The sequence below is a fragment of the Blautia hominis genome (assembly GCA_002270465.1).
GTDB lineage: Bacteria > Bacillota > Clostridia > Lachnospirales > Lachnospiraceae > Blautia > Blautia hominis.
Genome location: NQOF01000009.1, coordinates 1 through 57,671 on the forward strand (window position 1 = coordinate 1; position 57,671 = coordinate 57,671).

44 protein-coding genes and 1 pseudogene (1 of these 45 running past the window's edge) are annotated in these 57,671 nt (G+C 47.3%); 9 read left to right on the forward strand and 36 right to left on the reverse strand.

Annotated elements, in window-relative coordinates; translation table 11 throughout:
* Nucleotides 1–360, forward strand: a pseudogene (locus tag CI595_RS26460) (hypothetical protein); the annotation flags it as partial.
* A gap of 118 nt (nt 361–478) precedes the next feature.
* Here the strand turns inward: CI595_RS26460 and CI595_RS22845 are convergent.
* From CI595_RS22845 to CI595_RS22875, 7 genes are all read right to left on the reverse strand, one after another.
* Nucleotides 479–1,828: a C40 family peptidase gene (locus CI595_RS22845; protein WP_095175930.1), complete on the reverse strand. Its 1,350-nt coding sequence runs from the start codon at nt 1,826–1,828 to the stop codon at nt 479–481.
* Nucleotides 1,829–2,159: 331 nt separating this feature from the next.
* Nucleotides 2,160–3,587, reverse strand: coding sequence for a C40 family peptidase (locus CI595_RS22850; RefSeq protein WP_095175931.1), 1,428 nt, complete (start codon nt 3,585–3,587; stop codon nt 2,160–2,162).
* A gap of 185 nt (nt 3,588–3,772) precedes the next feature.
* Complete coding sequence (locus CI595_RS22855) at nt 3,773–5,335, reverse strand: sodium:solute symporter family protein (RefSeq protein ID WP_095175932.1); 1,563 nt, start codon at nt 5,333–5,335, stop codon at nt 3,773–3,775.
* A gap of 162 nt (nt 5,336–5,497) precedes the next feature.
* Entirely contained in the window at nt 5,498–5,932 is a 435-nt protein-coding gene (locus CI595_RS22860; protein ID WP_065543290.1) for an ACT domain-containing protein, read from the reverse strand.
* 56 nt (nt 5,933–5,988) lie between these two features.
* Nucleotides 5,989–6,561 (reverse strand): indolepyruvate oxidoreductase subunit beta, encoded by a 573-nt coding sequence (locus tag CI595_RS22865; RefSeq protein WP_095175933.1) that lies wholly within the window; start codon nt 6,559–6,561, stop codon nt 5,989–5,991.
* The gene (gene iorA, locus CI595_RS22870; protein WP_095175934.1) at nt 6,561–8,300 is read right to left on the reverse strand and encodes an indolepyruvate ferredoxin oxidoreductase subunit alpha; all 1,740 of its coding nucleotides are present in this window, start codon (nt 8,298–8,300) and stop codon (nt 6,561–6,563) included. The genes CI595_RS22865 and iorA overlap by 1 nt, the downstream gene beginning before the upstream one ends.
* A 126-nt stretch (nt 8,301–8,426) precedes the next feature.
* Nucleotides 8,427–9,731, reverse strand: a complete 1,305-nt coding sequence (locus CI595_RS22875; RefSeq protein WP_095175935.1) for a phenylacetate--CoA ligase family protein — start codon at nt 9,729–9,731, stop codon at nt 8,427–8,429.
* 254 nt (nt 9,732–9,985) lie between these two features.
* Here CI595_RS22875 and CI595_RS22880 point away from each other — a divergent pair, with 254 nt between their 5' ends.
* Complete coding sequence (locus tag CI595_RS22880) at nt 9,986–10,390, forward strand: phosphate-starvation-inducible PsiE family protein (protein WP_095175936.1); 405 nt, start codon at nt 9,986–9,988, stop codon at nt 10,388–10,390.
* Between the two features lie 47 nt (nt 10,391–10,437).
* Here CI595_RS22880 and CI595_RS22885 read toward each other — a convergent pair whose 3' ends face one another.
* The 3 genes from CI595_RS22885 to hisD form a co-directional block, all read right to left on the reverse strand.
* Entirely contained in the window at nt 10,438–12,018 is a 1,581-nt protein-coding gene (locus CI595_RS22885) for an ATP-binding protein (RefSeq protein ID WP_095175937.1), read from the reverse strand.
* 764 nt (nt 12,019–12,782) lie between these two features.
* A complete protein-coding gene (locus CI595_RS22890; protein ID WP_095175938.1) occupies nt 12,783–14,270 on the reverse strand; it encodes an APC family permease in 1,488 nt (495 codons plus the stop codon).
* 29 nt (nt 14,271–14,299) lie between these two features.
* Nucleotides 14,300–15,577 (reverse strand): histidinol dehydrogenase, encoded by a 1,278-nt coding sequence (hisD, locus tag CI595_RS22895; protein ID WP_095175939.1) that lies wholly within the window; start codon nt 15,575–15,577, stop codon nt 14,300–14,302.
* 261 nt (nt 15,578–15,838) lie between these two features.
* Here hisD and CI595_RS22900 point away from each other — a divergent pair, with 261 nt between their 5' ends.
* Entirely contained in the window at nt 15,839–17,071 is a 1,233-nt protein-coding gene (locus CI595_RS22900; protein WP_095175940.1) for a MerR family transcriptional regulator, read from the forward strand.
* Between the two features lie 27 nt (nt 17,072–17,098).
* Here the strand turns inward: CI595_RS22900 and CI595_RS26765 are convergent, their stop codons facing one another.
* The 6 genes from CI595_RS26765 to CI595_RS22925 form a co-directional block, all read right to left on the reverse strand.
* On the reverse strand, nt 17,099–17,230 hold the full coding sequence (locus CI595_RS26765) for a hypothetical protein (protein ID WP_279233399.1): 132 nt from the start codon (nt 17,228–17,230) through the stop codon (nt 17,099–17,101).
* A gap of 574 nt (nt 17,231–17,804) precedes the next feature.
* Nucleotides 17,805–19,073: a M18 family aminopeptidase gene (locus CI595_RS22905; RefSeq protein ID WP_095175941.1), complete on the reverse strand. Its 1,269-nt coding sequence runs from the start codon at nt 19,071–19,073 to the stop codon at nt 17,805–17,807.
* Nucleotides 19,074–19,242: 169 nt separating this feature from the next.
* Nucleotides 19,243–20,661 carry an APC family permease gene (locus tag CI595_RS22910; RefSeq protein WP_095175942.1) on the reverse strand — a complete coding sequence of 473 codons (1,419 nt, stop codon included), beginning with the start codon at nt 20,659–20,661 and terminating at the stop codon, nt 19,243–19,245.
* Between the two features lie 95 nt (nt 20,662–20,756).
* The gene (locus CI595_RS22915) at nt 20,757–23,066 is read right to left on the reverse strand and encodes a xanthine dehydrogenase family protein molybdopterin-binding subunit (RefSeq protein ID WP_095175943.1); all 2,310 of its coding nucleotides are present in this window, start codon (nt 23,064–23,066) and stop codon (nt 20,757–20,759) included.
* Complete coding sequence (locus CI595_RS22920; RefSeq protein WP_095175944.1) at nt 23,063–23,542, reverse strand: (2Fe-2S)-binding protein; 480 nt, start codon at nt 23,540–23,542, stop codon at nt 23,063–23,065. The genes CI595_RS22915 and CI595_RS22920 overlap by 4 nt, the downstream gene beginning before the upstream one ends.
* The gene (locus tag CI595_RS22925) at nt 23,532–24,350 is read right to left on the reverse strand and encodes an FAD binding domain-containing protein (protein WP_095176058.1); all 819 of its coding nucleotides are present in this window, start codon (nt 24,348–24,350) and stop codon (nt 23,532–23,534) included. The genes CI595_RS22920 and CI595_RS22925 overlap by 11 nt, the downstream gene beginning before the upstream one ends.
* A gap of 678 nt (nt 24,351–25,028) precedes the next feature.
* Between CI595_RS22925 and CI595_RS22930 the strand changes: the two genes are divergently transcribed.
* Nucleotides 25,029–26,396 carry an MATE family efflux transporter gene (locus tag CI595_RS22930; RefSeq protein WP_095175945.1) on the forward strand — a complete coding sequence of 456 codons (1,368 nt, stop codon included), beginning with the start codon at nt 25,029–25,031 and terminating at the stop codon, nt 26,394–26,396.
* Between the two features lie 76 nt (nt 26,397–26,472).
* Nucleotides 26,473–27,120 (forward strand): SH3 domain-containing protein, encoded by a 648-nt coding sequence (locus CI595_RS22935; RefSeq protein WP_095175946.1) that lies wholly within the window; start codon nt 26,473–26,475, stop codon nt 27,118–27,120.
* A gap of 304 nt (nt 27,121–27,424) precedes the next feature.
* On the opposite strand, the gene larB is transcribed toward CI595_RS22935, so the two are convergent.
* The 7 genes from larB to CI595_RS22975 all read right to left on the reverse strand — a co-directional run bounded on the left by larB (nt 27,425) and on the right by CI595_RS22975 (nt 36,133).
* Nucleotides 27,425–28,171 (reverse strand): nickel pincer cofactor biosynthesis protein LarB, encoded by a 747-nt coding sequence (gene larB, locus CI595_RS22945; RefSeq protein ID WP_095176059.1) that lies wholly within the window; start codon nt 28,169–28,171, stop codon nt 27,425–27,427.
* A gap of 183 nt (nt 28,172–28,354) precedes the next feature.
* Entirely contained in the window at nt 28,355–29,362 is a 1,008-nt protein-coding gene (gene asnA / locus CI595_RS22950; RefSeq protein WP_095175948.1) for an aspartate--ammonia ligase, read from the reverse strand.
* Nucleotides 29,363–29,626: 264 nt separating this feature from the next.
* Nucleotides 29,627–30,985 (reverse strand): MATE family efflux transporter, encoded by a 1,359-nt coding sequence (locus tag CI595_RS22955; protein ID WP_095175949.1) that lies wholly within the window; start codon nt 30,983–30,985, stop codon nt 29,627–29,629.
* A 202-nt stretch (nt 30,986–31,187) separates the two neighbouring features.
* A complete protein-coding gene (arfA, locus tag CI595_RS22960) occupies nt 31,188–32,702 on the reverse strand; it encodes an arabinosylfuranosidase ArfA (protein WP_095175950.1) in 1,515 nt (504 codons plus the stop codon).
* A 150-nt stretch (nt 32,703–32,852) separates the two neighbouring features.
* Nucleotides 32,853–33,740 carry a carbohydrate ABC transporter permease gene (locus CI595_RS22965; protein WP_330397477.1) on the reverse strand — a complete coding sequence of 296 codons (888 nt, stop codon included), beginning with the start codon at nt 33,738–33,740 and terminating at the stop codon, nt 32,853–32,855.
* Entirely contained in the window at nt 33,737–34,636 is a 900-nt protein-coding gene (locus CI595_RS22970) for a carbohydrate ABC transporter permease (RefSeq protein WP_095175951.1), read from the reverse strand. Before CI595_RS22970 ends, CI595_RS22965 begins: the two co-directional genes overlap by 4 nt.
* Before the next feature lie 84 nt (nt 34,637–34,720).
* On the reverse strand, nt 34,721–36,133 hold the full coding sequence (locus tag CI595_RS22975; RefSeq protein ID WP_095175952.1) for an ABC transporter substrate-binding protein: 1,413 nt from the start codon (nt 36,131–36,133) through the stop codon (nt 34,721–34,723).
* Nucleotides 36,134–36,597: 464 nt separating this feature from the next.
* On the opposite strand from CI595_RS22975, the gene CI595_RS22980 reads away from it, so the two are divergent.
* On the forward strand, nt 36,598–37,518 hold the full coding sequence (locus CI595_RS22980; protein ID WP_065543311.1) for an ArsR/SmtB family transcription factor: 921 nt from the start codon (nt 36,598–36,600) through the stop codon (nt 37,516–37,518).
* Nucleotides 37,519–37,616: 98 nt separating this feature from the next.
* Here the strand turns inward: CI595_RS22980 and CI595_RS22985 are convergent, their stop codons facing one another.
* Together CI595_RS22985 and CI595_RS22990 are read right to left on the reverse strand one after the other, a co-directional pair.
* The gene (locus CI595_RS22985; protein WP_095175953.1) at nt 37,617–39,134 is read right to left on the reverse strand and encodes an alpha-N-arabinofuranosidase; all 1,518 of its coding nucleotides are present in this window, start codon (nt 39,132–39,134) and stop codon (nt 37,617–37,619) included.
* Entirely contained in the window at nt 39,135–40,667 is a 1,533-nt protein-coding gene (locus tag CI595_RS22990; RefSeq protein WP_095175954.1) for a glycoside hydrolase family 43 protein, read from the reverse strand.
* Between the two features lie 230 nt (nt 40,668–40,897).
* On the opposite strand from CI595_RS22990, the gene CI595_RS22995 reads away from it, so the two are divergent.
* Entirely contained in the window at nt 40,898–42,601 is a 1,704-nt protein-coding gene (locus tag CI595_RS22995) for a family 43 glycosylhydrolase (protein WP_095175955.1), read from the forward strand.
* Between the two features lie 72 nt (nt 42,602–42,673).
* Here the strand turns inward: CI595_RS22995 and CI595_RS23000 are convergent, their stop codons facing one another.
* The 7 genes from CI595_RS23000 to CI595_RS23030 form a co-directional block, all read right to left on the reverse strand.
* Entirely contained in the window at nt 42,674–43,768 is a 1,095-nt protein-coding gene (locus tag CI595_RS23000; RefSeq protein WP_162291958.1) for a glycoside hydrolase family 88/105 protein, read from the reverse strand.
* A gap of 5 nt (nt 43,769–43,773) precedes the next feature.
* Nucleotides 43,774–44,760 (reverse strand): Gfo/Idh/MocA family protein, encoded by a 987-nt coding sequence (locus tag CI595_RS23005; RefSeq protein WP_095175957.1) that lies wholly within the window; start codon nt 44,758–44,760, stop codon nt 43,774–43,776.
* Between the two features lie 20 nt (nt 44,761–44,780).
* On the reverse strand, nt 44,781–45,602 hold the full coding sequence (locus tag CI595_RS23010) for a carbohydrate ABC transporter permease (protein ID WP_095175958.1): 822 nt from the start codon (nt 45,600–45,602) through the stop codon (nt 44,781–44,783).
* Nucleotides 45,603–45,606: 4 nt separating this feature from the next.
* A complete protein-coding gene (locus tag CI595_RS23015) occupies nt 45,607–46,521 on the reverse strand; it encodes a carbohydrate ABC transporter permease (protein ID WP_095175959.1) in 915 nt (304 codons plus the stop codon).
* 101 nt (nt 46,522–46,622) lie between these two features.
* A complete protein-coding gene (locus CI595_RS23020; protein WP_162291959.1) occupies nt 46,623–48,068 on the reverse strand; it encodes an extracellular solute-binding protein in 1,446 nt (481 codons plus the stop codon).
* A gap of 489 nt (nt 48,069–48,557) precedes the next feature.
* A complete protein-coding gene (locus CI595_RS23025; protein WP_095175961.1) occupies nt 48,558–49,340 on the reverse strand; it encodes a GntR family transcriptional regulator in 783 nt (260 codons plus the stop codon).
* A complete protein-coding gene (locus CI595_RS23030) occupies nt 49,312–50,346 on the reverse strand; it encodes a zinc-dependent alcohol dehydrogenase (protein ID WP_095175962.1) in 1,035 nt (344 codons plus the stop codon). The genes CI595_RS23025 and CI595_RS23030 overlap by 29 nt, the downstream gene beginning before the upstream one ends.
* A 268-nt stretch (nt 50,347–50,614) precedes the next feature.
* Here CI595_RS23030 and CI595_RS23035 point away from each other — a divergent pair, with 268 nt between their 5' ends.
* Both CI595_RS23035 and CI595_RS23040 read left to right on the forward strand, forming a co-directional pair.
* Nucleotides 50,615–51,607, forward strand: a complete 993-nt coding sequence (locus CI595_RS23035; protein WP_095175963.1) for an SMP-30/gluconolactonase/LRE family protein — start codon at nt 50,615–50,617, stop codon at nt 51,605–51,607.
* A 12-nt stretch (nt 51,608–51,619) separates the two neighbouring features.
* Nucleotides 51,620–53,134, forward strand: a complete 1,515-nt coding sequence (locus tag CI595_RS23040; protein ID WP_095175964.1) for a xylulokinase — start codon at nt 51,620–51,622, stop codon at nt 53,132–53,134.
* A 93-nt stretch (nt 53,135–53,227) separates the two neighbouring features.
* On the opposite strand, the gene CI595_RS23045 is transcribed toward CI595_RS23040, so the two are convergent.
* The 4 genes in view from CI595_RS23045 to CI595_RS23060 are tightly spaced (at most 24 nt apart) and all read right to left on the reverse strand, a layout consistent with a single transcriptional unit that may run on beyond the window.
* Complete coding sequence (locus tag CI595_RS23045; protein WP_095175965.1) at nt 53,228–54,268, reverse strand: alcohol dehydrogenase catalytic domain-containing protein; 1,041 nt, start codon at nt 54,266–54,268, stop codon at nt 53,228–53,230.
* A gap of 18 nt (nt 54,269–54,286) precedes the next feature.
* Nucleotides 54,287–55,294 (reverse strand): Gfo/Idh/MocA family oxidoreductase, encoded by a 1,008-nt coding sequence (locus CI595_RS23050; RefSeq protein WP_095175966.1) that lies wholly within the window; start codon nt 55,292–55,294, stop codon nt 54,287–54,289.
* Between the two features lie 2 nt (nt 55,295–55,296).
* Entirely contained in the window at nt 55,297–56,811 is a 1,515-nt protein-coding gene (locus CI595_RS23055; protein ID WP_095175967.1) for a xylulokinase, read from the reverse strand.
* A 24-nt stretch (nt 56,812–56,835) separates the two neighbouring features.
* A protein-coding gene (locus CI595_RS23060) for a family 4 glycosyl hydrolase (protein WP_095175968.1) crosses the window boundary here: on the reverse strand, nt 56,836–57,671 show its 3' portion. It continues 529 nt past the right edge of the window; only the last 836 of its 1,365 coding nucleotides appear in the window; the start codon falls outside the window, past its right edge; the stop codon is at nt 56,836–56,838.

Here is a 57,671-nt window from a genome sequence, read left to right on the forward strand (position 1 = left end):
TTGGCCCTTATCTTTCGACCTTTATCTTTTGGCCTTTATCTTTCGACCTTTATCTTTTGGCCTTTATCTTTCGACCTTTATCTTTTGGCCTTTATCTTTCGACCTTTATCTTTTGGCCTTTATCTTTTTCTTTTACCTTTTCTTTTATCTTTTTTACTTTTATCCTTCCGCCTTTCACTACCAGGGGAATGCAAAGTATCGGGAGCGGGCCGGTGTCTATGTGGGGTGAGCGATGTACAGAGGAGCGCCGGGAAGATCCACCTGCCCCAGACGCTTAATGAAGAGGCCATTGCCGATGAATTTAGCGACTGGGAGCAGGTTAGCTTCCCGGCAGCGGAACGCTTCGCTCACCCCACATAGACACCGGCCCGCTCCCGATACTTTGCATTCCCCGTCCCCGTCCCTCGTCCCCCCATCCCCATTAACCCAAAAAAAGGACTCATGCCCCAAAAGCATGAGTCCCAAACTATGTACAAAATCAATCCACAATACGTCTAACCGCAATATAAGGTCTATACAGCGCATTGCTTGAATATTTAATACCACCCTGCGGATACGGTGCAGAGTTGGATGCATGTACAATACCGCCGTCACCTGTCAGGATAGCAACATGTCCTGAATAAACGATGATATCGCCTGCGCGTGACTGGGAATAAGAAATTCCGCGTCCGTCTCCAGCCTGTGAATCACTTGTTCTTGAAATACTATATCCAAAATGAGCGAACACCTGCTGTGTAAATCCTGAACAGTCAATACCATTCGTCAGACTGTTACCGCCATATACATACGGATTCCCGATAAACTGGCTTGCGTAAGCAACAACCGCTTCTCCTGTTGCGCTGTATCCGCCGCCGCCCTGTTCTTCTTCTTCCGGCTCTTCATAGGAAGGAGTTTCCGGTACATAGTTATTACTCGGAACCTCTGGCTCGTCCTCATCGTCCACGTCGTTGTCAGTAACGTTATTGTTGTTATTGTTGTTGTTATTATCAGTATTAGTATTCTGTGTATTCGCTACGTTCTGCTGTTCCTGTCTCTGTGCAGCCGCTTCAGCTTCCTTAGCAGCTTTCTCTTTCGCCTTCTTAGCCTCTGCAGCCTGTCTTGCTTCTTCTTCCTGGATTCTCTGAAGCTCTGCATTCTGCTGTTCGATCAGGCTTCTATACTCATCTGCCTGTGCCTGAACATTTGCGATCTGAGTCTCATAATCGGAAGCAACTGCTTTTTTCTCTTCCAGCGCTGCCTCTAAGTTTACCTGCTGGTCTTCCTGAGCCTGTTTCATCTCTTCCAGCTCGGCCTTTTCCTGCTCCAGCTGATTGCCCAGGTCAGTTACCTGCTGAACAGTGTCTCTCAGTTTCTCCAGCTCGTCCCTGTCAAACTGATACATCTTCTCTGTGTATTCAGCTTTGCTGAGCAGGTCTGTGATGCTGTTAACCTCCAGAAGCATCTGTGCCCATGCGTCACTTCCGCCGTTCTCATACAGATACTGGATCCTCTTTTTCATTGCAGCATACTGCTCATCACGATCAGCCTCTGCTTCTGCTAAATCCTCTTTTGTTTCAACGATGGCGCCCTCTTTATCAGAGATTTCACCTTTCAGTATGTCAATCTGTGCGATTACCTGAACCAGATTCTGATCCAGAGAATCAATCTCTCCAAGTAAATTATTCTTTTTCTCTTCCAACTCCGCTTCCTTGCTCTCTGTTGCGGACAGTTTGCTTTGTGTGTTTGCTTTTTCAGCCTGCACTTCGTCTTTTCTTGCAGCTGCTACCGGCATCACCTGTGCTGCGGCCAGTGCAAAAATAAGGCTGAGACAAAGGAATCTCTTTTTCATACTGCTATGTACCTCACTGTTGGTATTTAATATTTACTACTCTCTAAGTAATATTTCCGAAATAATTTTCACTTCCCGCTTATGATATCACAAATTTATTACACTTGCAAGAGGAAATCACTGAAATCTTTAAGTTTTTGTTACAAAAATAAATTTTATAGTAATATTTTATAAAATCCGGCCATATCATTATGCCTTTATAGGGCACATAGACAATCCCTTTCATTTCCTGTTTTTTCAGCACTCACTAAAATATACAAAGGCCGTACCCACCACCTTTTGGTGACGGGGCACGGCCCTGTTAAGTATCATCATGTATTGCTCTATGTAATTACTCTACAATTCTTCTGACTGCAATATATGGTCTGTAGAGAGCATTGCTGGAATACTTGATTCCACCCTGCGGATACGGTGCAGAGTTGGATGCATGTACGATTCCGCCGTCTCCGGTAAGGATTCCAACGTGTCCGGAATATACAATGATATCACCTGCACGGGATTCGGAATAAGAGATTCCACGGCCTGCACCCGCCTGGTCATCCGTTACACGCGGAAGGCTGTAGCCAAAGTGTGCAAATACAGACTGTACAAATCCGGAACAGTCAGCACCGTTTGTCAGGCTTGTTCCGCCCCAAACATATGGATTACCGATAAACTGACTTGCATAATCCACAACTGCCTGTCCTGTTGCACTGTAACCGCTGTCGCTGCCCTGGTCTTCTTCCGGCTCGTCATAATCCGGTGTCTCAGGTTCATTATAATCCGGTGTTTCCGGTACTTCTGCCGGAGGTGTCACATTATTATTGTCTTCCGGTTCCTCTGTATCATTATTATCATCAGAGACATCATTATCTGTATTATCGTTGGTATTCTCATTGGAATTACCGTTATCAGTGCTTACATCCGCGCTGTTCTGGCTGTTGTCCTCTTCCTCAGCATCTTCCTGTGCCTGCTGCTGTGCGGCTTCCTGAGCTGCTTTCTCCTGAGCCTTTCTGGCTTCCTCGGCTTTTTTCGCTTCCTCTGCCTGACGGGCTTTCTCTTCCTGGATCTTCTGCAGTTCTGCATTCTGCTGTTCGATCAGGCTTCTGTATTCATCTGCCTGTGCACGCACATTTGCAATCTGTGTTTCATAATCGGATGCTGTGGCTTTCTTCTCATCAAGAGCGCTCTGCAGACTTGCCTGCTGCTGTTCCTGAGCCTGTTTCATCTCTTCCAGTTCAGCTTTCTCCTGCGCCAGCTGATTGCCAAGGTCTGTTACTTCCTGAACAGTTTCCTTCATCTTCTTCAGCTCATCTCTGTCATAATCATACATCTTCTCTGTGTACTCTGCTTTGCTGAGAAGTCCGGTAATACTGTCGGATTCCAAGAGCATCTGCGCCCATGCATTAGTTCCGCCGTTCTCATACAGATACTGGATCCTTTTCTTCATATCCTCATACTGTTTGTCACGGTTCGCCTCTGCAACAGCCAAATCATCTTTTGTCTTGTCGATCGCACTCTCTTTATCTGTAATCTCACCATTTAGAATATCTATCTGTGCCATAACCTGTACAAGGTTCTGGTCAATGGAGTCAATTTCGTTCAATAACGCTGTTTTCTGGTCTTCCAACTCAGATTCTTTGCTCTCTGCTGCTGATAATTTACTTTGTGTCTCTGCCTTCTCAGCCTGCACATCATCTTCCCTTGCAGCTGCTACCGGCACAACCTGGGTCATGGCCATTGTAAAAATAAGACTGAGAATAAGAAATCTTTTTTTCATTATTATGTACCTCACTAATCATGTCTGAATCTGTAACTACTTGTAACATTTTTGAAATATTTCTTATCTGTCACCCATAATACCACATAATTATTACAGATGCAAGAGTTAAATTTCCAAATCATTAATTATTTGTTACAAAATGGCACTTTTTCGTAATAATTAGCGAGACACACTTTTAATAATTATGCTTCAACCACCAGGGAATTACCGTCTTCCTTGTCCTGAGGCAGTACCTTTTTAGGCGTGGATACCACTTCCTGATTGTAACAGCAGAAAATATCTTCCACTTTGTTTTTTTCCATTTTAGGAGTGACCAGACTCACCACAGGCACAACAACAAACCCAACTACCATGGCGAAAGCGCCTGCATTAATAGGGGATGCAATGTAATGTAAGAACAGGTTGGAAACCGTTATACCGATTCCGGTTATGAAGCAGACCCATACGGACAGTTTGGTTGTTCTTTTCCAATACAAGCCGAATAAAAACGGGGCCAGGAACGCTCCTGCCAATGCCCCCCATGAGATTCCCATAAGCTGTGCTATAAATGTAGGCGGATCCAGGGCCAGCACCACCGAAATGGCTATAAACACTACAATCAGTCCGCGCATGACCCGAAGCTGGTTTTTCTCACTCATATCCTTTGCCACGGTTCCCTTCAGGAAATCCAGTGTCAGCGTGGAGCTGGATGTCAGTACCAGGGAAGAGAGGGTGGACATGGACGCGGAGAGCACCAGTACGATCACAACACCGATCAATATATCCGGCAGTGTAGACAACATATAAGGAACAATACCATCATATATGACTGTACCATCCGCTTTATATAAGGATGGATTGTCAAAAAGACGGCCAAAACCTCCCAGGAAATAACAACCTCCGGAGATTACAATAGCAAAAACTGTAGAAACCACCGTCCCTGTCTGGATCGCTTTCTCATCCTTGATCGCGTAAAATTTCTGAACCATCTGCGGAAGTCCCCAGGTCCCCAGGGAAGTCAGGATAACTACACCCAGAAGGTTTATAGGGTCCGGTCCAAAGAAGGAGGTAAAAGCACCTGACTGCCCTGCAGTCACCGGTACGTCGCTTGGAATATCGGCAAGCTGTCTCACAGCCTCTGTAAATCCTCCCTGCCCGCTTAATACGGCCCCGATAACAGCCGCAATCCCAAACAGCATGATGATCCCCTGTATAAAGTCATTGATAGCTGTGGCCATATAACCGCCCAGGATCACATATGCTCCTGTAAGAGCTGCCATAACCACTACGCACACAGCATACGGTACATCAAAGGCCAGCTCAAACAATCTGGACAGCCCGTTATAGATAGATGCTGTGTAGGGAACCAGGAAAATAAATACAATGGCTGACGCAGCGATCCGAAGTGCATTGCTGTCAAACCGCTTGCCAAAGAAATCCGGCATGGTAGCTGCATGCAGATGCTTTGTCATAACACGTGTCCTTCTTCCAAGAACCACCCATGCCAAAAGGCTTCCGATTATGGCATTCCCAATCCCGATCCATGTACCTGCCAGTCCGTATTTCCATCCAAACTGTCCTGCATATCCTACAAACACGACTGCGGAAAAATAAGAGGTTCCATATGCAAACGCGGTAAGCCAGGGACCTACACTTCTCCCTCCCAGCACAAACCCAGCCACATTTGTAGCATGTTTTCGGGAATACAGGCCAATACCCACCATAGAGCCGAAAAACAGCAGCAAAAACAGTATCTTAATCTCCATTTTTTTATTCTCCTTTTATATGTTTTCGCTTATGCTTTAAACCGCAACGGTTTAAACCATTAAAGCAATAATTGCAAAGAAAAAGAGGCGCCGCTTTCCGCTCAGAAAAGCGGACGCTTCTTATCTTCTTGTAGATTTTCTGAATAGTTAACCATCCGGTTTCTATTTTTTCAGATCATTCAGTTCTTCTTCCGAGAACATCTTCATACCTGCATCTTTTAATGTCTGATATGTACGTGCCTGGTCAGAAGTCTTCACCACCATGGCGCCGCCCTCTTTGCCGGTAACCAGTGCATACATATATTCCAGATTCAGCCCTTTTGCACTTAATGTATCCATGATCCGGCTCAGTGCGCCCACCTCCTGCTGCAGTTCCACTACAAGCACCGGTGTCAGCACTGCTGTGTACCCTTTTTCCAGAAGTACCTGTTTCGCCCTGGCGGAATCAGAGACGATCATCCTGGCGATCCCATAGTCCGTGGTATCGGAAAGTCCCAGGGAAATAATATTGATCTGATTCTCCTTGAGCGCGTCAGCGATCCCTTTCAGTTTACCCGGACGGTTCTCCAGAAATATGGACAATTGTTCAATAAACATTTACGCTACCTATCCTTTCTCTGTCTTCTGTATCTGTAAAAACAGGGAATTTTCTGCTATTTTAATTCATATCCTGTCAGGAACGCTTTTTTATTTATCTCCACAGTCTTAGGCGGAACGGTCTTTTCAATCACATTGAGCCACTCTTCCCTGGAGTAATCCATATGCTGTGCAGCAACCCCCAGTACAATAACATTAAATACCTTTGTATTGCCCAGTTCCCTTGCCACCTTCATAGCATCCACTGCATAGACCTTGTGCGTCTGGCGAAGTGTATCCAGAATTCCATCCGGGTATTCCGCTACTCCGGTCACAACTGTGATAGGATCAATCCTCTGGTCATTTACAATGATCACACCGTCTTTTTTAAGAAACTGACGGTAACGCAGAGCTTCCAGGCGTTCAAAGGCAATGAGCACATCTGCCTGGCCTTCCTCCACGATAGGCTCCTGTACTTTTTCTCCGTAACGGACAAAAGTAACTACACTGCCGCCTCTCTGTGCCATTCCATGCACCTCGGAAAGCTTTACATCGTATCCGCCTTCCACAGCGAGTCCTCCTAAAATACGGCTGGTGAGAAGTGTTCCCTGACCGCCGACTCCCACTATCATAATATTTCTTGTTGCCATTACACTTCTACCTCCTCTATTGCATCAGCGGGACAAAGCTGTTTGCAAAGTCCGCAGCCATTGCACATGGTATCATCAATGGAAATCGTTCCATCTTCATTCTTGGTGAGGGCCGGACATCCCGGTCTTAAACAAAGTCCGCATTTTTTACATTTCTCCGAAACCGGTCTGCACTTTGTTTTAAACACATTAGTTTTTAAAAGTACACAAGGTGCCTGAGCGATGATCACAGAGACAGCATCTCTTGCCACTTCCTCCTTGATGGTCTTTTCCAGTGTCTTAATATCAAATGCATTCACCACATTGACATGCTCAATACCAATCGCCTTGCAGAGTTTGTAGATATCTATGGCAGGCACCACCTGGCCTTTCAGGGTCTTACCTGTAGCGGCATGGTCCTGATGACCGGTCATACCTGTTGTGGAGTTATCCAGAATGATGACCGTTCCTGTAGCCTGGTTGTAAACCATGTTCATAAGGGAATTCACACCTGTATGCATAAATGTGGAATCACCGATAACAGCCACCCAGTCTTTGACATATTCTTTTCCTCTGGCCTTCTCCATTCCGTGCAGGGAGCTGATAGATGCTCCCATACAGATTGTGGTATCCACAACACTCAGCGGAGCAACCGCTCCCAGAGTATAACATCCAATATCGCCTGCTGCGTGTATCTTCATCTTTTTCAGAACGGAATACACGCTTCTGTGAGGACATCCCGGACAGAGGATCGGTGGACGGGCCGGTACCTGTGCCGGTGCTGCTGCCTCGATTTCCTCCCCTAATACTTTTCTGCGTATCATGTTGGCACTGTATTCTCCCTGCAGGGTAAATACATCTTTTCCTGAACATGCAATGCCCCAGGATTTGATCTGCTCCTCAAATACAGGCTCCAATTCCTCAAATATGTAAAGCTTATCAACCTTAGACGCAAACTCCTCTATGAGCTTTCTCGGCAGCGGATGTACCATACCTAATTTCAGTACACTTGCGTTTGGCATGGCTTCCTTCACATAATTATAGGGAATCCCGCTGGTAATAAAGCCAATAGAGGTGTCATGATACTCTACCTTGTTGATCTCCAGGCTGTTGGCATCCTCAGCCAGCTTTTTCATTCTCTCTTCCACTACCGGGTGACGCTTGATGGCATTGCCCGGCATCATTACATATTTCTGGAACTTACGCTCATAAGGAGTATCTTCTCTCTCCACTCTGTCTTCCAGCTCTACAATTCCCTGGGAATGTGCCAAACGTGTGGTCGTTCTCACAAATACAGGGGTATCATATTTTTCGCTGAGGTCATAGGCTGTCTTAACAAAATCCTTAGCCTCCTGAGAATCTGACGGCTCCAGTACCGGAACCTGCGCAGCCCTTGCCACCGCTCTGGTATCCTGCTCATTCTGAGAGCTGTACATTCCGGGGTCATCTGCCACTACCAGAACCAAACCTCCGGTCACACCGGTGTAGGCTGCTGTATAGAGCGGGTCTGCTGCCACATTCAGCCCTACATGCTTCATAGATGCCATGGCCCGCACACCGCTGATGGACGCACCGATCGCCACCTCTGTTGCCACTTTCTCATTTGGGGCCCACTCTGCATAAATTTCCTCATATTTTACTATGTTCTCACTGATCTCTGTACTGGGTGTTCCGGGATATGCTGCGGAAACCTTTACCCCTGCTTCCCAGGCACCTCTTGCAATGGCTTCATTGCCAAGCATGATTTTCTTTTCGCCCACGTTTCCTACCTTCTTTCTGTTATTGTGTTTCTGCACAGCTATTCAGCAAGTCTGCATGGATCCCTGCAGGTAACTGTGAAGTACTGAACAGTTGCGTTTCTACTATATATAAAGACTATTGTAAAACTAATTCTTTCTTAAATCAATCACTCGTTTTGCTTTCCCTTCAAAACGCTGGATGGAATTTGGAGATACCAGGGAAACCTTCACGTCCAGTCCCAGAACCACTCGGATCTTAGATTTAATCTTCTTTTCCAGTTCCTGCAGGGCTGCATAGGAATCCATCATATAATCAGAAAGGACTTCCACACGGATTTCCAGGGTGTCACTGTGATTCTTTCTGTCCACCACGATCTCATAATGGGGTCCGCACTCCTCAATATTAAGAAGCACCTCCTCTATCTGGCTTGGGAACACATTTACACCTCTGATCTTCAGCATATCATCGGTTCTTCCCAACAGGTTCTCCATTCTCACCGTGGTTCTGCCGCACTTACAGGGTTCGTACATAAGCCTTGTGATGTCTTTGGTGCGGTAGCGGACCAGGGGCAGCGCCTCCTTGGAAATACAGGTGATGACCAGCTCACCCTTCTCTCCCGGCGGAAGGACCTCACCGGTCCTGGGATCAATAATTTCAGGTATAAAATGGTCTTCATTGACATGCATACCGTTCAGCTCCAGGCATTCCCCGGAGACTCCCGGTCCCATCAGTTCACTCATGCCATAATTCTGCGTGATATTCATATGATCGCCCCAGGCTTTGTACATCTCCTGGCGCATGGCTTCTGTCATCAGTTCGCTTCCCACCAGCGCGGTCCTCATATCCAGATCACGCTGCGGATGAATGCCCATCTGCTCTGCAACCTCCGCGATACGCAGCGCGTAGGAGGGTGTAGCGATCAGCAGTGTAGTTCCAAAATCCTTCATAAACATAAGCTGCTTCTCTGTATTCCCGGTAGAGGAAGGAACAATGGCAGCCCCCAGTCTTTCCAGACCATAGTGAAGTCCCAGCGCTCCTGTAAACATACCGTAGCCGAAACAAATCTGCGCGATCTCGTCAGGCTGCGCCCCGCCCATACATGCAATACGGCAAACACATTCTGACCAGATATCCAAATCTTTTCTGGTATAACCTACAACTGTTGGCTTACCTGTTGTTCCGCTGGATGCGTGGATACGAATCAAATCTTTCTTCGGTACTGCGAACAGCCCAAACGGATAATTGTCCCTCATGTCCTGCTTTGTGGTAAACGGCAGGTTATGTAAATCTTCCAGACCCCTGATATTCTCCGGCTTGATGCCTGCCTCATCCATCTTTTTCCGGTAAGGCTCCACTGTATTGTAGACACGCTCCACCGTTTCTCTGAGGCGCGTGGTCTGAATCTCTTTGATCTCCTCCCGGGATAGTGTCTCTTCTTTTGCCCAAATCATAACTTTCTTCCCTTCATTTCTCAGCCCTCATCCGTGTCAGGGAAACCTGCTGCCTCCCCGCAGAGCTGTCTGTGCTTCCTATCTTATCATATTTATCACGTCAAAGCAATGAAGCAACCTGATTTTCTTAGGAATATTTCGTTATTTTTTGCGTATTTTCTTTGCTCCGCTCCCATTTTATGTTAAAATGTGAAAAACGAGAATGTGTTGATCGCAAATTTCAAATCAATAGTATAAAAGAAACGGAGATAAGCATGAAGAAAAAATTAAATGAATTGATCTACGCAATTTCCCGCTATACTGAAATTGCTCTGTCGGCAATTATGCTGATGGTCATAATCGTCCTGATCATACCCATGATCTACAACTTCATCAGCATCCCCCTGCTCAGCATAAAGGCCAGTCAGTTCAATGAATTTCTGGGCAATATCCTGACTCTGATCATTGGAGTGGAGTTTGTAAAGATGCTTGCAAAACATACCGCGGAAAATCTGCTTGAGGTACTTATGTTTGCCATTGCCAGACAGATGATCGTGGAGCATCTTGATATGATCGATACCCTGATCGGAATCATATCCATAGCAATCATCTTCGCTGTCCGTAAATATCTGCTGCTCAAATCCGCGGATAACAAGGAAAAAATATACGATAAACTGTAGAACCCCAGCCGCATAGCTCCTGTGCTATGCGGCTGCTCTCATACCTGTCATTCCATCGGTACAAGCACCTCCCAATATCCTTTATGACTGCTCCCCACATGGCGGAGACCTCCCTTGTCTTTCCACTTCTTCATATAATATTTTACCCTGTCTACATTCCACCGCAGTTCTCTTGCCAGTTCCCTCTGAGAGATAAATGGATTATCCTTAACTGCCTGCAATATCTGCCTATCATAATCGGACATAGGTGCCGTGGGGATTTGGGTGGTAACTCCTCCATTTTGGGTAGTATTCCGCGTAGTTTGGGTAGGGCCGCATACTGATTGGGTAGTATTTCCAACTGTTTGGGTAGTATTATTGACAGCAGGCCAGGCGGTTATCCCTTTCGGATTCTGTTTTTCTGTTCCGTATACGGGAAGCCTTTCCATTATAAAAGAATGATTTGTAAAATCTGCTGATTCCCGATACAGATTCACACGGAAATCCATTCCCGATTCCAAAAATTCAGGTTCTCCTACCCCGAACTCCCTGCATGCTTTCAGCATTTTGGGTACGCCGCTTCCCCACTGTTCAATAATCTTCATATAGGTAAAGGCATTGGCGATCGCTCTGTTTCTCGGCCGGGAATATCCCTCTCTCATCTGCGCAAGTGTCAGCCCTCCGAACAGCATACCCGGAGATGTTACCTCCAGACGGTCATCATATATGGCAACCTGCACACATCCGGGGTTCAGATAACTCCTGTGTGTCACCGCGTTAGCAATAATCTCACGAATACAGATAATTGGCAGTTCATAGTCATCTACTCTGTACAGCCCAGAATACTTTGCCCCATAACGTATGTTGCGCAGAACAAAGTTGTATGCTTCATCGATCTGATCATAAATAGGTCCCGTGTACTCCCGCCGCTCCAGAAACTCACCTCTCGTTGTCCCTCTGAACACAGCGCACTGTATCTTTGCCTGTAGAAAATCATTGTCTGTCAGCAGCACAAAAGCATTGGTAGGCAGTATTCTCCCTTCCTTTTCGGTCAATATTCCCCAGGACAGCAGATTACTTTTTGTCACTGTCTTTACTGCCGCTCTCTCATTCTCCGTACCGCACATCTTCAGCGCGTATTGTCTCATAGAACTGCACAATGCCTCTATCTGTGTATCTCCCGCCAAACGGGGGGCTGCATAAGTCTGGTCAAAACACCGGTTCATCCCCTCGAACTCCAGCTCCCGCAGCAGATAACTGTCCGCAGGCCGCGAAGTCCCTGAAATCCTCACATATGTCCCTGCTTCTTTTCCCAATGATGTTATATAATATGGCCTCTGCCCACCCGGATAAATCTGCACCACGATCAGTGTCTTATCTTCTATGGTCTGCAGGGTAATATCAGGAATGATCATGGGCGTACAACTGTCACAAATAGCACTGGTGAGACTGTCCATGGCCTGAAAGACGGTTTCCCGGGGCACGCCTAAAATTTGGTGCGTCCCGTCCTCAATCCCAAAAATCAGCCTGCCTCCCGCTGTGTTGGCAAAGGCAACAACTGTCTTCATATATCGCTCACTTCTGGTCGGAACCTCCTGTTTAAATTCCATATTTTTTGATTCACCGGAATAAATTTCTTCTATTGTCATATTCCAACCTCCCGTATCGTTCAGGAACAGGCAACTGTTCCATACCCTGCATCCACAGACTAAAATTTATGGGGAACCGCCTTTAGCCTTGAAAATTTGACTGCCGCGCTGCCTTTTTTCACAAGGAAACTGTCTTATAGTCGGCCTGGTAAACGCAGGGATTTGCTGAATCGTTACATAAACACTATCAAATTTACTGCTGCTTTACAAGATACGGACAGCAATTTTAAGACAGCCGTTTTTTCGATAGGAATTATCCTGTTACTGTTCACTCCGTGTCCAGTAACACGCTTCGCGATGCACAGATATGGAGCATTCTGCCCCATATCGCGCTGGCTGCCTGGGGATTTTCATACTTCCGGCATGAAAACGCCTCCCGGTACAGTGGCCTGTGAACAGTAACCTTATCCTGTCATAAACATAGTTTATCACACTTTGCAAATTCCCTCAATGCAAATCGAACATACATTCTATTTTCGTGATATGATACAAAATCTGCCGGTTACAAACCATCCAAATTTGTCTCTATTTGCCATTGATCAATAAAATTTTTTGAAGCCGGCAGTATTCCATCCGGTATTGTTTCTGACCGGATGGAGCACTAGTGCCGGCGTAAATGCCTCGAATATAGAGTGCCTGATATCTGCAAGCGCGTCTGCAAAGCCACGGCGTAGCGGGCTCATGCCAAAAACAGCCGGCACGGATTATATTCTCAATCCGCACCGGCCGTCAGGTAAGCCAGACTTATATTAAGCTGTTTCAACTTACACCGCAATAAACGGTATCACATACGCCACAACAGCAATGACAACAGCACACGTCACCACAGTTCTCCAGATTTTAAATTCTTTATCCATCTTCTGTCTCTCCTGAGGTGTGGGGATCTCTTCCTCCATGATCAGGCGGTCCACTTCCTCCGCCTCATCACCCTGGTAACGTTTCCTGCAGACAGCATATATGATCAGCCCCAGCGCACACCAGATAACACCTGTCACCAGTGCCTCCCTGTCAAGCTGTGTCATCATGACAAGGTAGATGATCACACTGACCGGCGCTCCGATCATGATACCCGGAGCCTTAAAAGGCCGTTTTAGATCAGGATGTTTCTTACGAAGCCCGAAAGAGGCCGCAATACCGATCACATAGTAAAACAAATCCGCAAATAGACTCACGGACGCTATGTAGATCATAGAGTTGGACGCGATCAAAAAGGCGGAAAGCAGACCAAGTACAATGATGGAGATATAAGGCGTCTTATATTTAGGATGAACCTTTGCAAATACCTTCGGCATAGCTCCGTCACGTGCCATAGTAAAAAGATACCTGGGCGGCACGGCAATACTGGCATTCAAGGTTGAGAAGTCACCGCCAAAAGCAATTCCCGCTGCCAGAAGGATCAATGGAAATCCAAGGATGCCCGCTGTTTTCATAGCCTCCGCAAAAGGTGCGCTGGCTGTGGACAAGGTGGCTATCTGCTCTGTGGGCACGATTCCCACCAGGAACCACTGGAATGCCGCATTCACCGCAAACACAATAAACGGTGCGAGAAACAGGGCGCGGGGGATGTTGATCTGCGGATATTTGATTTCCTCACCCATGGCGCAACAGGTCTCAAACCCTGCAAAACACCACCATATCATACTGACGGATGCGATAAAACCAAGCGGAGTGGACTGGGCAATAAAATCAGGGAGTTTAACAAAATTGGGCATATTCACGTTGGGGATCATGGTCAAAAACCAGATGACTGCTACACCCCAGAAAAAGAACATAAATCCGTTCTGGAGCCTTCCGGTCATCTCCACACCCCGGACGTTTGTGATAATGAACGCTATTACCACGACTGTGGCAACCACACGGTCGCTCACAGGCAATTCAATACCCAGTGCAGAGAAAAAAGTTTTGAAGTAAAAACTAAAGGCCAGTGCCTCCCCGCTGGTAACCGCTACCAGGGAAATTATAAAATTCCACCCGGCAAGCATTCCCATGGGTTTTCCTATACCCAGGGATGCGTACTGATATGTGCCGCCTGCGTAGGGGAGCGCAGCTCCCATCTCCGCATACAGCAGCGCCGGATAAATACTGATAAGCATAGCAACAAAAGTAGCCAGGATGACAGCCGGTCCCAGGCCGCCCACCACATTGGCACCTGTGGTGAACAGACCTACGCCAACCACGGTCCCCACTGTGATCGTGACCGCTTCCTTCATCCCGAAGGTTCTTTTCAATGTATTTGTATTCTGATTACTCACGATGATCTCTCCCTCTTCCTTCTGTCAATTTAGTCCTGCTTTCCCTCTGAAAATCGGATATCGGCAGCCTGTTTGTGGCCTTTCAGCCCTTCCCCTTCAGCCAGCCTGGAAACCAGGGGCGCAATATTTCTCATAGCTTCAGGAGTCATACTCTGCTGCGTACAGGTTTTCAAAAAGGTTCCCACCCATACGCCCCCCGTATAACGGGCCGCTTTCAGCGTGGGCAGCGTATGGTTGGTGCCGGATGCATAGTCCCCGAACACCTCTGCCGTATTCTCCCCTATAAACAGGGATCCATAATTGCAAAGTCCGGGAATCAAGGCATCAGGGTTTTTCACATTCAGCTCCAAATGTTCCGGCGCATACTCATTTACTATATTCACTGCCTCCTCGAGGTCAGACACCACAACCACCTCACCGTATGTCTCCCATGATTTTTTCGCAATATCCGCAGTCTCTAGCACTTCCAGTTCCTTTTCCACTGCCTCCATGACTGCCTTGCCGAATGCCTCGTCTGTAGTGACTACCATGCCCTTTGCATTGACATCATGTTCAGACTGTGCCAGCAGGTCCGCTGCCACGATCCCCGGTGTGCCGCTGCCGTCGGCAATTACCAGCACCTCGCTTGGACCGGCTACAAAGTCAATCCCCACCTGGCCGTAACACTGTCTCTTGGCCTCTGTCACAAAGCGGTTGCCAGGCCCTACGATCATATCCACCGGCGCGATCTCCTCTGTCCCGTAGGAAAATGCGGCGATAGCCTGTGCCCCGCCCACCGCGTAAATTTCATCCACACCTGCAATGTCCATGGCCGCCAGTGTCTTGGGGTTGATCTTTCCCGTTCCCTTCATTACCGGGGAACACGCTGTCACACGCTCCACCCCTGCGGTCCTGGCTGGTATGATCAGCATCAGGGCTGTGGAATACAGAGGGTAATTTCCTCCCGGCACGTAACAACAGCAGGATTTTACGGGAATGATCCTGTGACCCAGAAAAATCCCCGGCATGGGGCTGAAGTTTTCGAGAGGCTTCACAGTCTCCCTCTGTGCCTGGGCAAATGCCTGTATGTTGGATGCCGCTGCCTTTAGATCCGCAACCTCCTGGGGCGAAAGCTGCATATAAGCCTCCCTGATCTCCTCCTTTGAAACACGCAGGGAAGTTCTTTCACATTGGTCAAATTTTCTGCTGTACTCCCTGAGCGCATCATCTCCGTTTGCCCTAACATTATCTATGATCTCCTGCACTATACCGGACAGTTCTTTTCTGTCCTCCTCTGTTCTCTCTTGCGCTTTTTTTAATATTTTCATGATCCATACCTCACTTTTATATGAATTCCATACGTTTTCTTTATCGTGATACCATAATAAATCATAGAGTCCGCTTTAGGTCAATAACCGGTTTTTCTAAAAACCGCCGAAAATCTTGAGTATACTCCAGATTTATGCTAGTATAAGTCAAAGTAAGTCAAACGTGTATACAAACATGCCCACTTGGCTCGTTGCCCGCGGAAATAACTCCGTGCTTTGCGGGCATGACACGTATATGGATTTTGCAGGAGGTGCAGGGTTGTGCGCATAGGAAAAGTATCAGAAAAATATCACATTTCTGTAGATAATATCTACTATTATATCAATTACGGTCTCTTGGTTCCGCCCAAACCCAGAGGGCAGTATGTGTTTGATGAACAGACCGTCAGGGACCTGGAATGGATCCTGGGTTTAAAAGAGCTGGATTTTTCTCTGCGGGAGATCCACGTTATCCTGTCCCTGAAACGCATCTCAGGATTAGCAGACCCCCAGGATATGGAAGAACTGAAAGAAATCTTCAAGGGAAAACGCGACTTCTGCAGGAAAGAAATCGGGCGCAAACAGCAGATATTGGAACATTTGGACTCACATATCAAAGCCATGGAAGCCCGTGAAAACGTTCCGCAGCACAGTACCGGTGTCCCTCTTTCGGCCCTGCCGCTTTTGCGCTGCCCTGTCTGCGGCGGCCCCCTCTCTCTGTCTGAGGTGGAAATGGACCAGCGCTTTATTTACAAAGGGAACTTATCCTGCGCCTGCGGTTACAGCGCTCATATCTCCTCAGGCATCCTCATGACACCAAACAAAAATGAAAACCTGCAGGACACTCCGGATATCACCAGGGAACTTTACAAGGACCTTCCCCCTGCCCTGATCAGCACCTTCCAGCGCTCCTATAACTGGATGCTCAAACAGATCCAAGAGACCGGCCTGCACAAAAAAGTAGTTGCGGAAACATATGTCAACGCCTGGTTTTTTATGCACAACCACCTGGAATATCTGCCCACAGACAGCCTGTACATAGTCATTGACAAATATCCGGAAACACTCCTCATGTACAAACATCTGATCGAACGCCAGAAACCGGAACTGGACATCCTGTATCTGGCAGACTCCAGCACCCGTTTTCCGCTGAAAGAAAACTGCATAGATGTACATCTTGACTTCTTTGCAGCAAACGAACATAATTTTTATCATGACACATTTTTATATGAAAGGATCGCTCCCTATCTGACTGCACAGGCGGAATTAGTGGGCACCTATTTCTACTTTGAAAATGCCCCCAAATCCATGCGGCTCCTCCTAAGCCAGTACCCGGAGTGCAGCAGCAGCAACTTTCATCTGAGCTATTTCCTCTCCTCCCTGGAAAAAGCAGGATTCTGCCTGGTGGACTCCGAAGACAGCGGAGCTGTGACGGATTCGGGGAACAACTTGGGATTTGGGTTTCATGTGAAAGGTGAGAAGATGCATCTGATGCCTTACCATGCCAGAAAATAGAATACACATGTGCACGACTTACACCCATCAGAGCGCGCCCACGGCGTGCAAACTAAAAAAGAGGATGCCGCGCGCTTGAACATCAAGGGTGCGCATCCATTCTTCCTGGGATAATTTCATACCTGTCCGATATTTCTTAATCTGCGTATTCAGCTCCAATGTTTCCGCCTCCTCGTTTTTATTTGTTCTCTCGACCTGTATCCAGTATAGGATCTTCAGGCCGTTATTTCTATCAAAGCCCTTTTACATGGCCGTAAATACGTGTGTCAAAAGTGTTTTACATGGCATGATCTGCACGATATCCACACTTTTGCTGTATAAATAACAAATACTATTATACATCACCTCTCTCCTGTTTGGAAACAATCTCCGGCAGAGCATAAAATCCCATGCCATTTATAAATCCCTGTACAGAAACAGAAAAAAGCAGCCCCGAATGATATGATACCTCATTTCAAGGGAAACTGAAAAAACAGAACATGGAACAGGCCATGTCAAGATCAGGGCATAAGAACGTCCTCAGGACAAGTATCCGTGTAAACCGCCTCCGGAGGTACGGATTGAAACAATGACCTGTGATAAACCCACAGAATATCCTACAGCTGAAAATAAACAAATTAAGAAATATAAAGAAAAGTGGTCTGCATAGAAAATGACCACACTTAAATCTGTGTGGCCATTTATTAGTACCTGATTTTAGATATTTTACTTGTCTGCTAGACAAAGCATACCATTATTTAAAGAATTTTTCGGCAGCCCGGATCAGATAGCAGGTATCTTTCACCCCTGCCGTCTCGTAAGGAGAGTGCATAGCAAGCTGCGGAAGGCCGATATCGACAGCGTTTAACGCCACTTTTGTATTGGAAATGTTTCCAAGGGTGGAACCTCCCAGCATATCCGAACGGTTTGTAAATGTCTGGAACGGCACGCCCGCCTCCCTGCATAGATCTTTGAAGACTGCAGCGGAAACACCGTCAGTACAGTATTTCTGGTTTGCGCTGTGTTTGATCACGATTCCCTCGTTCATATAAGGGCGGTTCACCGGGTCTGCCGCTTCCTTGTGGTTTGGATGGACTGCATGGGCATTGTCCGCGGAGAGCATAAAGCTCTTTGCAAGCCCTCTCAGATACTCCTCATAAGACAGTCCCAGACACTCATTTACACGCACCAGTGTATCGTAAAGGAATGTGGAAGCCGCGCCCTGCTTGGTTCCGCTTCCCACTTCCTCATTATCCAGCACACAGTGCACTGCCACATACTCTTTCTTATCTCCCTTTAAAAATCCCTGAAGAGAGGAGAAAGCACACTGCAAATCATCCAGACGTGAGGAGGATACAAATTCCTCATTAGCCCCCCAGATACTTCCCTTTACACGATTATACAGGAAAATATCATGTCCTAAAATGTCTTCCTCCTTCACACCTGCGTTCTCTGCAATCGTCCTCATAAAGGTATCTTTAGAGGAAATATCACCGTACAGGGGAAGCATATCCACCTGCGCATTATATTTGTACCCGTCATTGACTTCCCGGTTCATATGGATTGCCAGATTAGGGATCATCAGAAGGTCCCTGTCCACATCCACAAGCTTTGTGACAAAAGCTTCTCCCTCTTTTACGATCACTCTTCCGGCTACGGAAAGGGGACGGTCAAACCAGGGAGCGCAGAGCATACCACCGTAACGCTCCACATTCAGCTTCACATACTTATGGTCCACTTCCATCTCCGGATTTTCCTTGATCTTGAAAGTAGGGGAATCGCTGTGGCTGGCCATGATCCGGTATCCCATAAATCCGGTCTCCGGAATGGTAAATGCCACAATGGAGGAGTCATTTCTGGTGACAAAATATCTGCCCCCCTTAGTAATCTCCCACTTGTCTTCCTCTTTCAGCTCTGCAAAACCATCTGCCGAAAGGATTTCCTTCATATTTTTAATGGCGTGAAAGCAGCTTGGGCTTTTCTCAATAAAGGCCAGAAGCTGTTCTGCTGTTTCTCTGTACATAAAATCTTCCTCCTTGAATTCTGTCCGCTCATGGGACTTCCTATTTTCTATTGTACCTGTCCGGCCCGGTTCTGCCAACAGGAATTTGAATAACAAACGCCCGGCTGCCGTTTGGCAGCCAGACGCTCTTTCTGCAGTGGTATGTGTTGCCGCACACCCCTGCCGTTATTTATGCCTGCCCCTTTGCTTTGGAACGTTTTGCGATCTGCGGCATAATGAATCCCAGTCCGATCAGTACGAAGGGAGTCACAATGTTCAGCACAAACTGGAAAGTATCCTCAGAATAGATACCCAGAATACACGCAAATGCAGTGAACAGGAAACACCATGCGCCCAAAATAACGCCTAAAGTCCTGTTCTTCACAAAACGGTACTGCGCCGGGAATCTCTCCCCTGCTTTCTTCAGGGCAATGTACGCCACAAACACCCAGAGGTAACGCAGAGGCATACAAACCGAGTTCACCTTTACCAGCCAGCGTACCAGGGTATCCACGCTTCCGATCCCGATCGCCGGAACAATGATCAGAATGGACACAATGATCATGACCAGCTTGTGGCCGTTTGTATAAGTGCCGTGTTTATTCTGTTTGAACATGGACGCAGGGATGAAATTGTCATCCGCATTGTCAAGCAGCATACGGAGGGGCGCGTCGATGGAGATGATCATAACCGTAAACTGTCCGATCAGGTTACAGATCGCATATACCACCACGAAGAAGTTGCCCAGTCCGTAATACTCTCCCAGGGTCTGGAAGGCATAGTAGGCACCATTTGTCATAAGGTCTTCCGGAATGTTGTTGGAGTCAAACATCATACCCATGGCAACGGTTCCCAGCATAGCGCAGACGGCAACCATGATAGCCAGGGCGATCATGCCCTTTGAGAAATCCTTCGCAGGATTCTTTGTCTTATTTACATACGGAGATATCTTCTCACATCCGCCCACGGCAAACACCAGAATGGACAGGTTCAGTAAAAACTTCGCATCAAAAGACGGCATGAAGGTCTTCACAGACCAATCTATATCCAGTACATTTGCATGAGTGATAGCCGGAGCTGCCAGCATCATGACCACAAACAGCAGGGACATGATAAACATGGTGGAACCCGCCAGTGTGGATAGCTTTTTCAGCACATTGATCCCCTTGGATGCCACCCAGACAGCAAACAGGAATAATACCAGACATAAAACCTGCAGCACTCTTGTGTTCATGGAGCTGATCCGGTTGTCCCTGAAGATCGCCCAGCTTGCTGCAATAAAGGAAGCACTTGGCTTCTGGGAAATATAAGGCATGTGGACGATCCAGTATGTCCATCCGGCCATGTAAGCCATTCTCGGGCTTATAGTCTCCAGGATCCAGGAGCTGACACCGCCGCCCGCATCCTTGAAGGCACTGCCCAGCTCGCCTACCATCAGTGCATATGGCACAAAATATATGGCAAATATGATCACCCAGGATATGATTGCCTTTAATCCGCCGTACTCTGAGAATCCATTGATCACATTTCCGAATCCCCAAACAGTGGAAAATGCCATAAACGCAAGGCTGTACCACAAGATTTTCTTTTCACTTTCTTGTTGTTTCATTTTCTACCTCTCCTTGATTTTTTCTCCCGGTTTTTATCAGTCTCACCGGGAATCGCCAGCCTGTTCAAGGTACCAAAATAACTGTCTAAATATCGTCAAAATTCGCCTTTTTTGCAATTATCAGAATCAATTCCTGCAATTCCCATGGCTACTTTTTCCGGTGTGATGGGCATCTCGGAAACCCTCACCCCTGTGGCGTTGCAGACTGCCGCCGCGATGGCCGGACAGGGGGTGTCGATCACGATCTCACCGATGGATTTGGCGCCGAAAGGATGGCTTCCTTCAAAGCTGCTCTCAAAATCCACACGGATCTTTCCCACATCGAGACGTGTGGGGATCTTGTACTGCATCAGGGAATTGTTCAGCATCTGTCCACGCTGGCTGTACTGGATATCCTCAAAAAGAGCCATGCCGATCCCCTGGGCAATACCGCCCTCTGTCTGCACCCTGGCAAGGTTGGGGTTGATGGGTGTCCCGCAGTCCACGACTGCCACATAATCGATCATTTCCACGGCTCCGGTCTCCCGGTCCACTTCCACTTCTGCCATGCCTACCATAAATGGCGGCGGTGAGATGGGGGAGGAGGCATTTTCCGTTACCTGAAGAGAATTATTGTTACCGAAAGTCCCACGGATACCGATTTCTTCCAGGCTGACCGCGGCACTTCCGTCTTTTCTGCACACTTTGCTGCCGTCAAATTCCGTGTCCTCCCTGGATGTCTCCAGCATTTCAGCGCCCAGGGTCCAGATACGCTCCCTGAGATTTTCACACGCCTTCACCACTGCTTTTCCCGCAAGATATGTGGTTGCCGATGCGTAGGAACCGGAATCATATGGGGATATATCGGTATCCACCCCAAACACTACAATATTGTCAAACTCTGTTCCAAGGGTATCAGCTGCCATCTGGGAGAGCACGGTATCACAGCCGGTCCCCATATCCGTAGCGCCCAGACTCAAGGTGTAGGATCCGTCCTCATTCAGCTTCACAGAGGCACCTCCCACATCCACACACGCGATGGAGGAACCCTGCATAGCCATGGCAACGCCCACGCCGCGGACTTTACCGTTCTCCATCACCCTGCAAGGATATTTTTCATCCCATCCAAGCATCTCTTTGGCTCTTTCCATACAGCGGTCCAGGGCACAGCTTGTCACCTCTGTGCCGCCGTCATAACCGATAAATCTGCCGCCCTCTTTTGTCATATTTTTCTCACGCAGCACAACCGGGTCCATATGCAGCTTTTCCGCCAGCTCGTTCACCGCTGACTCCACCGCAAAAATACCCTGGGTGGCTCCGTATCCTCTGTAAGCTCCGGCTGACATCTGGTTCGTATAGACCACATCGTACACAAAACGGTATGCCTCGGTGTTCCGGTAAAGGGCAATGGATTTGTGCCCGGACAGTCCCACCGTAGTAGGGCCGTGCTCACCGAACGCACCTGTATTTGACAGCGTGTACACATCAATAGCCCGGATGGTGCCTTCCTTATCCGCACCGATACGGACCTTTAATTCCATCTCATGGCGGGGTGAAGAACAGATTTGGGACTCATAGCGTGAAAATATCATCTTTGCCGGCTTCCCTGTCTTCACGGTCACCATCGCAGGATAGACCTCCGCCACTACTGTCTGCTTTGCACCAAAGCCGCCGCCAATACGTGGTTTGATGACACGGACTTTGGACGCTCCGATCCCCAGTGCGCGTCCCAGGATCCTTCTCACATGAAAGGGCACCTGGGTGGAGGACACAATATTCAGCCTTCCGAAATGGTCCATGTAAGTATAGCTGCGGAAGGTCTCCATCATTGCCTGCTGGTTGGCCTTTGTGTGATATGTCCGCTCCACCACACAGTCGCAGTCTGCCAGGATCTGCTCCACATCCCCGGTGCCCTCCTCCGCGTGGGCGCATAGATTCCGTTTATTGTCCGCCCCCACAGGAAAACGTGACTCCCAGTTATCCTCCGGATGGATACAGACTGCATTGTCCTTTGCTTCATGAAAATCCAGGACAGGCTCCAGCACTTTGTATTTCACCTTGATCATTTTCAGCGCACGGTCCACGGCTTTTTCCGTCTCCCCCGCAACAATGGCAGCGGCGTCTCCCACAAAGCGCATTCTCTGGTCCAGGATCAGCCTGTCATAAGGGCTGAATTCCGGGTAAGTCTGCCCAGCCATGGTAAACCTCTCCCCGGGCACATCCTCATATGTGAGAACACAGGCAATCCCCGGAACTTTCATGGCATTGTCAGTCTTAATTTCCTCTATCCACGCATGGGCATGGGGGCTTCGCAGCACCTTCACTATGAGACAGTCCTTCGGTGCCAAGTCATCCGTGTACACCGGCTGACCGGTAACAAGAGCCATGGAATCTTTTTTTCTCACCGGTTTGTTTACATAACTCATCTGTCACTGCCTCCTTCCCTCTGTTCCTTCTTATATTTTAAAAATGCCAGGATACTTCTTGTCTGCCCCATAAACCCGGAACAACGGCAGAGGTTGCCGGACAGGTACTCCCCAATCTCCTCTTCTGTGGGGTCCTGGATCTCCTCCAGCATAGCAAAGACATTCATAAGAAAGCCCGGATTGCAGAATCCGCACTGCTCTGCCCCCTGGTCTGCCAAAAAGGAACCGAACTCCTCCGCTTCTTTCTGCATTCCCTCAAGGGTCACGATCTCACGTCCGTCTGCACGCACTGCCAGCATACTGCAGGACAGTACCGGCTTTTTATCCATCCATACCGTGCACAGACCACAGTTGGCTGTCTCGCATCCCCGTTTCACACTGTAACAGCCCTTCTCCCGCAGAAGGTCCAGAAGCAGCAGATCCGGAGCAGCCTCTGTCTGTACTTTTTTTCCGTTTAGAGTAAATTTAATTTCCATTTCCCATACCTCCTGCTGCCAGCAGCGCCCTTTTTGCCAGAACGCGGACCAGATGAGTCCTGTATTCCTTTGAAGCCCGCATATTGCTTCCTGTGGTTATACTTTTGGCTGCCTTCTCTGCCAGCAGCTCTGCCTGTCTGTTCCACTCCTTTGGACTCATATTTTCATTGTTCACAGGGGTTTCTGCTGCCTCTTTCATAAGGACCGCCCTGCCCGGTCTTGCCCCGATGGAAAGCCGCATACCCTCCTCGTCGAGACATACCGCACAGGCCAGAACAGGGAAATCTGTGCTGGCATTCCTCTGGCTCAAATACACGGATCTCTGTGCGTGTTTCTTAACAATGATATTCACCAGGATATCCCTGTCCGCCTTCCTCTTAGAGAACTCTTCCATGGAGATCCTGCCGCCTCCAAACAGCTCCACATAAGAATCCAGCGCCAAAAACATAGTAAGCACATCCGAAAACCCAAATCTGCCATAAATGCTGCCGCCCACAGTTGCACAATTTCTGAACTGCACCCCCACAATGTGCCGCAGGCTCTCCCGCACTGCTCCGTCCGTATAAGTGTTTATCCCGGCATGTGTCTCCAGAGTCCGCAGGGAGGCCATACAGCCGATCACAAACTCATCCTCTGTCTCTTTCACTGTGTCCAGTCCAAGTCCCGACAGATCAATGGCAGTCCCCACACTTCGGTTCATCATCTTCATCCAGACCATTCCCCCAAGCACGCGGGATGATTTTTTCTGGTTCAGCTCATAGGCTTCTTCCAGACTGTTCACCTTCACATACTCTTTAATCTTAAGCATAATCCATTCCTCTCCGTTTTTGGGCAGCCTGCATGGATTCATATGAATCGCTCAAAAAAACACTGCTGATGCAGTGCTCCCAAAAGTCAACCTATCAATAGCCAAATTATAGAAAGCCTCTTTTCAGCCGTAACCGTTCATACAATCGAACGGCTGCTTTGGACCTTCTTTGAGGAAATTATAACATAGGCTGTTTACGAGGTGCAAGCTGTTTTACCGCTCCCCTGCAAATTCCAGCATTACCGGCAGTGTTTCGCTGCACACGCATATGGAAATCATGAAGCGTCCACAGCTTTGAACAGACAGTCCACTTGTGTTTCGCCGCACACACAAACGAAAATCATGAAGCGTCCATAGCTTTGAACAGACAGTCCACTTGTGTTTCGCCGCGCGCGCAAACGGAAATCATGAAGTGTCCACAGCTTTGAACAGACAGTCCACTTGTGTTTCGCCGCACGCGCAAATGGAAATTATGAAGCGTCCACAGCTTTGAACAGACAGTCCATTTGTGTTTCGCCGCGCGCAAATGGAAATCATGAAATACAGATGACAAATTACTGCTTTTTCTTTATAATGGAATCGTGATGTAAAAGATTGCCGGCAGCCCGCAGAACTTCCGCATAAGAATATCTGCGGTTCTGCCATCATAATAATAGAGACGAAAGGATACTTAAAATCATGAAACAGACAACTGATCTGGGCAGGGACAAGGTGTGGGTGCTGGTCCTCAAACTGGCCGTGCCCTCCATGATCGCCCAGTTCGTCACTGTGCTCTACAGCATCATTGACAGAATGTTCATTGGCAACATTCCCAAGATTGGGGATCTGGCACTGGCGGGCGTGGGAATATGCGGACCTATTGTCACCCTCCTCACCTCCTTTGGAACCCTCATAGGACTGGGCGGCTCTATCCTCATGTCCATGCGCCTTGGTGCCGGGCGGAAGAAACAGGCACAGTCCATACTGGCCCACAGCTTTGCCATGCTGGTGGTCTTCTCCGCTTTGCTGACTTTCCTTTTTCTCCTGACCAAAAAATATCTCCTGCTTTGGTTCGGGGCAAGTGCTGCAACCTTTGTATACGCGGATACCTACCTCACCATATACACCGCAGGAACCTTTTTTGCGCTCATGGCGATCGGGCTGAACTATTTTATCACCTGCCAGGGATTTCCCGGTGTGGGAATGACCACTGTGCTGATAGGGGCTGTCACCAACATGATCCTGGACCCGGTCTTTATCTTTGTCCTGCATATGGATGTGGCAGGCGCGGCCATCGCCACCGTCATTGCACAGTTTGCCTCCTGCGCCTTTGCCTTCTGCTTCCTCATAGGCAAAAAGGTTCCCATCAAGATCACATTACTCAGGAAACCGGCCTGGTCCCCCATGATCATAAAGCGGATCCTGATACTGGGAGTCTCCCCGTTCCTGATCCTGGCCACTGACAGCGTTATCATCATTGTCTTAAATGCCATGCTGCAGAAGTACGGCGGACCCGGCGAGGGCGATACGCTCATCACCTGCGCCACCATTGTGCAGAGTTACATGATGCTTATCACAGGCCCCATGCTGGGAATATCCAGCGGAACACAGGCCATACTCAGCTACAATTACGGTGCCAAGGCTGTGGACAGAGTGAAAAAAGCGGAAAAATATATTCTGCTGCTGTGTCTTTGTTTTACAACCGTGATGTTTGTGCTCTCCAGGGTCGTTCCGGGGTACTTTATCAGGATCTTTACAGATGAACCGTCTCTGGTCTCTCTCTCCACATGGGGAATCGGTGTATTTACAATGCTGATCATTCCCCTCAGCTTCCAGTATGTATTTGTGGATGGATTTACAGCACTTGGGCTTTCCAGAACTGCACTGTTCCTCTCCATGTTCCGAAAAGGGGATTATATGCTCTTTACCATTTTTCTTCCTATCTTTTTCGGAGCCAAAAGTGCGTTTTATGCTCAGCCGATCGCAGATGGGATTGCCTCTGTCATGGCAGTTGCGGCATTCCTCCTCTTTTTTAAAAAACATTTGGAAAAACGGCTCCGCCAATAAGACTTTAGAAAAACTTTCGTTGACATTTTACCGAAATACTTTAAAATATTAGAAAATGGGAAAGGGGATATAAGGAATGAAAGACAAACTGAAATATCTTCTCCTGCTGCTGCTGTCTGTCCTGTGTCTGACTGTGCTTAACGCCTGCGGCAAGGATGACAGCGCCGCAGAGGAAGAGGCTGCACTGGACTCTGTGTCTGCTTCCATGGATGGAACCGTGACGGCCTTTACCGGAAAAGAAATCAGTGTGATCACTTCAGATAATGAAAAACTGACTTTTGATATGACGAAAGCTGAACTTGACTGTAAAAACGGAATTATTCCCGGCAATGAAGTGACGCTGATCTATGTAGGTCCCCTGGATGGGACGGATACCAGCAAGGTGCGGCTTAGAAAGATCATCACAACAGACGATAATGCGGGACTGCTGCCAACAGACGGGACAAAAGTGATTTCCCCCAGCGGGGATGCGGAAGGATTCCATTCCGGCAAGGCCGGATACGATGAGCCGGATTCCGGCACTGAGGTGGAGGAGAAGACAGAGACTGTCACAGTGAAAAGCCCTGTAAATGTAAGAGCAGACGCAGCAAGTCAGGCGGAAGTCCTTGGGGTTCTGCAGGGCGGCGCCACCGTGACACGGACCGGAATCTGCGATAACGGCTGGCACCGGATCGTCTATGAGGGGGAAACAGGGTATGTGTGGGGGGAATATCTCTCAGACTGACTAATACCTTACCCTTTATCACAAATACAGATATAACGCAAGGAACCGGGAAGACCTGTGATCTTCCCGGTTCCTTTTATGTTACTTTACACAGGCCACTGTACCGTGAGGCGTTTTCATGCCGGAAGCATGAAAATCCCGAGGCAGCCAGCGCGATAAGGTGCAGAATGCTCCATATCTGTGCATCGCGAAGCGTGTTACTGGACACGGAGTGTACAGTAACCCTTTTATGTCTGTGCAGAGACAGGCTGCAGATCATACCGTTCTGCCCGAAAAGCTCCGCACATCCGACCGGCTGTACCATCTATTTTCTGCATATCAATCGGTTTATCTGGGCACCCATGTACCCTCCGCCGAAACCATTGTCTATATTTACCACGGAGATTCCCTCCGCGCAGGAATTCAGCATGGTAAGAAGCGCTGACAGGCCGCCGAAGTTGGCCCCATATCCTATGGAGGTGGGCACTGCTATGACCGGCACTTCCACAAGACCTGCAACCACGCCCGCCAGGGCGCCTTCCATTCCGGCCACTGCCACAATGGCGTTGGCATGGCGGAGACGGTCCTGCTGCGAGAGAAGACGGTGAATCCCGGCTACACCTACATCGTAGATACGCTCCACGCTGGCGCCGAAATATTCCGCTGTTCTGGCAGCCTCCTCAGCCACCGGAATATCGGATGTGCCGCCTGTACAGACCGCCACGCATCCCTCTTTCACAGCCCCTTCTTTCTCGATGACAAGTATATGGGAGAGGGGGTCATACTGAACCTGGGGGAGCACTTCTCTCACGGCAAGATACTGGTCCTCCCTGGCCCTGGTGCCCAGAACGCAGCCGTCCTGCTCATAAAAATGCTGGTAAATGCCTACCAGATGGTCTGTGGCCTTGCCGGAGCAGAATACCACTTCCCCAAAACCGGAACGGACTTTGCGGTGGTGGTCCAGCTTGGCATATCCCAGATCCTCATAAGGAAGCTTCTTCAGCATCCCCTCCGCATCCTCCATGGACATCTCTCCGTTTTTCACCTGTTTCAATATTTCCTGTATCTCCATATCGTATCTTTCCTCTTTGTGCTTGATCTGTCCCATATACCCTGCAGGATGTAAGATGTGAACAGTTACTCATTTCCCTGTGACAGTACGGTAATTATAACCGTACACTCCCCTCAAAGATACAGACAACCCCCATGCAGAATCGCTTTGGGCGCTGGGAACTTTGCCTGGCTGCGGAATCCTTTATAAGATTTCAACTCCTGCTTTGCCGCAGGCAGTCAGAGTGGCTTCGTCCCAGATGGAGGACTGTACCTCACCCACATGTATTTTTTTCAGAAGGAGCATACAGACTCTGGACTGGCCGATGCCTCCGCCTATGGTCAGGGGCAGTTCATTATTTAAGAGCATTTTATGGAAAGTCAGTTCTCTTCTCTGGTTGCAACCGGCTTTTTCAAGCTGTTCGCTCAAGGTTTTTGCATCCACACGGATTCCCATGGAAGAGATCTCCATAGCACACTGGAGCGGCTCATGCCAGAACAAAAGGTCGCCGTTTAACTTCCAGTCATCATAGTCCGGCGCACGACCGTCATGTTTTTCCCCTGATCTCAGCAAATCACCGATCTGCATGATGAAAATAGTCTTCTTCTCTTTTGCGTAGGCGTTCTCCCTCTCTTTTGGAGTCAGGTCCGGATACCGATCCTCCAGTTCCTGGGAAGTGATGAAGGATACCTCACGGCACAGCTCTGTGTCCAGATTCTCATAGTGGTATTTCACCTCTTCCAGCGCATTACAGATAGAATTTACGATCCTGGTCACAGTATCCTTCAGGTAATCTATGGTCCTGTCCTCTGCTGTGATGATCTTTTCCCAGTCCCACTGGTCCACGTAAGCGGAATGCAGGTTGTCAAGTTCCTCGTCCCTGCGGATGGCATTCATATCACAGAGGATCCCTTTTCCCACATGGAAATCGTAGCGGTAAAGGGCCATTCGTTTCCATTTTGCCAGGGAATGCACCACCTGGGCGTTCATATTTGCATCCGGGATGTCAAATGTTACAGGGCGCTCCACACCGTTCAGATCATCATTCAGACCGGAAGCCGGATCTACGAAAACCGGCGCTGTCACTCTTTTCAGATTTAAAGCCAAACATAGTTTTTTCTGCATCAGATTCTTGATGATACCAATCGCTTCCTGTGTCTCATAACTGGATAAGCATGAATGATAGTTCTCTGGTATTGTTACTTTTCCCATGTCTCTTTCCTCCCGTTTTATGTTCTATGGAATGTCTTGTTATCGGCGGACTTTTAGCTGCAGACATCTGTCTGTTTTTGGCGGATAACAACTGTTTTTTATTTTATTATAAAAAAGCAGTGTTGTAAATAGTCAATTCCGCTAATCCAGCCGCTTGATCGGCTTTCTGGTAACAGTTCAGACAAGCTGAACCGTTACGCATCCAGCCATTAAAAATCGCTTCGCGATGGGCTGAATGCCTGCTGGCACTACTTCTTCATACGGTCAGCGCAGTAAATGCGCAGACCTGTCTGAACTGATCCGCTTTCTATACGCCACCATGAGGATAACCATAGCGCCCAGCCAGGCGCCTGTCTCCGCAAAATAGATACCTTCCTTTCCTATTAAAAGGGGCAGCAGCAGGGCGATCAGGATTCTCATGACCAGCTCCGCGATCCCGGAGCACATGGGGATGAGCGTGTCACCCATGCCCTGCAGGGCAGATCGGTAGATGTGGAGCAGATAGAGGATGATCAGCGTTGCCCCCATGACCGCCAGATAATTATATGCAATGGTCAGTACCTCTGATGCATTGGATGCCTCTGAGGAGATAAATATTTTCAGAATGCTGTGCCCGAAAAGAAGGAGGACCGCTCCGATGGCCACCGCGATGCCTATGGATATTTTTGCTGAGGCGCGCACACCTTCCTTGATCCTGCCGTATTCCCCCGCGCCCAGATTCTGCCCCACAAAGGAGGATGTGGCATAACCGAAGGAGACTGCTGCCAGCTCCAGAAGTCCGTACAGCTTGTTGGTAGCCGTAAAGCCGGCAACATACAGAAGACCAAATCCATTGATGACATACTGGATGACAATACCGCCGAAACCAATGATCACATTCTGGAACGCCACGGGAATCCCAAGGCCCAGCAGGTGCTTTGCCATATCCCAGTCCCATTTCCAGTCGGTTTTCTCTATGTTCCAAATACCGTATTTTTTCAGCTGCAGAAAGCAGATGGTGCCGGAGCAGACCTGGGCCAGCACAGTTCCCAGTGCAGCACCTTCCACACCCCAGTGGAATACCAGAACAAAGATAAGGTCCAGGATAATATTCACAGCGGACGCACCGATCATGGCACGAAGGGGCGTCCGGCTGTCCCCCATGGCCCGGAGAATTCCGGAACAGATGTTGTAAAGCGCCGTTGCCACAAGTCCGAACATGAGGATCTGCAGGTAGTTGTAGGCCGGCTCCCGAATATTTGACGGTACACGCAGCAGTCCAAGCAGCCGCGACAGATTGCAGATAAAGAGCGCCATGACCAGCAGGGTGATCAGGCTTCCGGTCCACACAGACATAGCCACTGCTTTCTTCAGACGTTTTTCATCTTTTGCCCCAAAACACTGGGAGATCAGCACGGAAAACCCCTGGGCCACGCCTGTGATCCCGCCCATGGCAGTAAAACTCAGCCAGTCCGATGTCCCCAGGGCAGCCAGGGCTTCCACCCCTACTCCCCTGCCTACGATCACACTGTCCATTACGCTATATAGCTGCTGGAATACATTTCCCAGCATGAGGGGAAGGGCAAAGGAAACGATAATACCTGCCGGCTTCCCGCTTGTCATATCTCTTGTCTTTTGTTTCATTTCAATTTCCCCTTGTATAAGTGTTCAGCCTGCCGGACCTGCGCGTCAAAGTGTGGCGTGCAGATTGTCGGAATGGATTTTCAGACACACTAAAGTGCAGCCGTCTGCGCCCCTCTTCCGCTGCGCCCGGTACAAAAAACGCACAGCCTGTAGTGATGTATTATATCACTTTTACAGGCTGTGCGGTAGATATTATTCGCTTCTATTTTCCTAGACGGATCACATTCCAGGATGCTTTTTTCAGTACACTGGTGATAACACCGCCGTCCAGTTTGCTGCGGTCATCCGCATTTACGGGGGCTACTTTTTCCATTCCAAGGCCGTTTACTGCTTTCAGGTCCTCATTTTCCAGAACAATGTGTTCCAGGATCCGGTATCCCTCAAAGCTTCTCACGTCTGATTGAAGCTCCACGTCTTCCTCCAGATTACGGTTCACGGCAAAGATGGTCACCTCATCTGCCTCCTCATGAAAGACAGCTACGGACTCAATGTCAGTGATCTCATCGTGCTTTGCTGTGGCGTGTTTGGTGCTGTTCATAACAGGCAGAAGTGCCTCGCCGCGTCCGTATTTGGAAGCGTGCATAAACGGATAGAAAATGGTCTGTTTCCATGCACCGCCTGCTGCGTCCGTCATGATGGGGGCGATCACATTTACAAGCTGCGCAAGGCATGCCATCTTCACACGGTCCGCGTGCTTGATCAAAGTGATGAGCATCAGGCCTACAAGCAGGGCATCCTCAAAGTTATAGATATCCTCCAGCATAGGCGGTGCCACCTGCCACGGATGGTTCTCTGTGATATCATCATCCGCTGCATTGGAGTGGAACCACACGTTCCATTCGTCAAAGCTCAGATTCATGACTTTTTTGCTGCGTTTTTTGGCTTTCACATAATCACAGGTGGATATGATAGTGCGGATAAAGTCATCCATATCATCAGACTGGGCCAGATAATCATTGCTGTCATTGTCCCTGTTGCCGTAATACTGGTGCATGGAAATGTAATCCACATGATCATATGTATGGGACAGTGTCACTGCCTCCCAGTCCGGGAAGGTAGGCATATCGCGGTTGGAGCTTCCGCAGGATACCAGTTCAATACTGGGGTCAATGAGGCGCATAGCCTTAGCCGTCTCCTCAGCCAGTCGTCCGTACTCTTCCATGGTCTTGTGGCCGATCTGCCACGGGCCGTCCATCTCGTTGCCCAGGCACCACACTTTGATGTTATGCGGGTCTTTTACGCCGTGGCTGACACGCATATCACTGTATTTTGTTCCCGAGGGATGGTTGCAGTATTCCAGCAGATTGCAGGCATCGGAAATCCCTCTTGTGCCCAGGTTCACTGCCATCATCACCTCTGAATTTACCTGTTTTGCCCAGTTTGAAAATTCATTGAGGCCAACCTCATTTTTCTCCAGGCTTCTCCAGGCCAGCTCCAGACGGTGAGGACGGTTGGCAACCGGGCCTACGGAATCTTCCCAGTAAAAATTGGATACAAAGTTTCCGCCCGGATAGCGGATGATCGGCACATCCAGCTCTTTTACAAGCTGTACCACATCCTGACGGAATCCGTCTTTGTCCGCCGCCGGATGTCCCGGCTGATAGATGCCTTCGTACACGGCACGTCCCAGATGCTCAATGAAGGAACCATAAATTCTTTTGTCTACAGGTGCGATACGGAATTCCTTATCCAGCACCATTTTTGCGCGTCTGCTCATAATGAAAAACCTCCGGTCTTCTATACTCTTTTTCTTTTATTATACTAGTTGTATGGTCATATCAACAAGTTGTTGATAACAAAACCGCAAAAGCTTTTCCGCATCCTTCCATGCGTCCGGCTTTTGCGGCAGTCAGGCTTCGGTCCCACATCATCCCTTCACAGCACCGGTTGTAAGACCTTCTATAAAATATCTCTGGAAGCAAAGGAAGATGACAAATATAGGAATGATCGCAAACATGGATCCAGCGATCAGCACATCATAGTTGTTGCCATAAGGTGTGAGCAGTGTATTCAAGCCAATGGGCAGCGTAAATTTGTCAGCATCCCGGAAAATCATCATAGGCCACAGCATATTATTCCATGCCCCCATAGCACAGAGGATCGTCATGGCCGCAAACGCCGGTTTTGTAATGGGAAGCATGATCTTAAAACAAATCCCGTATTCTGTAGCCCCGTCAATCCTTCCTGCATCCAGCAGTTCTTTTGGCAGGCCGATCATATACTGCCGGAAGAAAAACACCGTGGACGCACCGCATATACCGGGCAATATAACACCTGCGGAAGTATTCATCAGTTTCAGATCGATCATTTCCTGATACAGCGGAAGCATAAGGATTTCAAATGGTACCATCATAGTGGCTATTACCAAGAAAAAAAGAACATTTTTCAACTTAAACTCATACATGGAGAGTCCATACGCTACCAGATAACAGATGAGCAGTGTCAGCACCACGGTCACAACCGTCAGTACCAAACTGTTCTTGAACCACATAAAATATTTTTTGGAATCAGCATTCCCGGAAAACAGGTATGTATAATTACTGAGCGTCATAGATGAAAAATCAAGGTTAACGCTGAGGCCTCTCCGGATCAATTCACGCCCGGGCCTGAAAGACGCCAGAACTCCCGCGATCAGGGGAAACACTACGATAAATCCCAATACAGCAAAAAAGGCAGTTGATATCACAGATAGAATCGTATTCTTCTTTTTCATACCCATCTTTCTTTTATCAGAGGAAACTGCACTCATGATCATCTCTCCTCCTTCTTAAATGTGCCATTTAATATTAACTGTACAAAGTTGATGATAAGTGCGATCACCAACAGCACCACACCAACCGCTGCCGCATATCCCATCTGATTTCTCTCAATCCCCCTCTTGTACAAATATCCTACAATAGTAAGACCGATATTTTTCGGTGAGGAGTTTCCGTTCCACAACATGAATGATTCCAGGAACATTGCCAGTCCGGCATATACACTGATCGTCAAAACATAAATTGAGGTGGGTTTTAAAAGAGGCAGTGTCACATAACGGAATTTCTGCCAGGAATTGGCACCGTCAATATCTGCCGACTCATACAGGGCGCCATCAATACCTTTAAGGCCCGACACAAAATAGAGCATATTGACTCCGGTCCACCGCCAGCAGGCCAGGATCAAGAGGGCGATCATACCCGTTGTCCCATTTTTCAGCCAGGCTACAGGGGCTTTTCCCAACAATTCCATCAGCACATTCATTTGTCCAGTGGAATACTCAGAGAACATCAGACGGAACAAAGTACCTGAAATCACTACACTGGTCAAAGCCGGTATGTAAAGAATGGCTTTCCACAGGCCCTTTGCCTTCACCAGACGGCTGTCCATCAGCACAGCAAAAAGCATGGGAAATGGGATCAGCAGAACCAGCGTTCCGATCATGTATGTGGCACTGTTCTTCAGCGCAATATGAAATGCACTGTCACGCAGCAGTTTTGTATAGTTGGAAATGCCTACCCACTCAATCTGTCCCGGTTTTATGGACTCGAAGCTCATCTTAAATGCACTAAACAGCGGATATATCCAGAATATGGCGAAACTCAGAATGAATGGCAATACGAACACCCACGGAGCAGCCTTCTGGGAATAGAAGAATTTCTTAAATTTTTTCATATATTCATCTCCCTCTTGAAAAACTACCCGGAGTGAAACCACTCCGGGCAATTTTCTGTTTCGTTACGATCACCCAGATTTACATCAGTCTATATCCTGCTCCAAATCAACGTAATCCTGCGCATCCTGGATCGCCTCTTTCACATCCATACCATCCTGAAGCACATTGTTCAGGGTAGTTGTGCACATGTAGTCACCTAATGTAAACGTATTTTCATTTACGGTAATAGCTGCGATCTCATCTTTTATCTCATTCAGAACATCGAATGGGTTTGTCTTAAAGAATGCAATGAACTTGTTGCTGGTATCCTGTGTAATGCTTGTATCTTCCCAAACTGCAGTGTTGCAGACATCAAATCCAAGGTTCTCCCAGATTCCCTTACAGCCTTCTTCCGAGCATTTTGCATAGGCGATAAAGTCTGCTGCCAGTTCCGGATCAGAGGACTGGTTGGTCACAACTGTACCTGTACCGCCGATACCAACGGACCGAGGCTGTCCCTCTTCAAATACCGGGCAGGGAGCCATAGCCCATTTGCCGGATTCTTCAGGCATGTAATCCAGGAAACGGCTCATATACCATAAAGCTTTCGGGAAAGAAGCAATGTTGCCGTCCAGAATGTTTTGGAATCCCGCTTCCAGATCAACGTGTCCGTCCGGAGAAACCATAGCCAGTTCATCGTCCAGCCATCCCTGCTGCATGGTAAGCATTTTCTCCATGGATTCCGGGATCACAGCCTTGCCGTCCTTATCCACCTGGTCATCACCGTACTCAGCCATTGCCAGCCACATCCAGTCTGTACCGCCTGTATCGACAGAAGTCATCTTCACCTCGCCGTTTGATGCCTCTTTCAATGTCTCTGCAGCTGCAGTATAGTCATCCCAGGTCTTAATCGTTGTATAGTCAACCCCGTACTGTGATAACAGTTCATCATTATAGAACATAACAGTAGCACCAACATGAGTAGGAGCGCCATAGTAATTGTCATCTTTGGAATAGATATCAAAACGTGACTGCACCAAATCTCCCATATAAGGCTCAAGAGCATCATTCAGCGGATAAAGCTGTACTTCACCCTGCAGGAAGTTGGGGAACTGGCCTCTCTCAATATCGCACAGATCCGGTGCACCTTCCCCTGTCTGAAGCGCCATGATCATCTTGTTGTGCATATCAGCAAATGGATATGTAGTGAAGGTCATTTGAATCTGTCTGTCAGGATTTTCCTCATTCCATTTTTCCAGCATCTGTGCATAGAACGTGTTGTGCAGTTCGACGAAAGACCACATCTCCATCTTTGTTCCTGAATCCGGTCCTACTGTAGTAACTGCTTCCGGCTCTGCTTCACCGTCTTCCCCTTCCGCATCTGCCCCTGCGTCCTGTGTATCCTCTGCGTCTGCGCCGTCTGTCCCCGCAGAACTTGCCTTATCTCCTCCGCATCCGGCCAGGAGACTTGCTGCCATAGCTGTAACCAATAATGCACTGACTAATTTCTTCTTCATACCTTAACCTCCTAAATCTTTTTGCAAATGTTTGAATTACTTTTCATTTTCCAAAAATAAACATAGTAAACAAAAATCCATTCCTATTTTGTACCACTAATGCACTCGCGAGTGTACATATTGCACATTTTTTGTGTGTTTTGTACCGGTTTATGTTCACATTGTATAATACTCATTATATTTTTGTCAATATTTATTTATGTAAAATCAAAATTAGTTTACATTTACTTTTAATACCTCCCTTATATTTTACATTTATCTAAACAATATTTCCGCAGAATAGGAGATTCATTTTAGAAAAGCCCTTATTTATTTCATATTATATTGACTTTTTTAAATTAAAGGATATAATACTTTATATAATTCTAAAATTTAACGTCGTAAAAAAGAGGGCCTTTTTCTTTTAACTTGTATGGTCGTCGATACATCTATTAATTTTTACGCACAAGACTGGAGGAACGCAAATGCTGCACATTAAATCATTAGAAGAAGGACTGAATATTTTCAAAGCCCTTGGCTCTGAGATAAGAGTTGAAATCATCAAGATTCTGCTTAAAAGCGATGGCATGAACATGAACGAGCTTGCTCAACACCTGAAGATCACCAACGGTGCCCTCACCAGCCATATCCGGAAGCTGGAAGAAGCAGGCCTGATCTCTGTCGTAAACGAAACCGCATCCCATGGGAACCAGAAAAAATGCTCGGTGCTCCTGGATAAAATATTGATCGACTTTGAACCGCAGACAGAAAATGCCAACATCTTTAATGCTTCCGTCAAGGTGGGCCATTATTCCGATTTCCAGGTGACTCCCACCTGCGGCCTGGCCTCTGCCACCAATATGATAGGGGAGATGGATGATGTCCGTTATTTCGCCCATCCGGACCATTATGAGGCGGATATTCTCTGGTTCACGCAGGGATATGTTGAGTATATGATTCCCAACTTCATCCCGCCGGCACAGAAGATTGACCAAATTGCCATCTCTATGGAAATCTGCTCGGAAGCACCCAGTTTTAATCCCAACTGGCCCTCCGATATTTCTTTCTATTTGAATGACGTCAAGATCGGTTCCTGGATATCTCCCGGAGATTTCGGGGATGTTCCAGGTACCTTCACACCTACCTGGTGGCTGTCCAGCCTGAATCAATACGGTCTGCTGAAGTTCCTGGTCATCAATGACAAAGGAACCTTCATAGACGGAAAACAAATTTCCGATGTGGGGATCCGCAGCTTCAACCTCACGTCCCAAAGCCTGCTGCGGCTGAAGCTGGCAGTAGAAAAAGATGCAAAGCATGTGGGTGGACTAACTATCTTCGGAAAAAATTTCGGAAATTACAGTCAGGATATTGATGTACAGATTTCCTATAGCGCCATAGAAGGATAAGATCCGAATGTCCGCTGTAATCAACCAAATAAAGGAACCGTTCTGCCGGCTTTTTATAATAAAGCTGGCAGAACGGTTCTTTATAATTTAAGTTATAACTACTTTATTCTAAAAGAAACAATGCTGCAGGGCGGAATGGTAAAGGAAAGTCCTCTGTCTGTTACTGTAAAATTGTCAAAGGTCTCTTCTTTCACACGTTCCGGATCCTCGAACGTATTGTGGGCATTCATATCCTGGGTCAGGATGGTTGCCGTGACCTCTGTGGGATTGCATTCAGCGAAAGTGGTTTCTACTTTTTCGCTGTCTGTAACTGACAGATTGTTCAGGGTCAGGGTCAGGATTCCGTCTTTGTCTATGGATACAGACTCGTGGAGTTTTGGTACTTCATACTCTCCGTCTGAACCTTCGGCTGTTTTATTGTCTGCAATGTAACTTTCTACCAGTTCCGCATCCTGATGGGTGCGGTACATATGAAATACGTGGTAGGTTGGTGTCAGGAGCATTTTCTCGCCTTCTGTGAGGATCACGGACTGGAGCACGTTTACGATCTGGGCCAGACATGCCATTTTCACCCTGTCACAATGTTTATTAAAGATATCCAGAGTCAGGCCTGCTACCAGGGCATCCCGCATGGTATTCTGCTGGTAGAGGAATCCCGGATTGGTACCCGGCTCAACATTGAACCAGCAGCCCCACTCGTCCACTGCCATTCCAATCCTCTTCTCCGGGTCATATTTGTCCATGATCGCACCGTGGCGGTTGATCAGTTCTTCCATATAAAGAGCTTTATTCAGACTTTTGTACCATACTTTCTCGTCAAATTCCGTGGCGCTTCCTTTTATTTCCCAGCCTTCGGGATGAACATAGTAGTGAAGGGACAGCATATCCATAAATCCCCTATCCTTCTCATTTCCCGGCTGCGGCTGTGCAAAGCAGGTGTTTAATACTCCTTCTGTCCAGAAATAATCGGCTACATTGGCCCCGCAGCAAACTTTGCGGATAGGCTTTTCATTATCATAGCTGCGAACATAAGTCTGATATCTGCGGTACAGGTTCCCATAATACTCCGGTGTCATATTTCCACCGCATCCCCAGTTTTCATTACCTACACCAAAATAGTCAATTTTCCACGGTTTCTCATGCCCGTTTTCTTTTCTCAGATCCGCCATAGGAGAAACACCGTCAAAGGTAATATACTCCACCCACTCGCTCATTTCCTGTACTGTCCCACTACCCACATTGCCGTTGACATAGGTCTTACAGCCAAGCTGACTGCACAGTTCAAAGAACTCATGCGTTCCGAAGCTGTTGTCTTCCACTACGCCTCCCCAGTGGGTATTGATCATTTTTTTCCTGTTTTCTTTTGGACCGATTCCGTCTTTCCAGTGATATTCATCGGCAAAACAGCCGCCCGGCCAGCGGAGCACAGGCACTTTCATCTCTTTCAGCGCTTCCACCACATCCGTTCTCATACCTTTCACATTGGGAATGGGCGAATCCTCTCCCACATAAAGTCCTTCATAGATACATCTCCCCAGATGTTCAGAGAAATGCCCGTAAATCTCCGGATTGATATGCCCCTGTACTTTTTTCTCATTTACATACAACTTTGCCATTTATTTGTCCTCCTGTTTAAAATAATGTACACCCCAGATCGTTTCGTTATTGTCTCCTGCCGCCGTGAAACACATGGTCCGGTTTCCGGCCTCTTCTTTCATCTCGATCATTACCCCTTCATAATTCTGACCATTCAGTTCAACCGTCACATATGGAGTTCCTTTTTCCAGAGAAAAACGGCCCAACGCTCCGCCTTCACTGTCTTTTACGACGCCACCCTTTTCAAAAACAATACTCTCATATTTATGTACTTTCGAGCTGATGTCTGTGCCATGGTTTACATAATAGTATGTACCCAAAACGTCTTTCTCTTCATAACCGGATTCCTTCAAAACCTCACCAGACGTATTAAAAGGTGCCGCTACAGGCCACCCCTTTTTATTGATGAAAATCTGATGCACCCTTGGCTCATGAGCCTCTGTCCCGTTTTTAAAGCGCTGGTGATACACCACATACATCCTGTCGTCGTCATCCACAAAGGCGGAGTTGTGCCCTGGCGCCATGTAGACAAAGCTCAAACTGGGAAATGTATAGTTTCCCATCATCTTCAGACCATATTTGCTGTGGTCCACCACCATTCCCAGTTCCTGTCCGGCTGTATCTATGTACGGTCCGTCCGGATCTTCCGAACGGAAAACCCGCATCTGATAGCCCCCTTTTGCCTGAAGCTCACCATAAGAAACAAAAAGATAATAATATTTGCTTGTCTCATCATACATAATATACGGCCCCTCGATGGAATTATGACCACCGCCAAGCAGACGTTTCCCATAGTAGGTATCCACACCGTTTTCCGGGTCCGCCTCCGGATGAATCGGGTATCCTGTCTCCTCGTCAATCTCAAGAATGAAAATCCCACCCGACCATGAGCCGTATGTCATCCACATCTTTCCCTCCGCATCATAGAAAACCGTTGGGTCAATACAATTTGGCCACTGCAGGTTATCATAATCGCCTGCTGTGAGATAATCCGTGATCTTTCCATCTGGGTTGATCTCCTGAAAATTAATGGTGTCCCAGTTCTGATTTGTAAATCCCGAATGAATCAATACATCCCGAAAAGTATATGGTCCATCCGGTTCATCTGCTGTGGCAAAACAGATCGTAGATTTCTTGTAGGTGGAACTGGTACTAAAATACATCACATATTTTCCCATCTTCTCATTAAAAACCACATCCGGCGCCCAGACGGAATACCCGCCCGCATCGTTTTTTCCCACAAAAGAAAAAGCTTCCATGGGTTCCTCAAATAAGTTAGCAAACAGTTTATTATTTTCGTCCACACCGGAAGCAAACATGGACCACTTTACCAGGTCATCCGACTTTGCCGCATCCATATGGGAACCGAAAATATAATAGGTATCGTCTGCCTTAAGTATGGATGGATCATGAACCGACGCACCGGTGGTATAGCCTTTCTGATTTTCCTTGATCTCTTCCGGTGACATTTCCTCGCCCTGCGCACTTCCACATCCATATAAGACAACCCCCATAACCAACGCCCCCAATAATACTGTCTGTGTTCGTTTCAAATAATATCCTCCTTTCTTTTTACAAATAGCTAAAATATTTTATCTTTACCGAAATTATATTGTAATATACGCGCATTTGCAAGTCTTTTATTACGTTTTTATTGATTATTTATTGAATCAACTTGTATATTTTACCTTAATCTTGTTCTCTTGTAAATTATTTTACTATATGCTACAATACATAAAAAGTACCGGGAGAAAAACTTCCGCCGTGAGAGGAGTTTTGAAATATGAAACAAATGAACATACTTCCAAACGCTGACTGCCTGTGCCGGGAAGGCCAGCAGACAGCCTGGCTGCGCCCCTATACAATGGATTGGAACACACCTGAATCTGACAGCCTGCATCTGGAATACAGCTACAACAAGTCAGACTGGTATCAGTTAAATGGAGGCAATGGTGTCTGGTTCCCCGATTTCGGCTCCGGACGGATCACCTCCCCAGCCTTATACCTGCTTGAGAATCACGGCTATCTTGTAACCGCGGGGGATGCAGAAAATGCAGACCGTCGGCACCTCGTAAGAACAGAGGATTTTATTCATTACACAGGGGCCTCTTATACTGGTTCAGGCTCGGAAATCTCTGCTTCTTACCAAATAAAAAAAGCGCCCCTTCCTGACGGAAGCCTGGAAATCCCCCTATCTGTACTGAAGGAACTCCAGGCCGTATACGGCAAACCCGAACCTGTACTGCTTCATGCCGTAGAAGATATCAATGTATGTGTGAAGCCCGGCAGTTCCCCATCCCTGCCAGAGAAGATCACTGTAGAATATACCAACGGTATGCAGGAAGAACGGGCTGTGAACTGGAATGCCCAAGCACCGGAAGACACCGCAGGCAGCCACACATCTGTATCTGTTGTGGGAAGGCTGCAGGAAACGGTGTACCCTAATCCTTTTATCCTCCACCGAGCTGACCCTTTCATTTATAAGCACACAGACGGCATGTATTATTTCACAGCTTCTTACACCGATATGGAACACAACCTGGAGGGGAAATACCAGTATCTTTACATCATACTGCGCCGCTCCGCCACCCTCGGGGGGCTGGCTGACGGTTCCGGCGCCTATGAGGAAAAAGTGGTTTATGAACGCAAGCCCATAGCCGGCGGCACTTTGAGTCCCCATATCTGGGCGCCAGAAATCCACTATATCGAAGGGAACTGGTACATTTACTACACCACCACCATCTCCGATGAGTCCTCCTGGCGCATCCGTCCTCACTGCCTGGAGTGCAGGGACCGCGATCCCTTCTGCGGGACCTGGGAGTTAAAAGGTCCTGTTGTCACTGAAGTCAAGGATGATATTGCATTTACGGATTTTTCCCTGGACCATACACATTTTGAGCATAAAGGAAAGCATTATTTTCTGTGGGCCCAGAAAACAAATAATACGTCCGATATTTTCATTGCCCAGCTCTCCAATCCCTGGACCCTCTGCACCCCGGCTGTCCGTCTGTCCCACCCGGAATATGCCTGGGAACTCCATGGCTTCCCGGTGGATGAAGGCCCCGGTGTCATTAAACACGGGGATAAGATATTCCTGACCTTCTCCGGCAGCGGCACGGACGCCCTGTACTGTGTGGGACTTCTCTATGCAGAGGAAACAGCAGACCTTCTGGACGCAGCCTCCTGGAAAAAGCTGCCCTACCCTGTGTTCCAGAGCAGCCGTGCAACCGGACAGTTCGGACTTGGGCATAACAGCTTTACCAGATCAGATGATGACACGGAAGACCTGATCATTTACCACGGACGCCAGGAGGAACGGTACCTGGCGGAGGAGGATTACCAGCCCCTTTACGACGCCGGACGCAACGCTTCTGTGGGGAAGATATACTGGGATGAGGATGGGATGCCCAACTTCTCGGTGCCGTCCCAGAGGATCGTGCGAAGGGATGAGGACTTACTGGTCCGGGCAAAAGTAACGGTAAAATAATACCGGAAATAAAAGAAAGAGTTCAGCCTTTTTGATATGGCGAACTCTTTCTTTTTTGATCACTACTCTCCCCTATATGCTGTCTGTCCCCAGCTCAACAGCCGCCAGCGCCCAAAGTACAGCGGCAACCGCCTCCTGTGCATCCACAGTTTTTGTGTAATCCACATATATATCATAATGATCCTGCACACATAAGCCATTGCAGGCGTCTAACACATGAATCGACCCATCCAGGCCGGTTACACATTTGGAGAGTATCCCTGTATACGCTCTCCTGACACTCTGTTCATATTTTTCTCCCTGCAATACTCCTAAATCCATCCCCTTTTTCAGCATATACAAAAACATGGCACTGCCGGATGTATCATGAAAATTCCTTGGAAAACCAGGTTTGTCCACCACCTGATACCACAGTCCACATCCTTCGTCCTGTACATCCAAAAGAGAATCCGCAAGCAGCACAAACCGCTCCTTAATGAGACTTTTCTTCACCCATTCCTCAGGCATAACTGCCAATACTTCAGCCAGGATCAAGGCATACCATCCCAGTCCCTCGCTCCACACTTCCGGGGAACATCCCGTTATTTTACTGGCCCATGGAGCCTTTTTCCCTTCACTGTAAGCGTGGTAAAGCAGCCCTGTCTTGTCCTTTTGGCACCGATCAAAGATAATGCTAAGCTGCCTGATCGTCTCACCATAGCAGTAGGATTCCTCCTCCACGTATTTTCCATAACGCACCAAAAACATAAGCCCCATAAACAACCCGTCCACCCACATTTCACCTGGACGGTCTTTTCCGTGCCAGAACCCATGATCTGGATTTCTCGGGTAATCTTTGAAGGCTTCTCTTACCTGCATACACGCCTTCTTATATCTGATGTCCCCTGTGAAATGATAGGCCCATACAATGACAGACGCCGTCATAATATCATCCAGACTGATGCCTGTAAAAAGACAAATCTTACCTTCCTCATCCACATGCTGCCTGCAGTAATCCATTACATATCTGCTGTATTCTTCCCTGCCAGTCTTCTCATATAGCCGGATAAATCCCCACAGCAGAAATCCCTGAGGATAAGACCAGCTTTTATAAGGGTACATATCTGCCCTGGGATACTTCCGCATAAGATGTTCGGCAAAAACTTCCACATTCCGTCTTTCCTGCATATCACTCATCCCTCCTGCTGTAGTTCCACCGGAAAAATGATGCCCATCTGCCGGCGCATTTCGTCCATGATCTGCATCATGCGCAGAGATTCACTGTGGGGCATTTCCGGACATTCAAGCCGTCCCTCCAGCAGCGCCTTTTTACAGGATAAAACTTCATATTCCAGGCCTGTTATCTGTTCAGGTACTGCATATTCTTCTATCATATTCCGCTCCAGATCATAGACCGTTATTTTTTCGCAGTTATTGATATTTTCCACCTCCACAAATCCCTTATCTCCAAATATCACACCTCTTCTGTCGGTCTGGACTAAAAATGAGCTGAATAAACTTGCAATTTTACTGCCTTCAAAGATCAAAGTCACGCTGTCCTGGCCATCCACGCCCCGTTCCGTTTTCGTACAGGCTGCAGCCACCTTTTCCACTTTGTCTCTAAAAACCATGCATGCAAAATTAACGGTATAGATACCCAGATCCAATACTGTGCCGCCTCCCAGTTTTATATCCTGCAGACGTTCTATATCTGCAAGGGAATATCCCAGATTTGCGCAGAGAGATGTAGCTTTCCCGATCACACCGGAATCCAGAATTCCCTCCAGCATCTTTCTGCTAGGCATGTAACGTGTCCATATGCCCTCTGTGAGCAGAATGCCCTTTTCCTCTGCTAACTGGAAAACCTCCTCTGCCTGAGAAGCATTCAGCATAAATCCCTTTTCACACAGTACATTTTTCCCATAAGAAATACTCATCTTTACATGTTCATAGTGCATGGCTATAGGCGTGGATATATATACCAGGTCTACATTTTCATCTGCCAGCATCTCCTCGTAAGAACCATAAGCTTTGGCAAATCCGTATGTATCTGCAAACTGCTTTGCCCTGTCATATTCTCTGGCTGCCACCGCATAGGCTTCTGCCACACCCTTCAGTCCGTTAATTGTGCGGGCCATTTCCGCCGCTATTTTACCCGCCCCCAAAAATCCGATCTTCATCTACACACCTCCGTTTTTAATTATCCTTTTACAGAACCTAAAGTCATACCGCGCACAATGGCTTTCTGGAATATGATCACTATGATCAGCATGGGAATAATATACAGGGAGCCTGCTGCTGCCATCAAATCCCATCGGATCCCTTTTTCCTGTGTCAGCATAGTCATTCCCACTGTTATTGTCTTTGCATTTTCACTGGATGTACAGATAAACGCAAACATAAACTCATTCCAAGCATTCAAAAATGTAAGGATGACAATTGTAGCAATGGATGGTTTTGACACAGGCAGCATAACCTGCAGAAACGTCTTCATTCTGGAGGCCCCGTCAATTGCCGCTGCGTCAATCAGTTCATGGGGCAGGCCCTGAAAACAAGCCTCCATGATCCAAAGGCTCATGGGAAGATTAAATGTAGTATTTGCGATTACAAGTGCCAGCTTTGTATTCATAAGCCCCAGTCTGGATATATATATGTACAGAGGGATCAGAAGAGTAATAAACGGGAACATCCTTAAAAATACACAGCCCGTAAATATTTTTCTGCTTCCGCAGTATCTGTAATTTGCAAACCCATATGCAGCCGGAATACTTACAATACATACAAGTGCAGTTGTCAGGCTGGCAACTATCAGAGAATTCTTAAAATACTTGTCAAATGAAAAATTCTGCAGCAGCTCCGTATAGGAATCCAGCACCCATTTACTGGGCATGGACGGCATATAGATTTCCCCCCTCGGCTTAAAGGAAGTGATGATCAACCAGATAATAGGCACCAGCACGATCACTGTTGCAGCTATTAAGATGAGATAAATTATCCATGTTCTTATTTTTTGTCTGCTCATATCCTCATCTCCCCCTTCTCCTGTGCGTCCTGATTTCGTCTTTATCCCTGCCAATGTACTGGATGACCAGTGCTACCAGTATCATGAAGATCAGCATAATATAAGACAACGCCGATGCATATCCCACATTATATTTGTTCCAATTTGTCTTATAGATCAACAGGGAAAGGGATTCTGAAGCTTTTCCCGGACCGCCTTTTGTCAGCACATAGATAGAATCAAATATCCTGAATACATCCATAAAGCGGATGACAAGAGCAATGATCAGCGTAGGTTTTATGATTGGAATCTGAAGTCTGAAAAAAATCTGGATTTTATTTGCCCCGTCGATCTTCCCTGATTCAACCACATCTTCGGAGACAGAAGAAAGGCCAGTGTACATTAAAAGAAATATGAATGGTATGGTTGTCCAGGAATCTACATATATAATGCTGGCCAATACAATCTTACTGTCTGTCAGCCAGTGTATATTCGATGAGATGATTCCAAGCGACTTTAGGATGACATTCAGAAGACCAAAATCATCGTTCAGCATAAAACGGAACAAAAGACCTGCCACTGTGGGGGCAACCATCATAGGGATCAGGTAGACTGTTTTGAGGAACCCCTGTCCCTTTTTTATATTAACGATCAGTCCTGCCACTAACAAGGCCAGAATAAATTCAACCACCAATGCGCCGATTGTAATCGTCAGTGTAACTTTTACAGAATTAAAAAAATTGGGATCCGTAAATGCAGTAATATAGTTCTTCAGCCCAATAAAGGAAATCTTCCTCTGGCCAACAAGCCTGTAATCAGTGAAACTGGCTCCAAAAGAATAGATAATCGGAAAAACAAATAAAAGTGCCAGGAAAATCATTGCCGGTACTGTCATCAGAAAGCCAAATCTTTCGTCTTTTACCTGTTTTGTACTTTTCATACGTTTTTTACTCAATATTCTTCACCATTCTTCCCTATCCTATAGGTGGGTGCGGATATCATCCACACCCACCCGTACTTTTAGGAGTATTTATTTACTGTTTAATTTCCCTGCATATAGTCATTTGTCTCCAAAATCTCTTCCAATTCCGGTTTCAACTGATCCATTGCTTCCTGACAGGAAATCTGACCGGTCAGCGCCATATTAATATACTGAGCCGCCGTCTGCTGACAGTCTGTGGAAGCTGCATTGGTCTGTGCCAGATCCATTTCCACACCATTCTGTACAGATGCATAGTATGCTTCATTTACAGCAAGCCGCATTTCTTTTCCGTCCTGTTTATACTGTTCATTCTGTTGTTCCAAAACGGATTTTCTTGCTGTAGATGACCCCTGTAATGCGCAGTAATTAAAATTGGCTTCTTTGGATGCCAGGATCTTAGCTACTTTTAACGCTTCCTCTTTATGAGGTGCATCCTTGAAAACATTCACAGACCAGCCGCCTAAGGGTGAGATCCCTTTTCCGCTGGTACCTGCAGGCAGACCGTAAACTTTCACATTTCCTTCCATATCTGTGCCCTCACAGCGGTCCAGCATATATGGCCAGTTGATAAACAACCCAATCTTACCGGAGATCCATTGTGCGTCCACTTCATTATAGTCATATCCCACGTAACCTTCCGGCATTGCATGGTCAACATCTGATAAATCCTTAATGAACTGCAGAGTATCAACAAATTCTTTGGAATTGCACACAACCTCGCATGAGTTATTGTCGAAATCTTTTTCAATATATTTGGCTCCGTTGGAATACGCAAAGGTCCCCAGCTCGTAAGGATTTCCTACCACGGAACCGCCCATAAACATGGTGCCCCACTGCACAATATCGTCCTTGTTGAATCCCTCTTCATCTCCGCGTTTGCCGCTGGAATCCATGGTCAGATGGATGGCCTTTTCACGGTACTCTTCCAAGGTCTTCGGCACATCCTCCTCCGTATAGCCTGCTTCCTCCCACATTTTAGTGTTCACATACATGATCATCGCATCACCTGTCAGCGGATAACCGTATAAATCTTCTCCCAGACTGTGCTGCTCCACGTTTCCTTCAAATATATCGTCCATGTCGTCAAGAGGCTCCAAAGCTTCCAACAGATCCAGGGACCCGAATTGTTTGGCACCGGAGGCAGGGGTGATAGCCATATCAAAAGATTGAGCGCCTGTTGTCATTTCAAGAAGAATTTTATTATCCAGTTCATTCTCCGCATAGCCAACCCAGTTGATCTCTCCGTCATAAAGCCCTTCCAAATCCCATTTTGCCATATCGCCGTTATTTGTATTATAAACAATAGTCACAGCGTCCTTGCTGTCTGAAGTTCCCGACGAGGCATCCGGTTCCTCTGTCTCCTCCGGTGTCTCTGTACTCCCTGTTTCTTCTGCCGCAGGTGTATCTGTTTTCCCGGATTCATCACTGCCGCATCCGGCCATACCCGTTACCATCATAACTGCCATAGCAGAGGCTATCACTGCACTTGCCCACTTTCTTTTCATATGTAGATCCTCCTTGTGATTTTTAATCGTTTGTCTTATCATTTTCCCAGAGTTATGGATTTTCCATCCATCCTTCTGCCGCAGCTGCCAAATGTGAGCAGGCTCCCACTTGGCGCGTTGCCATCGTTCTATCACTTATCACGTACTGTCACTTGCTACTGTTTCACTAAATTGTGTCCTTTCTCTCCTTTCTCATGCTTTAAAAGTCTCTTTGTTACTACATAGTATTATTTAAACATAGCAATGTATTGATTATAATATACCAAAAGAGAACGAAAAAATCAATATATTTATGAAAAAAAACGAAAAAATATAATTCAATTCAATAATCATTTAATATTATTTCATAGTCATCTTCTATTTTCATACTTTCGTATGTCACTTTTTACAATCATACAGCAAAAATTCGCTTGCACTTAATAGGAAAAGGCTCTGCCGCTTACCCATAAAAAATCCATATGGTTTTGCCGCAAAGCCTTCTCACTGTTATTATTCTATGAAAACATTCACTTCAAATTTGTTTCTGTCACTTCTGTATCTGGCAATGGAATACTCCAAAGGCCTGTCATACGCATTAAATCCCGTGGATGAAAAAAGCTGCACAGCACTCCCTCTTCTGATATCCAGATATTTTACATCCCATACATCCGCCAGGTCCGCCTCTATGCTTCTGTGAACCCTGTATATCTTCATTCCTTCCCCTCTGGTTCCCAGGGCCTCATACAGGGAATCTACCGCAAAATCATATTGGAATAAAAATTCACATCCCCTGTAGGGAAGATAGGTTTTAACTGTAACGATGGGTTCTTCATCCGCAAAACGGCGGCGGTATAAGAAGATCACGTCCTCCTGTTCCGGAATTTCCAGCGCTTTACTCACTTCCTCAGGTGCACAAATCCTTTCAAACCGCAATACCTCAGTTCTAGGCACCATCCCACCTCTTCGTATCTGCTGGTTAAAAGGCTCCAGCCTCTGTACGAACTCCTGGTTGATCTTCGGACGGCATATGAACGTTCCTTTGCTTTTTTCTCTGTGAAGCCACCCCTCATTGACCAACTCCACAATTGCCTGGCGCACCGTTGTTCTGCTGATTCCAAACTGCTCGCTCAGCTCCGCTTCCGTAGGGATGGCTGCCCCACTCTCATAGCTTCCTTCTTTTATTTCATTCAATACTAATTCTTTCAACTGAAAGTAAAGAGGAATCGGGACCGTGCGGTCCAGTTGTTTGTCCCCCAGAAATATATCAGAACACAATGATTCCTTTTTTTGCAATCTTTTTTTCCTCCAGTCTTTCAAATGCCTCCAGGATCTCATCAAACCTGAAATAATCCGATATATAATCCTTCAGGTCAATGGCTCCTGACTGAATCCATGCCAGGATCTGGTTTGTGGCTTCCCCTTCCTCCTTCTTGGAAGGAAACTGCTGAAAATGCAGTTTCCAGTTATAAGGAGCTTTACTCCAGTCAAGCTCCATGCTGAGATTTGGTGCGATCCCATAACAGCAGATCTGCCCTGTATCACAGATAAGTTCCATTGCCTGTGTGATCAAAGAGCTGATACCGACTGCGTCCACCACATGCTGTACGCCTTCCGGACATATAGTTCTTACTGCATCTTTCACATTTTCTGTCCTGCTGTTGAACACATATGCAGCTCCGCAGGATTTTGCCTCCTTCAGCTTTTCCGGTACAACATCAAACGCCAGAATCGGATAAATTCCCAACAGACTCATAAACCGGATAAAGGTAAGTCCCACAGGTCCGCAGCCGAATATAGCTACACTCTGATTCTCTTTCATGCCAAACCGTTTGATGGAGCTTAACACTTCTCTCAGGGTAATGATCATACTGGCATCCACCGGATCGATCCCCTCCGGCAGTACGGTCTGGGCATATGCACAATCAGGTGCTGTCCCGGCCGGATAGGCTGCAGGGTCATGGACCACCCCAAATTCGCTGAATGCACCCCAGCCTGAATGCAGCCCTTTGTACTTTTCCGGATCTGCATCCACAAAAGGCAGCAGGACTTTATCCCCCATGGAAAAAGAGGTCACTTCACTTCCGATTTCCACCACTTCACCAACGCCCTCGTGACCCAGCATAAGGGGATACATTTCCTCCCCAAAGCCTTTAAATTTATGATGTATCAGCTTTGCATCCGTTCCATTACACACACCGCAGCTTATCATTTTCACCAGTGCCTGTTTCGGTGTAATGGAAGGCCTCTCAACCTCACGGATCTCCAAACCTCCATCTCTGTTAACTATTAAGGTTTTCATGTTTTTCTCCTCACATTGTCATATTTACATCACTATGTCTCTATGTCATTACTTAACTATGTATTTAAGCTGAATTATACGTGTAGACCTATAAATTGTCAATCATTTTATTTCTTTTAGAAAATAATTTAAAATTCTCTTTCCAAAAACAAAAACCTGTGCTATCATATTCTTCATAACATAGTAATGTAATAACATAGCATTGTATTGTAATCTGACACTGTTTACTACACTTTGATAAAAACACTTTAAAAGGGAGGCATTGTATATGCAGACACCTAAATTATTTACTTTATTGCCGGAAGCGTATGTGAGTACACCGGACGGAATGGAGATTGATAAAAATGGAGATATGATCTTATCCTGTCCCAATTTTGCGGACATGTCCATGCCAAGCTGTATCTGCCGCATTGACAAAGAAGGCCATGTGACCAAATGGTTTGATGTTCCTCTTAATGAGGAGACCGGGGAAGCACGTTCCATGGGAATTGCTTTCGGGCCTGACGGAGATTTGTATATTGTGGACAATCAGGGCTGGACCGGCAGACCGGAACTTATACGCCAGGGGCGTATCCTAAGAGTTCATTTTGAAAACGGACGTGTTTCAAAAGTCACAGTAGTGGCAAAACACATGGAACATCCCAATGGCATCAGAATTAAGGGAGAATATATGTATGTGACACAGAGTACAATGGAAAAGGTAAAAACCAAAAGCGGAAATGCGTTGAGCTGTGTTTACCGGTTTCATCTGGATGACAAGGATATTGATGTGACAAACACACTGGAGGATCCCAATATTTTTCTTACCTACGAAACTTACAATCCCCAGGACCAATACGGATTGGACGGCATCGTTTTTGATCACCAGGGAAACCTGTATGTGGGTAATTTCGGGGATGGCGAAGTCTTCAGGATAACCTTCCATGAAGACGGCAGTGTAAAAGAAAACCGTTCTTTTGCCAAAGACCCGGATAACCTGCGCTCCACGGATGGTATGACCATTGACCAATACGGGAATATCTATGTGGCCGATTTCGTTGTAAATGCAATTGCTAAGATCGCACCTGACGGGACGATCACCCGTATTGCGCAAAGTCCCGACACGGATGGTTTTAACGGGGAGCTGGACCAGCCCGGAGAGCCCTGCTTCTGGGACGGCAGAATCATTGTCTCCTGTTTCGACTGCGTGACAGGCGGTGACAAGGTCAACACGGCACATGAACTTCCCGCTACTATGAGTATGCTGGAGGTGGAACCTTAGGGAGTTTTCTATATGAAAAAATATATTTTAGCTCACGACCTGGGAACTTCCGGAAATAAGGCCACACTGTTCTCCGCAGAAGGTAAACTGGCTTCCAGTGCTTTTGTTCCCTATGATACTCATTATTTTAACTCCACCTGGGTAGAACAGAATGCAGATGACTGGTGGACGGCTGTATGCAAAAGCAGCCGTCTGCTGCTTGAGGATGCCAAAATACCCGCTGCTTCCATTGCTGCGGTCTCTTTTTCAGGTCAGATGCTTGGATGCCTCTGTGTGGACAAAAAGGGGACCCCTCTGCGCCCTGCCATTATATGGGCAGATCAGAGAGCCCAGAAACAAGCCGCTTATATGGAAACCCGGATATCCCAGTGGGACTTTTACAAAATAACAGGCCACCGCAATACCGCATCTTACGGAATGCAGAAACTGATGTGGATCCGTGACAATCAGCCTCATATCTATGAACAGACATATAAAACATTAAACGCTAAAGATTACATCGTTTTTAAGCTGACCGGAAAATTCTTTACGGATTATTCTGATGGACAAAGCAACGGTTGTTACGATATCCTGGGCTGGAGATGGTCTGAAAAACTTTTGTCTTATGCCGGTCTTGACCCGGAAAAATTTCCCGACCTGAAGCCTTCCACTTTTATAGCCGGCTCTGTTACCCATAAGGCGGCCGCGGAAACCGGACTGGCTGAGGGGACCCCTGTAGTCATGGGAGGCGGTGACGGAGTTGCCGCCAGTGTAGGCGCAGGCTCTGTACGCCCCGGAAAAACTTACTGCTGCCTTGGGACCTCGGCATGGATCACCACAGCTTCGGAGACACCTGTATTTGATGAGCAGATGCGCACTGTGACCTGGGCCCATATGGTGCCAGGCCTGTATGCCCCCAACGGAACCATGCAGTATGCGGCAGGTGCCTATCATTGGGCCAAAAACACACTTTGCCAGATGGAATGCTATGACGCCAAACGTGATGGCAAGTCCCCTTATGATTATATGAACCGACAGATTGAAAAAAGTCCTCCGGGCGCCAACGGCGTATTGTTTTTACCCTACATGCTCGGGGAACGTGCCCCCCGCTGGGACCCGGATTCCAAGGGGGTCTTTCTTGGCTTGAAACCGGAAAATACCAAAGGTGATATGCTAAGAAGTGTCATGGAGGGTGTTGCTATGAATCTCTCCATCATCCTGGATATCTTAAAAAGCCACATTTCAATTGAAGAGATCATGGTTTTGGGCGGCGGCGCCAAGGCAGGCGTATGGAGAAGTATCATGGCGGATATCTTTCGTATCCCCTTAACGGTCCCCTCGCTTTTGGACGAGGCAGGCTCCATGGGAGCCGCGGTAACCGGCGGCGTAGGTGTGGGCCTGTTCCATAACTTCGACGCAGTGGAAAAATTCATTCAGATCCGTTCCGTACACCAGCCGATACCTGAAAACAGTGCGGTATATGAACATGCCAGGGAATTATTTGACGAATGTTATTTCGCTTTATATTCTGTCTTTAAAAAAATGTAGAGAATAGGACCCATGATCAGCCAATTATCTATTGTCATGAATAAAACCGGAACGGCAAAAATCAAAATCATTCTGCCGTTCCGGTTTTTCCTTTTAAAAGGTGATAACTGTTTTTAATCCCTGAGCGCTTTTAGCATAGGCAACTGCTTCCTGTATATGATCCAGTGTATATTCCCTGGATATGACCTTTGACAATTCAAGCTTTCCGTACTCTACCATTTTAGCCGCAGACCGATACTGGGCAACATTCGCCCTGGTGGATCCAAAAATTGATAGCTGCTTATAGTGAATCAGATTACTCGAAAGAAGCACCTTATCTTTTCCCTGAGGAAGCCCTCCGAAAAAGAGAACTCTGCCGTTCATACTCATAAGTTCCAGCGCCTCCTCCTGTGCCCTTCCGGACGGACAGGCTACAATACAGACATCTATGCCCTTATTGCCTGTCTGTTTCATAACCTCTTCTTTGAGATCTTCCCCATACATCGGAACAAATTCCCTGCACACCTCTTTACACTGACGCATCCTCTCCTCAGATAAATCTCTTATAAACACCCTGGAGGCCCCCCTTGCTCTGGCAAGAAGCGCGTGCATGACCCCTATCGGGCCTGCCCCAACAATAAGGACCGTATCATTCAGGTTCATTTTCATCCTGCTCTGCCCATTCAATACACATGACATAGGTTCCAGCAATGCCGCGTCAGAAAAGTTCACGCTTTCATCCAGTATCATAAGATTTCCCTGGCTGACTGCTCTTCCCGGTATTCTCACATATTCTGCAAATCCACCATCTATATTGATTCCAAATGCCTGGTACTGTGAACACAAATGCGTATTGCCTTCAATACAGTGGTCACAGATACCGCATCCCATGTTCGGCGCAACACAGATATGCATCCCCTCTTCATATCCGGAAACCAAACTTCCTTTTTTCTCTATAATACCGCTGATCTCATGGCCCAGTGTGCGGGGATGGTTCCCGTCAATACCATTGCTGCCATTTTGTATCATCCGCAAATCCGTCCCACAGACAGCCGCCGCCTTTACCCTGAGAAGGATCTCATCTTCCCGGATATCAGGAACAGGGCACTCAACAAGCCGCAGGTCCTCTTTTCCATATAATTTTGCTGCCAGCATATTATTCTCCCTTTCTTTTTACAGCTCCACAATTTTTCCTGTCCTTATAGATTCATTGCCCGCCTTTACGATCTCCACTGCCTTCATACCGTCATACCCGGTCACTTCCGGCTCTGTCCCCTTTTCAATACAGTTTATAAAGCTCATATCCTCATTTAAATAGGCATCCTCAAATAAGTCCATCCAGCTTCTCACCACATCTCCGGTCATCCCACCTTCTTTTGTGTAGGTCAATGTAGTGCCGCTTTGCAGTCCGCCTATCTGTATATTTCCCTTTGTTCCCACAATATCCACTCTGGAATCATATCCGTAGCTGACTCCCTGCGCGCCATCTATATTTCCAATCGTTCCGTTTTTCATTCTGACATTCATCAGAACCGTGTCGTAAAAGTCGGGATATCTCTCCCGTGCTTCCCCGCATCTGAAGTTGCCGGCCATGGCGTGCAGGCTTACTGCGTCGCTTTCCGTGAACCAGCGCAGTGTATCTATGTCATGGCTGTTCACCTCTGCCAGCGGTCCGCTGCTCTTTTCAATGTCATACATCCATTCTCTGGGTGTACTTGGCCCATGGGTCAGTGATTTTACTGTGACCACATCACCGATGGCCCCTGAGTCCACGATCTCTTTTGCCCGCCTAAAGTTTTTGTCAAACCGCCTCATAAATCCAATCTGAAGTTTGACATGATTTTTAGCTGCAGCTTCTATCATAAGCGCGCATTCCTCTTGGTTCATTGCCATTGGCTTTTCACACAGGATGTGCTTTCCCGCCTTGGCCGCCTCCAGTACAACATCTATATGGTATTTCGTAGGTGTTACAACGATCACGGCATCCACGTCCGGACGCTGCAGCGCTTCCCGGTAATCCGTGGTGTGATAAACCCCACCCAATTCTTCCGCCGCCTTTTCCGCTGATGCCTGCACCGTATCTGCTACTGCCGTCATCCTGGCCCCCGGTACCCTGGACGCAAAATTTCTGGCATGGATCATACCTGCTCTTCCTGCCCCTACCAGACAAACTCCTGTCATAGTCAAATCCCCCTTTCTTTTCTTTTGTATACCTCAGAAACCGCCTCGATCAGATGCAGATAAGTCTCTGTTTGCTCCCTGTAAAGCTCCTTGTACTTCATTTCCGGTTCTACTCTCCTCTGCACTTTTCTGGTTGATAGAACAGGTTCCCTGTAATCCTCAAATATGCCTGTCCCTACACCGGCTATGACCGCACTTCCAATCAGCGCCGTATCTCCGGTCTGCAAGGATACAATGTCTGTCCCAAGCACTCCTGCCTTGATCTTTAAAAACAGGGGGGACCTGGCTCCTCCTCCAACGGCCCACATTTCCCCGAATTCATGGTCTTTATATAGCTGCCTTAACACCTGTAGATAGAAACGGTATTCATAAGAAATCCCTTCCATAACTGCACGGTACAGATGTCCCCTCTTCTGATTCCAGTTAAGTCCGATAAAACTGCCTTTTACATAGGGGTTATTTGGAAGCACCCTGCCTGCAAAATGAGGGATAAAGGTCAGCCCGCCGCTTCCCGGCTCTACCAGTTCTGCCTCTGCCTCCAGCTGTTCATATGTAATGCTGTCTGATTCCGAGAACAGGTCTCTGAGCCACCTGATATCAAGACCGCCCCCGTTAATATAGGCCAGAGGAAACCACTGCCCATCCACAGGGGAACGCATCATCGTCATGGTCTGATGTTTGATGTCCGGCTTATAGGAATTGACCACACTGCAGAGCACAGAGGCCGTTCCCGCACAATCCAGAAGCATCCCTTCCTCAAACATGCCCGTCCCAAATATGGAGGCTGAGGTATCCCCCGCCCCGGCAGCTATCTTAGTTCCCGGCTTCAGCCCGCAGATACGGGCAGCTTTCTCTGTCACTTCACCAATTATTTCAAACGGGGACACAATACGGGGAAATTTATCTCTGTCCACATCAAACAAGGAAATCAGCTCATCTGACCACATTTTTCTCAGATTGTCCCCAAATCCGGAATACTGCAGGCACGTATAGTCAAAATATGCCTCCTGCCCTGTAAGACCTGCCAGTTTCCCTGCTGCATATGCATGGGGAAGAACGAACTTATAAATCCTCTCATAAATATCCGGATGTTCCTTCTTCCACCATAATATTTTAGGTCCATGTGTGTACGTGACAGGGCCGCCGGTTATGGCTGTGATCTTTTCACCAGCCTTTTCCCGCATTTCATTCATGTACTTTTCACACCTGGTATCCAGCCAGGAATCATAATATGTGACAGCCTCACCGTTCTCATCAATTCCCATGATCCCTGCCATCTGGGAATCAATACCGATCGCAGCAACGGAATCCGCATCGGTCCCTGACCTTTCCACAAGCATTTTTATGGTCTGCAGAACAGATTCGTAAATCTCTTCCGCCTCCTGCCATACAACTCCTGGAGCCGGAGAAATGAGCTTTGATCCACAAAATGCCGTACAGATCACGTCCATATTTTCATTGAACATCATTGCTTTTGTTCCCTGTGTGCCGATATCCACACCTATAATATGCCGCATTTCTCCACGCCCCTCCCCTTCTCATTATCTGTAATGCGCATCTGCCGCCTCATTCCACGGCTGTGCCAGCAGTTCGTCAACCAGGTTTTTGGCCTGTTCGTAAGATTTTGTTCTGTGATCTTCACACAGCATGAGTACCAGCATCTCCCTGTCTCTGTTCTCATACGCGCTCAGAATGCTCTCTGCTCTGGCCAGTCTGGGAAGGATGACACCGTTCATTACCCGGTGCGGTAATTTTCCTATATTTACATTACGGATGCCGTTGGCATTGCAGATAACCGGAATCTCCACAAGGATATCATCAGGTATTCCCTTCAAAGAACCTTTATTCGGCACGTTCAGGGTCAGAGTCCTCTCCACACCATTAGCGAGGGAATCAATAAATGGAATATGCTGTTCTGTTGTCTCAGAGGGGCGGTATGCCTCCATCACGGATTTTCCTGATTCCACGATCTCACTTAAATTCGCCTGAATATCCTTCTTGGAATCCAGGTAACTCTTCCATCCGATCTCTGAGTCAAATCCTCCGTTCTTTCCATACCATCTGCTTTTCGTCTCAAAATCTGTATGGGTCCACCAGGGTGTTGCGGAACGCACGGCATCCCCTATGGGCATTACACCATATAAGCGGTATGCCTCTATAGCTCCCGGAGACATCTGGTCCTTTGAAAATACCCTGTCCGGGTCCAAATACTTCTCACTTTTCCAGTACGCTTCCGCCTTCTCCTCGATCCACTGGTCCAGCAGAGGATAAGCGTCATTACCTTTGTATTTAAATCCGGTCATAAAAACACAGTGGTTGAATCCAACAACTTCCACATTCACTTTGTCCTGTTCAAGTCCCAGCTCCTCTATAATTT

Bases quoted from the DNA above. Each gene is read 5' to 3' on its own strand.
- CI595_RS22850 (WP_095175931.1), bottom strand. From the start codon at position 3,587: ATGAAAAAAAGATTTCTTATTCTCAGTCTTATTTTTACAATGGCCATG.
- CI595_RS22855 (WP_095175932.1), bottom strand. From the start codon at position 5,335: ATGGAGATTAAGATACTGTTTTTGCTGCTGTTTTTCGGCTCTATGGTG.
- CI595_RS22935 (WP_095175946.1), top strand. From the start codon at position 26,473: ATGAAAGACAAACTGAAATATCTTCTCCTGCTGCTGCTGTCTGTCCTG.
- CI595_RS22980 (WP_065543311.1), top strand. From the start codon at position 36,598: ATGCTGCACATTAAATCATTAGAAGAAGGACTGAATATTTTCAAAGCC.
- CI595_RS23000 (WP_162291958.1), bottom strand. From the start codon at position 43,768: ATGCAGGAAAGACGGAATGTGGAAGTTTTTGCCGAACATCTTATGCGG.
- CI595_RS22885 (WP_095175937.1), bottom strand. From the start codon at position 12,018: ATGACAATAGAAGAAATTTATTCCGGTGAATCAAAAAATATGGAATTT.
- CI595_RS23035 (WP_095175963.1), top strand. From the start codon at position 50,615: ATGCAGACACCTAAATTATTTACTTTATTGCCGGAAGCGTATGTGAGT.
- CI595_RS23015 (WP_095175959.1), bottom strand. From the start codon at position 46,521: ATGAAAAGTACAAAACAGGTAAAAGACGAAAGATTTGGCTTTCTGATG.
- CI595_RS23005 (WP_095175957.1), bottom strand. From the start codon at position 44,760: ATGAAGATCGGATTTTTGGGGGCGGGTAAAATAGCGGCGGAAATGGCC.
- CI595_RS23040 (WP_095175964.1), top strand. From the start codon at position 51,620: ATGAAAAAATATATTTTAGCTCACGACCTGGGAACTTCCGGAAATAAG.
- CI595_RS22925 (WP_095176058.1), bottom strand. From the start codon at position 24,350: ATGCTTAAGATTAAAGAGTATGTGAAGGTGAACAGTCTGGAAGAAGCC.
- CI595_RS22910 (WP_095175942.1), bottom strand. From the start codon at position 20,661: ATGAAACAACAAGAAAGTGAAAAGAAAATCTTGTGGTACAGCCTTGCG.
- CI595_RS22970 (WP_095175951.1), bottom strand. From the start codon at position 34,636: ATGAAAAAATTTAAGAAATTCTTCTATTCCCAGAAGGCTGCTCCGTGG.
- CI595_RS23030 (WP_095175962.1), bottom strand. From the start codon at position 50,346: ATGAAAACCTTAATAGTTAACAGAGATGGAGGTTTGGAGATCCGTGAG.
- asnA (WP_095175948.1), bottom strand. From the start codon at position 29,362: ATGGGAAAAGTAACAATACCAGAGAACTATCATTCATGCTTATCCAGT.
- larB (WP_095176059.1), bottom strand. From the start codon at position 28,171: ATGGAGATACAGGAAATATTGAAACAGGTGAAAAACGGAGAGATGTCC.
- CI595_RS22845 (WP_095175930.1), bottom strand. From the start codon at position 1,828: ATGAAAAAGAGATTCCTTTGTCTCAGCCTTATTTTTGCACTGGCCGCA.
- CI595_RS23055 (WP_095175967.1), bottom strand. From the start codon at position 56,811: ATGCGGCATATTATAGGTGTGGATATCGGCACACAGGGAACAAAAGCA.
- CI595_RS23045 (WP_095175965.1), bottom strand. From the start codon at position 54,268: ATGCTGGCAGCAAAATTATATGGAAAAGAGGACCTGCGGCTTGTTGAG.
- CI595_RS22955 (WP_095175949.1), bottom strand. From the start codon at position 30,985: ATGAAACAAAAGACAAGAGATATGACAAGCGGGAAGCCGGCAGGTATT.
- CI595_RS22985 (WP_095175953.1), bottom strand. From the start codon at position 39,134: ATGGCAAAGTTGTATGTAAATGAGAAAAAAGTACAGGGGCATATCAAT.
- CI595_RS22975 (WP_095175952.1), bottom strand. From the start codon at position 36,133: ATGAAGAAGAAATTAGTCAGTGCATTATTGGTTACAGCTATGGCAGCA.
- arfA (WP_095175950.1), bottom strand. From the start codon at position 32,702: ATGAGCAGACGCGCAAAAATGGTGCTGGATAAGGAATTCCGTATCGCA.
- CI595_RS23010 (WP_095175958.1), bottom strand. From the start codon at position 45,602: ATGAGCAGACAAAAAATAAGAACATGGATAATTTATCTCATCTTAATA.
- CI595_RS22995 (WP_095175955.1), top strand. From the start codon at position 40,898: ATGAAACAAATGAACATACTTCCAAACGCTGACTGCCTGTGCCGGGAA.
- CI595_RS23020 (WP_162291959.1), bottom strand. From the start codon at position 48,068: ATGAAAAGAAAGTGGGCAAGTGCAGTGATAGCCTCTGCTATGGCAGTT.
- CI595_RS22915 (WP_095175943.1), bottom strand. From the start codon at position 23,066: ATGAGTTATGTAAACAAACCGGTGAGAAAAAAAGATTCCATGGCTCTT.
- hisD (WP_095175939.1), bottom strand. From the start codon at position 15,577: ATGAAAATATTAAAAAAAGCGCAAGAGAGAACAGAGGAGGACAGAAAA.
- CI595_RS22905 (WP_095175941.1), bottom strand. From the start codon at position 19,073: ATGTACAGAGAAACAGCAGAACAGCTTCTGGCCTTTATTGAGAAAAGC.
- CI595_RS23050 (WP_095175966.1), bottom strand. From the start codon at position 55,294: ATGACAGGAGTTTGTCTGGTAGGGGCAGGAAGAGCAGGTATGATCCAT.
- CI595_RS22880 (WP_095175936.1), top strand. From the start codon at position 9,986: ATGAAGAAAAAATTAAATGAATTGATCTACGCAATTTCCCGCTATACT.
- CI595_RS22865 (WP_095175933.1), bottom strand. From the start codon at position 6,561: ATGGCAACAAGAAATATTATGATAGTGGGAGTCGGCGGTCAGGGAACA.
- CI595_RS22930 (WP_095175945.1), top strand. From the start codon at position 25,029: ATGAAACAGACAACTGATCTGGGCAGGGACAAGGTGTGGGTGCTGGTC.
- CI595_RS22965 (WP_330397477.1), bottom strand. From the start codon at position 33,740: ATGATCATGAGTGCAGTTTCCTCTGATAAAAGAAAGATGGGTATGAAA.
- CI595_RS22875 (WP_095175935.1), bottom strand. From the start codon at position 9,731: ATGATTTGGGCAAAAGAAGAGACACTATCCCGGGAGGAGATCAAAGAG.
- CI595_RS22920 (WP_095175944.1), bottom strand. From the start codon at position 23,542: ATGGAAATTAAATTTACTCTAAACGGAAAAAAAGTACAGACAGAGGCT.
- CI595_RS22860 (WP_065543290.1), bottom strand. From the start codon at position 5,932: ATGTTTATTGAACAATTGTCCATATTTCTGGAGAACCGTCCGGGTAAA.